The sequence below is a fragment of the Nonomuraea sp. 3-1Str genome (assembly GCF_031570565.1).
In the GTDB taxonomy this organism is placed as follows: Bacteria; Actinomycetota; Actinomycetes; order Streptosporangiales; family Streptosporangiaceae; genus Nonomuraea.
In genome coordinates this window covers 1-56,618 of the sequence record NZ_JALHBK010000026.1, presented here as the reverse complement: position 1 = coordinate 56,618, position 56,618 = coordinate 1, and the positions used below count along the sequence as shown (strand labels likewise).

General features: G+C 72.5%; 53 protein-coding genes. 27 read left to right on the top strand and 26 right to left on the bottom strand.

The window, feature by feature from the left end; all coding sequences use genetic code 11:
• Positions 1-220: 220 nt before the first annotated feature.
• On the top strand, positions 221-505 hold the full coding sequence (locus MTP10_RS31945; RefSeq protein WP_310714040.1) for a hypothetical protein: 285 nt from the start codon (positions 221-223) through the stop codon (positions 503-505).
• Positions 506-649: 144 nt separating this feature from the next.
• Here the strand turns inward: MTP10_RS31945 and MTP10_RS31940 are convergent, their stop codons facing one another.
• Positions 650-1,654: a hypothetical protein gene (locus MTP10_RS31940; protein WP_310714037.1), complete on the bottom strand. Its 1,005-nt coding sequence runs from the start codon at positions 1,652-1,654 to the stop codon at positions 650-652.
• Between the two features lie 177 nt (positions 1,655-1,831).
• On the opposite strand from MTP10_RS31940, the gene MTP10_RS31935 reads away from it, so the two are divergent.
• Positions 1,832-3,589 (top strand): long-chain fatty acid--CoA ligase, encoded by a 1,758-nt coding sequence (locus tag MTP10_RS31935; RefSeq protein ID WP_310714035.1) that lies wholly within the window; start codon positions 1,832-1,834, stop codon positions 3,587-3,589.
• 9 nt (positions 3,590-3,598) lie between these two features.
• Here the strand turns inward: MTP10_RS31935 and MTP10_RS31930 are convergent, their stop codons facing one another.
• The 4 genes from MTP10_RS31930 to meaB all read right to left on the bottom strand — a co-directional run bounded on the left by MTP10_RS31930 (position 3,599) and on the right by meaB (position 7,391).
• Positions 3,599-4,723 carry an acyltransferase gene (locus MTP10_RS31930; protein WP_310714032.1) on the bottom strand — a complete coding sequence of 375 codons (1,125 nt, stop codon included), beginning with the start codon at positions 4,721-4,723 and terminating at the stop codon, positions 3,599-3,601.
• Entirely contained in the window at positions 4,720-5,337 is a 618-nt protein-coding gene (locus MTP10_RS31925; protein ID WP_310714031.1) for a helix-turn-helix domain-containing protein, read from the bottom strand. The genes MTP10_RS31930 and MTP10_RS31925 overlap by 4 nt, the downstream gene beginning before the upstream one ends.
• 47 nt (positions 5,338-5,384) lie before the next feature.
• On the bottom strand, positions 5,385-6,329 hold the full coding sequence (locus MTP10_RS31920; RefSeq protein WP_310714029.1) for an acyltransferase domain-containing protein: 945 nt from the start codon (positions 6,327-6,329) through the stop codon (positions 5,385-5,387).
• Positions 6,330-6,419: 90 nt separating this feature from the next.
• Complete coding sequence (gene meaB / locus MTP10_RS31915; RefSeq protein WP_310714027.1) at positions 6,420-7,391, bottom strand: methylmalonyl Co-A mutase-associated GTPase MeaB; 972 nt, start codon at positions 7,389-7,391, stop codon at positions 6,420-6,422.
• A gap of 135 nt (positions 7,392-7,526) precedes the next feature.
• On the opposite strand from meaB, the gene MTP10_RS31910 reads away from it, so the two are divergent.
• Entirely contained in the window at positions 7,527-9,449 is a 1,923-nt protein-coding gene (locus tag MTP10_RS31910) for a protein kinase domain-containing protein (RefSeq protein WP_310714025.1), read from the top strand.
• A gap of 91 nt (positions 9,450-9,540) precedes the next feature.
• On the opposite strand, the gene scpA is transcribed toward MTP10_RS31910, so the two are convergent.
• The 5 genes from scpA to MTP10_RS31885 form a co-directional block, all read right to left on the bottom strand.
• The gene (gene scpA / locus MTP10_RS31905) at positions 9,541-11,688 is read right to left on the bottom strand and encodes a methylmalonyl-CoA mutase (RefSeq protein WP_310714023.1); all 2,148 of its coding nucleotides are present in this window, start codon (positions 11,686-11,688) and stop codon (positions 9,541-9,543) included.
• Positions 11,685-13,463 (bottom strand): methylmalonyl-CoA mutase subunit beta, encoded by a 1,779-nt coding sequence (locus tag MTP10_RS31900; protein WP_310714022.1) that lies wholly within the window; start codon positions 13,461-13,463, stop codon positions 11,685-11,687. Before MTP10_RS31900 ends, scpA begins: the two co-directional genes overlap by 4 nt.
• An 83-nt stretch (positions 13,464-13,546) precedes the next feature.
• Positions 13,547-14,254, bottom strand: coding sequence for an N-acetylmuramoyl-L-alanine amidase (locus MTP10_RS31895; protein WP_310714020.1), 708 nt, complete (start codon positions 14,252-14,254; stop codon positions 13,547-13,549).
• A gap of 171 nt (positions 14,255-14,425) precedes the next feature.
• Positions 14,426-15,376, bottom strand: coding sequence for an S-methyl-5-thioribose-1-phosphate isomerase (mtnA, locus tag MTP10_RS31890; RefSeq protein ID WP_310714018.1), 951 nt, complete (start codon positions 15,374-15,376; stop codon positions 14,426-14,428).
• 68 nt (positions 15,377-15,444) lie between these two features.
• A complete protein-coding gene (locus MTP10_RS31885) occupies positions 15,445-17,298 on the bottom strand; it encodes a CASTOR/POLLUX-related putative ion channel (RefSeq protein WP_310714016.1) in 1,854 nt (617 codons plus the stop codon).
• A gap of 236 nt (positions 17,299-17,534) precedes the next feature.
• Between MTP10_RS31885 and MTP10_RS31880 the strand changes: the two genes are divergently transcribed.
• From MTP10_RS31880 to MTP10_RS31860, 5 genes are all read left to right on the top strand, one after another.
• Positions 17,535-18,644 (top strand): DUF5925 domain-containing protein, encoded by a 1,110-nt coding sequence (locus tag MTP10_RS31880; RefSeq protein WP_310714014.1) that lies wholly within the window; start codon positions 17,535-17,537, stop codon positions 18,642-18,644.
• Positions 18,645-18,714: 70 nt separating this feature from the next.
• Positions 18,715-19,791 carry a C39 family peptidase gene (locus tag MTP10_RS31875; protein WP_310714012.1) on the top strand — a complete coding sequence of 359 codons (1,077 nt, stop codon included), beginning with the start codon at positions 18,715-18,717 and terminating at the stop codon, positions 19,789-19,791.
• Positions 19,792-19,795: 4 nt separating this feature from the next.
• Positions 19,796-21,652 (top strand): prolyl oligopeptidase family serine peptidase, encoded by a 1,857-nt coding sequence (locus MTP10_RS31870; protein ID WP_310714010.1) that lies wholly within the window; start codon positions 19,796-19,798, stop codon positions 21,650-21,652.
• Positions 21,649-22,911: a M20/M25/M40 family metallo-hydrolase gene (locus MTP10_RS31865; RefSeq protein ID WP_310714007.1), complete on the top strand. Its 1,263-nt coding sequence runs from the start codon at positions 21,649-21,651 to the stop codon at positions 22,909-22,911. Before MTP10_RS31870 ends, MTP10_RS31865 begins: the two co-directional genes overlap by 4 nt.
• A 108-nt stretch (positions 22,912-23,019) precedes the next feature.
• Positions 23,020-23,613: a TIGR03086 family metal-binding protein gene (locus tag MTP10_RS31860; protein WP_310714005.1), complete on the top strand. Its 594-nt coding sequence runs from the start codon at positions 23,020-23,022 to the stop codon at positions 23,611-23,613.
• On the opposite strand, the gene MTP10_RS31855 is transcribed toward MTP10_RS31860, so the two are convergent.
• The 5 genes from MTP10_RS31855 to MTP10_RS31835 form a co-directional block, all read right to left on the bottom strand.
• Positions 23,610-24,104 (bottom strand): GNAT family N-acetyltransferase, encoded by a 495-nt coding sequence (locus MTP10_RS31855; protein ID WP_310714003.1) that lies wholly within the window; start codon positions 24,102-24,104, stop codon positions 23,610-23,612. The two genes, MTP10_RS31860 and MTP10_RS31855, sit on opposite strands and share 4 nt — an antisense overlap.
• 64 nt (positions 24,105-24,168) lie before the next feature.
• Positions 24,169-24,891 carry a hypothetical protein gene (locus MTP10_RS31850; RefSeq protein ID WP_310714000.1) on the bottom strand — a complete coding sequence of 241 codons (723 nt, stop codon included), beginning with the start codon at positions 24,889-24,891 and terminating at the stop codon, positions 24,169-24,171.
• A 145-nt stretch (positions 24,892-25,036) separates the two neighbouring features.
• Entirely contained in the window at positions 25,037-25,645 is a 609-nt protein-coding gene (locus MTP10_RS31845) for a hypothetical protein (RefSeq protein WP_310713998.1), read from the bottom strand.
• 101 nt (positions 25,646-25,746) lie between these two features.
• Positions 25,747-26,598, bottom strand: a complete 852-nt coding sequence (locus tag MTP10_RS31840) for a response regulator (protein ID WP_310713995.1) — start codon at positions 26,596-26,598, stop codon at positions 25,747-25,749.
• A complete protein-coding gene (locus MTP10_RS31835) occupies positions 26,588-27,706 on the bottom strand; it encodes an ATP-binding protein (protein WP_310713994.1) in 1,119 nt (372 codons plus the stop codon). Before MTP10_RS31835 ends, MTP10_RS31840 begins: the two co-directional genes overlap by 11 nt.
• 283 nt (positions 27,707-27,989) lie before the next feature.
• Here MTP10_RS31835 and MTP10_RS31830 point away from each other — a divergent pair, with 283 nt between their 5' ends.
• Positions 27,990-28,850, top strand: a complete 861-nt coding sequence (locus MTP10_RS31830) for a glycerophosphodiester phosphodiesterase family protein (RefSeq protein WP_310713992.1) — start codon at positions 27,990-27,992, stop codon at positions 28,848-28,850.
• A gap of 38 nt (positions 28,851-28,888) precedes the next feature.
• Here the strand turns inward: MTP10_RS31830 and MTP10_RS31825 are convergent, their stop codons facing one another.
• Positions 28,889-29,476 (bottom strand): hypothetical protein, encoded by a 588-nt coding sequence (locus MTP10_RS31825; RefSeq protein WP_310713989.1) that lies wholly within the window; start codon positions 29,474-29,476, stop codon positions 28,889-28,891.
• A gap of 119 nt (positions 29,477-29,595) precedes the next feature.
• Here MTP10_RS31825 and MTP10_RS31820 point away from each other — a divergent pair, with 119 nt between their 5' ends.
• Positions 29,596-30,567 (top strand): LuxR C-terminal-related transcriptional regulator, encoded by a 972-nt coding sequence (locus MTP10_RS31820; RefSeq protein ID WP_310713987.1) that lies wholly within the window; start codon positions 29,596-29,598, stop codon positions 30,565-30,567.
• A 10-nt stretch (positions 30,568-30,577) separates the two neighbouring features.
• Here the strand turns inward: MTP10_RS31820 and MTP10_RS31815 are convergent, their stop codons facing one another.
• Positions 30,578-31,060 carry an ATP-binding protein gene (locus tag MTP10_RS31815; protein ID WP_310713985.1) on the bottom strand — a complete coding sequence of 161 codons (483 nt, stop codon included), beginning with the start codon at positions 31,058-31,060 and terminating at the stop codon, positions 30,578-30,580.
• A 158-nt stretch (positions 31,061-31,218) separates the two neighbouring features.
• Here MTP10_RS31815 and MTP10_RS31810 point away from each other — a divergent pair, with 158 nt between their 5' ends.
• The 4 genes from MTP10_RS31810 (at position 31,219) to MTP10_RS31795 (ending at position 35,371) form a co-directional block, all read left to right on the top strand.
• Complete coding sequence (locus tag MTP10_RS31810) at positions 31,219-31,686, top strand: adenylyltransferase/cytidyltransferase family protein (RefSeq protein ID WP_310713983.1); 468 nt, start codon at positions 31,219-31,221, stop codon at positions 31,684-31,686.
• A 216-nt stretch (positions 31,687-31,902) separates the two neighbouring features.
• Positions 31,903-33,864 (top strand): TRAP transporter fused permease subunit, encoded by a 1,962-nt coding sequence (locus MTP10_RS31805; protein WP_310713980.1) that lies wholly within the window; start codon positions 31,903-31,905, stop codon positions 33,862-33,864.
• Positions 33,861-34,814 carry a TAXI family TRAP transporter solute-binding subunit gene (locus tag MTP10_RS31800; protein WP_310713978.1) on the top strand — a complete coding sequence of 318 codons (954 nt, stop codon included), beginning with the start codon at positions 33,861-33,863 and terminating at the stop codon, positions 34,812-34,814. Before MTP10_RS31805 ends, MTP10_RS31800 begins: the two co-directional genes overlap by 4 nt.
• Before the next feature lie 59 nt (positions 34,815-34,873).
• Positions 34,874-35,371, top strand: coding sequence for a DUF1850 domain-containing protein (locus MTP10_RS31795; protein WP_310713976.1), 498 nt, complete (start codon positions 34,874-34,876; stop codon positions 35,369-35,371).
• Here the strand turns inward: MTP10_RS31795 and MTP10_RS31790 are convergent.
• Together MTP10_RS31790 and MTP10_RS31785 are read right to left on the bottom strand one after the other, a co-directional pair.
• Positions 35,349-36,323: a magnesium transporter CorA family protein gene (locus MTP10_RS31790; RefSeq protein ID WP_310713975.1), complete on the bottom strand. Its 975-nt coding sequence runs from the start codon at positions 36,321-36,323 to the stop codon at positions 35,349-35,351. The two genes, MTP10_RS31795 and MTP10_RS31790, sit on opposite strands and share 23 nt — an antisense overlap.
• Complete coding sequence (locus MTP10_RS31785; protein WP_310713974.1) at positions 36,324-37,037, bottom strand: DUF72 domain-containing protein; 714 nt, start codon at positions 37,035-37,037, stop codon at positions 36,324-36,326.
• Between the two features lie 107 nt (positions 37,038-37,144).
• Here MTP10_RS31785 and MTP10_RS31780 point away from each other — a divergent pair, with 107 nt between their 5' ends.
• Entirely contained in the window at positions 37,145-38,404 is a 1,260-nt protein-coding gene (locus MTP10_RS31780) for a YibE/F family protein (RefSeq protein ID WP_310713972.1), read from the top strand.
• Here MTP10_RS31780 and MTP10_RS31775 read toward each other — a convergent pair.
• Entirely contained in the window at positions 38,350-39,207 is an 858-nt protein-coding gene (locus tag MTP10_RS31775) for an NAD(+)/NADH kinase (protein WP_310713971.1), read from the bottom strand. The two genes, MTP10_RS31780 and MTP10_RS31775, sit on opposite strands and share 55 nt — an antisense overlap.
• 164 nt (positions 39,208-39,371) lie before the next feature.
• Between MTP10_RS31775 and MTP10_RS31770 the strand changes: the two genes are divergently transcribed.
• The 5 genes from MTP10_RS31770 to MTP10_RS31750 all read left to right on the top strand — a co-directional run bounded on the left by MTP10_RS31770 (position 39,372) and on the right by MTP10_RS31750 (position 43,988).
• On the top strand, positions 39,372-40,730 hold the full coding sequence (locus MTP10_RS31770; RefSeq protein WP_310713969.1) for an MFS transporter: 1,359 nt from the start codon (positions 39,372-39,374) through the stop codon (positions 40,728-40,730).
• 677 nt (positions 40,731-41,407) lie between these two features.
• Complete coding sequence (locus MTP10_RS31765) at positions 41,408-41,752, top strand: hypothetical protein (RefSeq protein WP_310713967.1); 345 nt, start codon at positions 41,408-41,410, stop codon at positions 41,750-41,752.
• Between the two features lie 79 nt (positions 41,753-41,831).
• Positions 41,832-42,194, top strand: a complete 363-nt coding sequence (locus tag MTP10_RS31760) for a hypothetical protein (protein ID WP_310713966.1) — start codon at positions 41,832-41,834, stop codon at positions 42,192-42,194.
• A gap of 73 nt (positions 42,195-42,267) precedes the next feature.
• Entirely contained in the window at positions 42,268-43,656 is a 1,389-nt protein-coding gene (locus MTP10_RS31755) for a serine hydrolase domain-containing protein (protein WP_310713964.1), read from the top strand.
• Positions 43,657-43,673: 17 nt separating this feature from the next.
• Complete coding sequence (locus MTP10_RS31750; RefSeq protein ID WP_310713962.1) at positions 43,674-43,988, top strand: helix-turn-helix domain-containing protein; 315 nt, start codon at positions 43,674-43,676, stop codon at positions 43,986-43,988.
• On the opposite strand, the gene MTP10_RS42075 is transcribed toward MTP10_RS31750, so the two are convergent.
• Positions 43,969-44,298: a TetR/AcrR family transcriptional regulator gene (locus MTP10_RS42075; protein WP_397334542.1), complete on the bottom strand. Its 330-nt coding sequence runs from the start codon at positions 44,296-44,298 to the stop codon at positions 43,969-43,971. The genes MTP10_RS31750 and MTP10_RS42075 overlap by 20 nt on opposite strands.
• 178 nt (positions 44,299-44,476) lie before the next feature.
• On the opposite strand from MTP10_RS42075, the gene MTP10_RS31740 reads away from it, so the two are divergent.
• Entirely contained in the window at positions 44,477-45,277 is an 801-nt protein-coding gene (locus MTP10_RS31740; protein ID WP_310713958.1) for an NAD(P)H-binding protein, read from the top strand.
• A gap of 44 nt (positions 45,278-45,321) precedes the next feature.
• Here the strand turns inward: MTP10_RS31740 and MTP10_RS31735 are convergent, their stop codons facing one another.
• Together MTP10_RS31735 and MTP10_RS31730 are read right to left on the bottom strand one after the other, a co-directional pair.
• Positions 45,322-46,338, bottom strand: coding sequence for a peptidase (locus MTP10_RS31735; protein ID WP_310713956.1), 1,017 nt, complete (start codon positions 46,336-46,338; stop codon positions 45,322-45,324).
• A gap of 23 nt (positions 46,339-46,361) precedes the next feature.
• A complete protein-coding gene (locus MTP10_RS31730) occupies positions 46,362-46,868 on the bottom strand; it encodes a hypothetical protein (protein WP_310713953.1) in 507 nt (168 codons plus the stop codon).
• A 345-nt stretch (positions 46,869-47,213) separates the two neighbouring features.
• Here MTP10_RS31730 and MTP10_RS31725 point away from each other — a divergent pair, with 345 nt between their 5' ends.
• Positions 47,214-47,783, top strand: coding sequence for a hypothetical protein (locus MTP10_RS31725; protein ID WP_310713951.1), 570 nt, complete (start codon positions 47,214-47,216; stop codon positions 47,781-47,783).
• Between the two features lie 49 nt (positions 47,784-47,832).
• Positions 47,833-48,393, top strand: coding sequence for a hypothetical protein (locus MTP10_RS31720; protein ID WP_310713948.1), 561 nt, complete (start codon positions 47,833-47,835; stop codon positions 48,391-48,393).
• Between the two features lie 72 nt (positions 48,394-48,465).
• Here MTP10_RS31720 and MTP10_RS31715 read toward each other — a convergent pair whose 3' ends face one another.
• The gene (locus tag MTP10_RS31715) at positions 48,466-49,269 is read right to left on the bottom strand and encodes a glycerophosphodiester phosphodiesterase family protein (RefSeq protein WP_310713945.1); all 804 of its coding nucleotides are present in this window, start codon (positions 49,267-49,269) and stop codon (positions 48,466-48,468) included.
• A gap of 194 nt (positions 49,270-49,463) precedes the next feature.
• Here MTP10_RS31715 and MTP10_RS31710 point away from each other — a divergent pair, with 194 nt between their 5' ends.
• On the top strand, positions 49,464-49,814 hold the full coding sequence (locus MTP10_RS31710) for an STAS domain-containing protein (RefSeq protein ID WP_310713943.1): 351 nt from the start codon (positions 49,464-49,466) through the stop codon (positions 49,812-49,814).
• Positions 49,815-49,847: 33 nt separating this feature from the next.
• On the opposite strand, the gene MTP10_RS31705 is transcribed toward MTP10_RS31710, so the two are convergent.
• Positions 49,848-50,273 (bottom strand): ATP-binding protein, encoded by a 426-nt coding sequence (locus tag MTP10_RS31705; RefSeq protein WP_310713941.1) that lies wholly within the window; start codon positions 50,271-50,273, stop codon positions 49,848-49,850.
• A 472-nt stretch (positions 50,274-50,745) separates the two neighbouring features.
• On the opposite strand from MTP10_RS31705, the gene MTP10_RS31700 reads away from it, so the two are divergent.
• Positions 50,746-51,885: a cytochrome P450 gene (locus tag MTP10_RS31700; protein WP_310713940.1), complete on the top strand. Its 1,140-nt coding sequence runs from the start codon at positions 50,746-50,748 to the stop codon at positions 51,883-51,885.
• Between the two features lie 369 nt (positions 51,886-52,254).
• Here MTP10_RS31700 and MTP10_RS31695 read toward each other — a convergent pair whose 3' ends face one another.
• A complete protein-coding gene (locus tag MTP10_RS31695) occupies positions 52,255-53,937 on the bottom strand; it encodes an alpha/beta fold hydrolase (protein WP_310713939.1) in 1,683 nt (560 codons plus the stop codon).
• 525 nt (positions 53,938-54,462) lie between these two features.
• Between MTP10_RS31695 and MTP10_RS31690 the strand changes: the two genes are divergently transcribed.
• Both MTP10_RS31690 and MTP10_RS31685 read left to right on the top strand, forming a co-directional pair.
• A complete protein-coding gene (locus MTP10_RS31690) occupies positions 54,463-56,076 on the top strand; it encodes a phospholipase A2 (RefSeq protein ID WP_310713938.1) in 1,614 nt (537 codons plus the stop codon).
• Between the two features lie 112 nt (positions 56,077-56,188).
• Positions 56,189-56,618 (top strand): hypothetical protein (locus MTP10_RS31685; RefSeq protein ID WP_310713937.1); only part of this gene is annotated, 430 nt, incomplete at its 3' end.

Below are 56,618 nucleotides of genomic sequence, written 5' to 3'. Positions count from 1 at the left end.
CGACACGGCCAGGGCCGCGCACCCGTGATGCGCGGCCTTCGCCGTGTCCGACGCCAGGCACCATCGCGCCTACCGCGGCATGCCTGCTCCATGCCGGATTGACTCTGATCTTGAACTGGTGGGCGACGTTCGACAGACTGACAGCGTACGCACGCCATGCAGTCGTTCGGCTACGCTGTGCAGCGTGACCCCCGCATATGCCCTGACCTGCACTCAAGACATGAGTGACAGCGCCTTCGAGGTCTCGCTGAACGAAGCCGACGGCCACCTGCCCGAGGTCATCAGTGCCGCCTCCGAGCGTGGCGCGATCGCCTATCTCACCGATCACGGCCGCCGAGTGGCCGCCATTGTGCCCGCCGACGATGCCTGGTATTGGGCGCCCGTGTGGCAGGCGGCCGAAGCCGAGGCCGACGCGGATTTCCGAGAGGGTCACAGCCGACGTTTCGACAGCATGGATGACCTCTTCGCCGAGAGCGACGCCATTCGCGGGGAGACATCCGTTTGAAGTACGAGCGGTCCGACTCGTTTCTGCAGGATCTCTCACGGCTGCCTTCAGAGCATTACGCGCTGTTCAAGGAAGCGGTCTCCGGCCCGAAGAGCCCCGTCGGCTCTTCCGCCGCGAACGTCGCCCCGACCTCGACGGCCGGCGTCAGCTCGGGAAGTCGTCCGGGTCCACGTCGGCGGTGCGGGCGTTGCCGCCGTTGATGGCGTGCAGCGTGATCCGCCAGTCGTGCCAGCGGATCTGGGTGGCGGTGAAGGTGGTCTTGAACGACACCGACTTCTCGAAGCGCTCGAAGCTGCACTCGCGGGTGAAGGCGCGCGCCTTGCCGTCCCAGTCGACGCCGTGCGTGAAGTAGATCTTGTAGCTGCCGTCCCGCACGCCGCTGACCTTGAACTTCGACTTCTTGCGCACGTACACGCTCACCGTCTTCGAGCCGCCCTTGACCATGGTGACGACCGCGTCGCGGGTGCCGCCGTTGTCGATCTGCAGCGAGCTGCGGCCGTTCAGGGTGCTCCGGCGGATGAACGTGCCGTTGCCGAGGCGCCGGGTCTTCTTCGCGCCGGCCTTCACGGTGACCACGTCGGCCGGGTAGTCGCCCGCCTGCTGCAGGGCCTGACCGGCCTGGTCCAGGGCCTTGAGCGCGCCGCCGACGTCGGTGAGGGCGGCCGAGGAGGTGCACAGGTCGCGGCTGCCGACCTTGCCGGCGGTGCCGCCGAGCGCGGTGGCGAAGTCGCGCAGGCTCGCCACGTACGCGTCGTGCTGGGCGCGCACCTGGTCGGGCGGGGTGACCGCGGCGAGCGCGGCGGCGCCGTCCTCGATCGCCTCGGTGGCCCGCTGGGCGCGCTGGCCGAGCGTCTTGGGCTTCCGCGCCGCCACCATGGAGTCGAGGGCGCCGGCCATGGCCTTGCGCCGCGTCGCCAGCTCCGTCTTGTACGCGGCGGGGTCGAGGGCGGACGCGCTGGGCGCGGCGGTCTGGGAGGGGCCCGTCGCGGTGCCGGAGGAGGGGGCGCCGGAGGAGGCGGTTCCGGAGCCGCCGCCCACGCCGCTGACCACGGGCTGGCCGCCCGAGGGCCGGGGAGTGGCGGCTGAGCAGGCGCCGAGCGTCAAGGTCGCCAGGGCGAGGACGCAGGAGATCATCCGGGGGGCTGCCACCTGTCCCACTATCGCCGTCTTGATCCCCCATCGTCAATCGCGGTCCCCTCCCCCGCGCGCCCGCCCCGCCCCTGCGTCCCGTCGCCGTCGCCCGCACCGACACGGGACGATCACGACTGTCGACTCGCGCGGTGCGCTCCGCCTAGAGTCGGCTGCATCACACCCAGGAGGACAGGCATGTCGAGCATTCCCTCCCTGCTGCGCGACCGGATCGCCGCCACCCCTGACGCCGAGGCGTACCGGACGCCGTCGGACGACGGCTGGGCCTCGCTGTCCTGGCGGGAGGTGGGCGAGCGGGTCCGCCGGTTGGCCCTCGGCCTGGCGCAGATCGGCGCGGGCCCCGGCACACGGGTGGCCATCCTCAGCTCCACCCGCATCGAATGGATCCTCGCCGACCTGGCGGTGCTGTCGACGGGCGCCGCCACCACCACGATCTACCCGTCCAACACGGCCGCCGAGTCGGCGTTCGTCATCACCGACTCCGGCAGCACGATCGTCATCGTCGAGGACGACGACCAGGTGGCCAAGGTCAGGTCGGTGCGCGAGGAGCTGCCCGACGTCAAGCACGTGGTCGTCATCGACGGCACTCCCGACCAGGACGGCTGGGTGGTGCGGCTCGACTCGCTGAGCGGCGAGGGCGACTACGACGCGATGGTCGACGCCATCGGCCAGGACGACCTGGCGACGCTCATCTACACCTCCGGCACGACCGGCCGGCCCAAGGGCGTGGAGCTGACCCACGACAACTGGCTGTACGCCGGCGGCGCGGTCCGCGAGCTCGGCATCATCTCGGAGGAGGACCTGCACTTCCTGTGGCTGCCGCTGTCGCACTCGTTCGGCAAGCTGCTCCAGGTCGTGATGATCGACATCGGCGTCCCGACGGCGGTGGACGGCCGGCTCGACCGGATCGCCGAGAACCTGGGCGTGCTCAGGCCGACGTTCATGGCCGCGGCGCCGCGCATCTTCGAGAAGATCCACAACACGGTGTCCGCCACCGTGCAGCGCGAGGGCGGGGCCAAGCTGCGCATCTTCCGGTGGGCCCGCCGGACGGGCCTGCGGGTGGTGCGGGCGCGCCAGCGCGGCGCCGCCGTGCCGCTCACGACACGGGTCGAGTACGCGCTGGCGGACCGGCTCGTGTTCGCCAAGCTGCGCGAACGGTTCGGCGGCCGGATCCGCTTCTTCATCTCGGGCTCCGCGCCCCTGTCGCGCGACATGGCCGAGTTCTTCGACGCGGCCGGGCTGACGATCCTGGAGGGCTACGGGCTGACCGAGTCCTCGGCGGGCAGCTTCTTCAACCGGCCGGAGTCGGTGAAGTTCGGCACGGTCGGCCCGCCGCTGCCGGGGACGCTGGTGCGCATCGCCGACGACGGCGAGGTGCTGATCGGCGGCCGGGGCATCATGCGGGGCTACCACGGGCTGCCGAAGGAGACCTCTGAGGCGCTGGAGGACGGCTGGCTGCGCACCGGCGACATCGGCGAGCTCGACGACCAGGGCCGGCTGACCATCACCGACCGCAAGAAGGAGCTGATCAAGACCTCGGGCGGCAAGTACGTGGCCCCGACGTACCTGGAGGGCCGGGTCAAGGCGGCCTGCCCGTACGTGTCGCACGTGTTCGTCCACGGGGACCGGCGCAACTACTGCACGGCGCTGGTGACGCTGGACATGGAGGTCGTCAGGCCCTGGGCCGAGTCCGAGGGCCTGCCCGCCGACCCCGCGGAGCTGCGGGAGCACCCGCGGATGCGCGAGGAGGTGAGCAGGGCGATCGACCAGGTGAACGCGGGAGAGGCGAGCTACGCGACGATCAAGAAGTTCGTCATCCTGGGCGAGGACTTCACGGTCGAGTCGGGCGAGCTGACGCCGAGCCTGAAGATCAAGCGCAAGGCCGTCGAGGAGCGCCACGGCGACGTCCTCGACGCCTTCTACGACCAACCATGAGGACGGCCCCTACAGGACGCGCCTGGCGCCGGGGATCGACCTGACGAGGTAGGCGAGCCCCCAGCACAGCGGCAGGGAGACGGCGGACACCAGCGCGAACTTGACGACGGCCGCCGCTTCCAGCCCGCGCAGCGCCACGGCCACGCCGACGAGCACGATCGGGTGTACGACGTACACCGTGTAGGCGTGCGCCGACAGGAACCGGCCGAGCGGGCCCTGCCCGTCGAAGCGCTCCCGGAAGAGCACCACGAGACCGGCGATGAGCCCCACGGCGAAGAACGACTGCCAGAGCGCCGTGGCGGCCCAGGACGGCGCGCCCGTGGTGAGCACCGACAGCGGCAGCGGCACGGCCACCGCGACGGCCGCGATGACGAAGCCCAGGCGGCCGGTCCGGCGCGGCAGGCGCTCGAACCAGCCGCGCCGGAAGGCCACGGTGCCGGCGGCGAACATGGCCACGTACTGCGGCAGGTAGTCGGGGCTGGGCAGCCCGAGGAAGGGGACGTACGTGCCGGTGGGCACCGCGAGCCGCCACAGGAACGTGACCGCGGCGAGCCCGGCGGCGAACAGCGCGAGCGACCGGACGCTCGGCGGCGACTGCCGCGCCGTCACCTCGGGCCTGCCCTCCGGCGCGCCCTCCCGGGCGCCCTCCCGCCCGGCGCGCATGCGCCGCCACAGCGCGTACGCCAGCGCGAAGACGATCAGCACCTCGGCGAACCACATCGGCCCCGGGTCCCAGGTGCGCAGGTAGAACGCGGCGTACGGCATGTCCCGGCCCTGGGCCAGGTACTGCGGCAGCGTGACCAGCGGGCGCAGCAGCACGACGAAGACGAGCAGCGGAATCCCCAGCCGGACCAGCCGGTCGCGGACGAACGCCCGCCCGCCCTTGCGGTCGTGGGAGCCGGGGCTGAAGAACCCGGAGACGAGGAAGAACAAGCCCATGAAGAACGCCTGGTTCAGCGTGACCAGGATGTCGAGGGCCAGCCCGGACGGGTCGCGGGCGGGCTCGACGTAGAACCACACCGGGATGTTGCCGTAGGTCACGGCCACGTGGTGGATCACGACGAGCGCGGTGAGGACGACGCGGAGGTTGTCGACCGCTAACAGGCGGGTGGCGGATCGGGTCTCGGTGGTCATGTGCAGGCCCTTTCGAGAAGGTCGGCGAGCTGCCTGGCGTGGGCGTCCAGATCGTGGTCCGGGTGGGCCTGCCAGTAGGCGAACATGGAGTCGACGGCCGCCTGGTGGGTGACGGCCATGACGCGGACGTCGAAGGCGCGGAACTCCCCGCGCTCCTGCCCGTGGCGGTAGATCCCCTCCAGCGCCTGATAGAGCTCGTCGCTGGTCTGGACGCCGTAGCGCGGAGTGCCGTCGGCCGCGCGCAGGTTCGTGAAGATCTCACCGAGGGCCCGGAGCTGGACGCGGTTGGACCGCATGTGCTCGGCCACGGACAGGACGTGCGTCCTGAGCAGGTCGATGGCGGACTCGGCGCCCTCCATGCGGACGACGACGAACTCGGCGATCTGCGTGTAGACGCGGGTGACCACTTCCTCCATCAGCTCCTCCTTGCCGGCGAAGTGGTAGGAGATGACGCCCTTGCTGATGCCGGCGTGCTGGGCGATCCGGGCGAGCGACGCGCGGGCGAAGCCCACCTCGGCGATCACCTCGACGGCGGAGCGGACGATCTGATCCCGCCGCGCCTCCTCGATGAACGACCGCGCCTTCTGGCCGCTCGGCTTGTTTTCTGACCGCATGGCCAAAAATTAGCACAGGCGGACAGAAGATCGGTAGGACCGGGGAGTCAGAGGGGCAGCCAGCCGGCGCGGCCGTACCAGGTGCCGCCCGCCGCGAGGTGGTCGGCGATCGCCCGCTCCAGCCGCGTGCGGCGCGGCAGCTCCGGCCCGTACGCGTCGGCCCCGAGGACGAACGCCAGCATGTCGCTGCCCTCGAACCGGTGCAGCAGGTGGAAGCGGCGCTGGAAGGCGACGATGTTGGAGCCGGCCGGCAGGTAGCGGGCGAGCTGGTCGTCCAGCAGCCACGAGTGGCAGGTGACGACCCGGGGGCGCTCCTCGGGGAAGTGCCGGGCGAAGAAGGCGCGGGCCCGCGCGAACGCCGCGTCGCACGCCTCGGGCGTCATCGGCCCCTTGGAGTCGGGGACGTGCACGGCGATCGCGGCGTCTCCCGGGGCGACGGGCAGCCCGGCCCGGGAGACGCCCTCGGCGGTGGTGCGCCCCAGACGGGTGCGCTCGAACTGGAGGCGGCCCAGGTCGTACATGAGGCCGCGGGCGTGCAGGGCGAACCACCAGGGCGCGTGCAGGCCGGGCCCGCCGTGGCGCCTGCGGTGGGCGGCCATGGTGCGGCCCAGGTCGGTGAACGTCGCCCAGGACACCGCTTCGGGGACGCCGCGCTCCCGGTGGTAGCCCCTCGTGTACGGCAGGGCGCCCAGGAAGACGTGCGTGAACACGTACGGGCCCAGCTCAGGGGGCAGCCGGTCGGGGAACGCGGGGCCGCGCTCGACCAGGCCCATCGCGGCGACGAGCGAGTGGACGCACCGCTCGACCAGCCACCACTGCGGGGTGCCGCGCTCGGGCAGGGTGGAGACGACGCCGTTGACGTCCTCGTGCGGGACGGCCAGCCGCAGCAGCTCGGCGACGGGATCGCGGGGGAACTGCACGTCGATGCCGCCGAGGGACTCCAGGTGGTCCAGCCAGCCGGGATGGTCCCGGAGCAGCGCCTTGATGTCCATCGCCGTCCAGCGTAGCCCCGGGCCCTGCGATGACCGGCGGACGAGGCGTGGCGCGGCGCCGAGCGGCGTTCAGGGGCGGATCAGGAGCGTTCAGGGGCGGATTGGGGGGCGGGTGAAGGCGGACAGGAGGAGGTCGGCGGCGAGCGACGGGGTGAGGGTGCCCGCGAGGACCTCCTTCTCCACCTCCTCCGCGATGGCCGCGACCCGCGGGTCGTGACGCAGCTCCGACAGCAGCCGGTCGCGCACCAGCGTCCACGTCCACCCCACCTGCTGGCGGCGGCGCTTGTCGTCCAGGTCCAGGCCCTCCTGGTGCGCCAGCACGTGCTCCCACAGCTCCGCCAGCCCGTCGCCGGTGAGCCCGCTGCACGTCAGCACGGGCGGCGGAGTGCTGTCGGAGCGCAGCATGCGCAGCGCCCCGGCCAGCTCGCGCGCCGCCTTGCGCGCGGCCGTCGCGTGCTCGCCGTCCGCCTTGTTCACCGCGATGACGTCCGCCAGCTCCAGCACGCCCTTCTTGATGCCCTGCAGCTGGTCTCCGGTACGGGCCAGCGTGAGCAGCAGGAACGTGTCCACCATGTCGGCGACCGCCGTCTCCGACTGCCCCACGCCCACGGTCTCGACCAGGACGACGTCGTACCCGGCCGCCTCGACGACGACCATGGCCTCCCGGGTGGCCTTGGCGACGCCGCCCAGGGTTCCGGAGGTGGGCGAGGGCCGGATGAACGCGGCCGGGTCGGCCGCCAGGCGCGACATGCGGGTCTTGTCGCCCAGGATGCTGCCGCCCGTACGGGTCGAGGACGGGTCCACGGCCAGAACGGCGACCCGGTGACCCTGTCCGGTGAGCATGGTGCCGAGGGCGTCCACGAATGTGGACTTCCCCACACCCGGCACGCCCGAGACCCCAACGCGGCGCGCCCGGCCGGACAGCGGGGTCAGCTCCACCAGCAGGCGTTGCGCGAGGGCGGCGTGGTCGGGCCGGGTGGACTCGACCAGCGTGATCGCGCGGGCCGTCCAGGTGCGGGAGCCGTCGCGCACCCCCTCGGCGTAGTCCTCCAGCGACCGCACGCGCCCTCCCTGCCCCTGCCGGCCCAACCTGCTAGGAGTTTCCCGTTTGATCAGCTTAACTCCCGCCACGTCATAACTTTTGACGCTAAGGTGCAGAGCGTAGTCGTCCCACCCGTCACAGGAGTCACTCCCCTCATGCCCCATGTCGAACCCCTGCGCGAGGGCGACCCGGCATCGGTGGGGCGCTACCGGCTCGCCGGCCGTCTCGGCGCCGGCGCCCAGGGCGTCGTCTATCTCGCCCAGGCGCCGAACGGCGCTCCGGTGGCGGTCAAGGTGCTGCACGAGGGACTCGCCGGCGACGACCGCCTGGCCCGGGAGATGGCCGCCGCCCGCCAGGTCGACCCGGTCAACGTCGCGCAGGTGCTCGACGCGTCCGTCAGCGGCCGGCCGTACGTGGTGAGCGAGTACGTGGACGGGCTGTCGCTGCAGCAGGCGGGACCGCAGGCGGGCGCGGAGCTCCAGCGGCTCGCCGTCGCCACCGCCACGGCGCTCGCGGCGATCCACCGGGCGGGCCTCGTCCACCGCGACTTCAAGCCGGCCGGCGTGCTGCTGGGGCCCGGGGGGCCGCGCGTGATCGGGTTCGGCGTCACGGGCGCGCTCGACTCCAAGCTCTCGGCCACCAGCAACGTGGTCGGCACCCCCGCGTACATGGCGCCTGAGCAGCTCGCGGGACAGGCGGTGGGGCCGGCGGCGGACGTGTTCGCGTGGGGGTCGGTGATCGTCTTCGCGGCCACGGGGGTGCCGCCGTTCGGCGACGACTCGCTGCCCGCGGTGATCAACCGCATCCTGCGGGCGGAGCCGCACCTCGGGGAGCTGCCGCAGCCGCTGCGCGCGGCGGTGGCCCGCTGCCTGACCAAGGACCCGGCCGGGCGCCCGACCATGCACGAGGTCCTGCTCCACCTCCTCGGCGACCCTGCGTCCTCATCCAGCTCTCCGGGCTCTCCCGGTACGGACCCGCACGGGACGCACGGGGACGCGTGGCACACGGCGCCGCAGACCGCGGTCCGGCAGGAGCCGATCTCCCAGTCCACGGACCCGGTCCGCCCGGTGACGGGCCCTCAGGCCCCCGTCTGGCCACCCGCCGCCACCACCCAGGACCACTCCTTCGACACCCCCCAGCCCTCGCCCGCTCCGAGCACGCCCCGCCCGGGCGCGTCCGGCCCGAGCGCGCCTGGCCCGAGCACATGGGACCAGAACGCACCCGCCACGGGCGCGGCCGGTTCCGCTGCGGCGGGTGTCGCGCAGGCGGCCTCGTGGGCCCGTACCGCCGATCATGGTGAGCGGTGGCCGGCCGACGGAGGCCCCGAGGACCCGTGGCCCCAGGACGGAACGCGGCGCGGGCCGTGGCCCCAGGACGGACCCCGACGTGAATCCTGGCCCCAGGACGATTCGGTGGCCGGGCCGGGTGCGGCCGGGGAGTGGCAGCCGGAGCCCGGCGGGAAGCCGGCCCCCGCGGCGCCACGGAGGCGGCGCGGCAAGACAATGGTCATCGCCGCGGCCTCCGGCCTGACCGCGCTCGCCCTGGGGGCCGCCATCGTCTGGCTGACCCCTTCCTCCCCGCAGCCGAGGTCGCAGAGCCTGGTCGGCGCCTCCTCCAGCACCTCCCCCACCGCGTCGCCGTCCCCGTCGCGCAAGCGGCCCACCAGGACCCGCACCCCCGCCCCGGCCCACCCCGGCACCGCCGACCCGGTCACCACCCGCTCCGCCGATCCCGACGGCACCGTCTCTCCCACCGCCGGTCCGGTGACGGGACGGCTCACCCTCACGTACGTGCGCGCCGTCGGCACCAGGGAGGGCACCTGCTGGGCCGGTGACCACGTGGCTCTGACCGCGCTGGTGGAGCGCGCCGGCGACCAGCTTCCGTTCGGCTACGTGTGGATGGTCGACGGGCGCGTCACGGGCCGCGCGACGACCGTCGTGGCCCCGGACGGCCGGCTCGTCCTGAACGCGCCCCGCACCCTGGCGGCCGACGGCGGCACCCACCTGGTCACGCTGCGCATCACCACCCCGGTGAGCCGCCAGCGCTCGCTGTCCGTGACGTTCTGCCCGCAGCCGTAGAGCGGCGCTTCCCCACCCGCGGCCGGACGTCACGCCGGCCGTACGATGACGTCCTGTTCAGTCCCACCCGTCCGACCAGCCCGGGGAGCACCTACGCGTGGCGCTCGCGGAGGTCGTTCAGCAGGTCCAGGGCCGCGTCGGCGATCACGGTGCCCGGCGGGAAGATGGCCGCGGCCCCGGCGGCCCGCAGGGCGGCGAAGTCGTCCGGCGGGATCACCCCGCCCACCACGATCATGACGTCGGAGGCGTCCAGCTCCGCCAGGGCCCGCCGGAGCGCCGGCACCAGCGTCAGGTGGCCGGCCGCCAGCGACGACACGCCGACGATGTGCACGTCGGCCTCCACCGCCTGCCGCGCCACCTCCTCCGGCGTCTGGAACAGCGGACCGACGTCCACGTCGAACCCCAGGTCGGCGAAGGCCGTGGCGATCACCTTCTGGCCCCGGTCGTGGCCGTCCTGGCCCATCTTGGCCACCAGGATGCGCGGGCGGCGGCCCTCGGCACGCTCGAAGTCGGCGCACGCCTGCCGTACCCGCTCGATGTTCCCGGCCGGGCCGGCCTCGTCGCGGTACACGCCGGAAATGGTACGGATCTGACCGGCGTGGCGCCCGAAGACCCGCTCCAGCGCGTCGGAGATCTCGCCCACGGTGGCCTTGGCCCGGGCCGCGTCGACGGCCAGCTTGAGCAGGTTGTGGTCGAGCCCCGGCCGGGGGTCGGCCGCGGCCTCGGTGAGCGCCTCCAGCGCGCGGCCCACCGCCTCGGGGTCGCGTTCGGCGCGCAGGCGGCGCAGCTTGTCGAGCTGGCTGGCCCGTACGGCGCTGTTGTCGACCTTGAGCACCTCGATCGGCTCGTCGGCGTCGGGCCGGTACTTGTTCACGCCGATGACCGGCTGGCGGCCCGAGTCGATACGGGCCTGGGTGCGGGCCGCGGCCTCCTCGATGCGCAGCTTCGGCAGCCCCGCCTCGATGGCGCGGGCCATGCCGCCGGCGGCCTCGACCTCCTCGATGTGCGCCCAGGCGCGCTCGGCCAGATCGTGGGTGAGCCGCTCGACGTAGTAGGAGCCGCCCCACGGGTCGATGACCTTGGTCGTGCCGGACTCCTGCTGGAGCAGGATCTGGGTGTTGCGGGCGATGCGGGCGGAGAAGTCGGTGGGCAGCGCGAGCGCCTCGTCCAGCGCGTTGGTGTGCAGCGACTGCGTGTGGCCCTGCGTGGCGGCCATGGCCTCGACGCAGGTGCGGGCGACGTTGGTGAAGACGTCCTGCGCGGTCAGCGACCAGCCGGACGTCTGCGAGTGCGTGCGCAGCGACAGCGACCTGGGGTTCGTCGCCCCGAACCCGGACACCAGCTTCGCCCAGAGCAGCCGCGCGGCGCGGAGCTTGGCGACCTCCATGAAGAAGTTCATGCCGATGCACCAGAAGAACGACAGCCGGGGCGCGAACCGGTCGACGTCCATGCCGGCCGCGATGCCGGCCCGGAGATACTCCACGCCGTCGGCCAGCGTGTAGGCGAGCTCCAGGTCGAGCGTGGCCCCGGCCTCCTGGATGTGGTAGCCGGAGATGCTGATCGAGTTGAACTTCGGCATCTTCTCGCTGGTGTAGGCGAAGATGTCCGAGATGATCCGCATGGACGGGGACGGCGGGTAGATGTAGGTGTTGCGGACCATGAACTCCTTGAGGATGTCGTTCTGGATGGTCCCGGCGAGCTGCTCCGGCTCCACCCCTTGCTCCTCGGCCGCCACGATGTAGAGCGCCAGGACGGGCAGCACGGCCCCGTTCATGGTCATCGACACCGACATGCGGTCCAGCGGGATCCCGTCGAAGAGCTGCCGCATGTCGTAGATCGAGTCGATCGCCACCCCGGCCATGCCCACGTCGCCCTCGACGCGCGGGTGGTCGGAGTCGTAGCCGCGGTGCGTGGCCAGGTCGAACGCCACCGACAGGCCCTTCTGACCGGCCGCGAGGTTGCGCCGGTAGAAGGCGTTGGAGTCCTCGGCGGTGGAGAAGCCCGCGTACTGGCGGATGGTCCACGGCTGGTTGACGTACATGGTCGGGTACGGGCCGCGCAGGTACGGGGCCGCGCCCGGGTAGGTGCGCAGGAAGTCGAGGCCGTCGAGGTCGGCGGCCGTGTAGAGCGGCCTGACGCCGATGCCCTCGGGCGTCTCCCACACCCGCCCCTCCGCCGGCGGCGACGCCTCGGGCGGCGCCTTGCCCTCCAGCGGCACGCCGGTGAAGTCGGGGATCATCGGGCCACCTCCAGGACGTCGAAGGTCGTGCGGAGCACGCCGAGCGCGTCGCACCCGGTGTGGAGGCAGGCGTCCACGCCGTCGTACGAGCCCTGGCCGGCCAGCCAGACCAGGCGCGCCCCGGCCTTCCTGAGCGCGGCGGCCACGGCCTCGGCGTGCCGGGCGTACAGGCGGTCGGTCGAGCACAGGCAGGCGACGGTGGTGCCGCTGACGGCGAACGCCGTGGCGATCTGGTCGGGCTCCGCCCCGGGGCCGGCGGTCTCGGTGGCCAGCCCGCCGGCGTGGAAGAGGTTCGCGGCGAACGCGGCGCGGGCCGAGTGGGCGGCGACGGGGCCGATCGTGGCGAGGAACACCTTGGGGCGTTCGGGCAGCGCGTCGGCCACGTCACGCAGCTCCTCGAACTCCTGGGCGTACCGGATCACCGGCAGACCCGCGGGAGTCCCCTCCCGGGAGGAGGCCGGCCACGGGCCGTCCCGCCGGGGGCGGCGCGGGGGCTTCTCGCCGGGCTGCGGGTACTCGCTGACGCCCGTGATCGGGAAGCGGCGGTGCGCGACGTCGGCGGCGCGGCGCTCGCGGGTGGCGGCGACCCGCCGCGCCACCAGGCCGGCCGCCGGGTCGATGCCGCCCGCCGCCTCGATGTCCTGGAACCACCCCCAGGCCCGCTCGGCCAGGTCGGCCGTGCGCCGCTCGACGTACCAGGACCCGCCGGCGGGGTCGGCCACCCGGCCGACCCCGGCCTCCTCCAGCAGCAGCGCCTGCGTGTTGCGGGCGATGCGGCGGGAGAACGCGTCGGGCGGGCCCAGGCAGGCGTCGAACGGCTGCGCGGTGACCGCGTCGGCCCCGCCCACCCCGGCGGCGAAGCAGGCCACGGTGGTGCGGAGCATGTTCACGTACGGGTCGCGCGCGGTCATCATCGCGGAGCTGGTCACCACGTGCTGGAGCTGCACCCCGGACGCCCCGGCCGCCGGAGTGCCCGTCTCGACCCCGCACAGCTCGGCGATGCGCGCCCACAGGCGGCGCGCGGCCCGCAGCTTGGCGATCGTGGCGAACTGGTCGTCGGTCGCGGCGTAGCGGAACTCCAGCTGCCCGAACGCCTCCTCGACGCTCAGCCCGGCGTCGGTGAGCGCGCGCAGGCAGGCGACGCCCAGCGCGATCGAGCAGCCCAGCTCGTCGGCGTCGCCGCCGCCCGCGTCGTGGTACGGCGTGGCGTCCACGGTGACGGCCCGCAGCCCCGGGAACTCGGCCACGCACCGCCGGGCGAGCCGCACGGCGGTGTCACGGCCGCCGGCCGTACCGGCTCCGAGGTTGCCCCGGGCGGGGGTGCCGCGCTCGGCGGCCAGCGCGAGCAGCGCCTCGGCCGCCTCGGCGGTGCGGTGACCGGCGTCCAGCGTGATCGGCGCGAGGTCGAGGTGGACGCCCTTCAGCACCCGGCCCAGCTCGCCCACGGGGATCGCGCCGTCGCCGACGGCCAGCCACAGCGAGGTGACGCCGTTCTCCAGGTCGGCCAGCACGGCCTCCGGGTCGGGGACGGCGTGGCGCTGCCGCACGTCCCAGCCCCCGGCGGCCCGCGCCGCGTGCGCGGCCCGGTCGAAGGGCGGGGCGGCCGGCAGGTCGTCGGCGTCGTACAGCGGGGAGAGCGTCACCCCGTCGTACGTCGGGCCGGACAGGGCCTCCTCCGGGGACGCGGCCTCCACCCCCGACTTGCGCAGGACGGCGAGCGCGAGCGCCCGCCAGTCGTCGCGAGTGGTCGCGGGAAAACCGGCTGCCAGGTCCATGATTCGGATAGTAGGCGGAACGCCGCGAACCGGGTAACCCCAGGGGTCCCCCAGCGAAACGCCCGGCCGCCCCGGTGGGCCGGTCAGGAGCCGGGGGCCTCCCAGGCCAGGCGCCAGGTGACCGGGCCGACGACGCCGTCCGCGTCCACCCCCTGCTCGCGCTGGAAGCGGAGGCAGACGTCGCGTGACGCCGCCCCGTACGCGCCGTCCACGTCGAGGTCCCACCCGCGGGCCTTCATCTGCTGCTGCCAGGTGCGCACGTCCTCCCCGCGTGTCACCGGCGGATAGCGCAGCAGCCGGCCGGGGAACGGGGGCGCCTCGGGCTGCTCGCCGTCGCCGCCGTTCTCCCCGTCGCCGCCGTCACCGCCGGGCCGCGGCGCGCCCCGGCGCACCCACGCGTACAGCGGCTCCCCGGGGCAGTCGGTCGCGTACCCGTCGCGGTGCCCCTTGATCTCCAGGCCCGCGTCGCCGTGCTGACGGACGTACTCGACGGCGTCGAGGATGGCGTGCAGCAGCCCGTCTGGCGGCTCCACCAGCCCGGCGTTGCCCACGAGGCCGAGCACGGCGTAGTGCCCGGAGTTGAGGCCGGGACCGTTGGCGGCGGGCAGGTGGTGCAGGCCCCGCCCCTCGAACACCTTCCTGTGCGGACAGGCCACGAAGGAGTAGCCGATGTCCAGCCAGCCGTTGCCGTCCTGGTGACCGCGCTGGATGGACTGCACCAGCGACACGCAGCCCGCGTGGTCGGCGACGATGCCGGGATTGACCACTCCGCCGGTGTAGTGAACTTTCACCCCCCTGGTGGAGGCGAGCTGCGTATAGCTTCCCCGGGGCGCGCGGGCACCCCAGTCACGTCGTGTCACGAGATCGATGGCCACCGTTGTGCTCTCCGGATGGTCGAATATGTGACAACCGAGGGTAACGTGGCCTATGCGGACAGATGGGTGAATCGACGATTATTCGCTTTATGGACGGATCACTCGCTTGTCGGTGACGATGGCGGTGATCAGGTCGTGCGGGGTCACGTCGAACGCGGGGTTGACCGCGTCCGTGCCTTCGGGCGCCAGCCGCATCCCCCGGACCGTGACGATCTCCTCGGCGCCCCTGTCCTCGATCTCGATACCGTCGCCCGTGGGAGTGGCGAAGTCGATCGTCGTCTCGGGCGCCACCACGACGAACGGCACCCCGGCCCGCGCCGCGCCGAGCGCCAGGGCGTACGTGCCGATCTTGTTGGCGGTGTCGCCGTTGGCGGCGATGCGGTCCGCGCCGACGAGCACCGCGTCCACGCCGCCCCTCGCCAGCAGGTACGGGCCCGCGCCGTCGGCGACCAGCCGGTGCGGCGCGCCCATGCGGGCCAGCTCCCACGCGGTGAGCCGGGCGCCCTGGAGCAGCGGGCGGGTCTCCAGTGCCAGCACCTCGGCCAGCCGGCCGCGTTCGAGCAGCGTCTGTGCGACGCCGAGCGCCGTGCCCCGCTCCACGGCCGCGAGGCCGCCGGCGTTGCACACCGTCATGATGCGCAGCCCGCCGCCGGGACGGCCCTCGGTGAGCAGGTCGGCTCCCCGCTCCCCCATGGCCAGGCAGGCCGCGATGTCCTCGTCGCGGATGCGCAGGGCGGTCTCCAGGACCGCCTCGCGGCCCTTCGGCAGCCAGGCGGCGGCCTGGTCCACACCCCAGGCGAGGTTGACGGCCGTGGGCCGGGCGGCCCGCAGCCTGGCGATGGCGTCGCGGTCCCCGCCCGCCAGCACGACGCCGAGCGCTCCGGCGACGCCCAGCGCGGGCGCCCCGCGCACGGCCAGCCGCCGGATCGCGTCGATCAGCCGGTCGACGGTGGTGATCCTGACCATGACGCACTCGTCGGGCAGCCGCGTCTGATCGACCAGCTCGACCGCCCCGTCCACCCAGTCAATGGTCCGCACTCTCCGCACGCTAACCGACTACGGTCGATTCGCCACCATTCCGGGATCACATGGACGAGATCGGGAGGTCAGTGTTCGGCGAGGACGATGACCGAGTCGCCGTCCGCGAGCACGAGAGCCTGCGACTTCGGCGGGTTGAGGACGATGCCGTAGTGCGGCGGCGTGTTGCGCTCGCCCGCGTCCCGGTAGCCGATCGCCGTCTCCCCGCGCCGCCGCGCCGCCTCGATGATCGTCGAGAACGTCACCTCGGTGCCCGTCTTCACGTAGTCGCCCGCCGGCCGGGGGTAGATCTCCGAGCCGTGCGAGTCGAACAGGTAGCTGAAGACGTCCGCCAGGTGCCGGTTCTCGGCCAGCTGGGCGAGGAGCAGGCCGATGACCGTGTCGCTGATGACGATGTCGTCGGCCTCGGTGACCTCGGCGAGGACGCGGTTGCTCTCGTCGTGCATCTCGCTGACGATCGAGTAGTGCTCGCCCCGCGCGGTCTGCATGTCGCGCAGTTGCAGCAGCGTCATGAGAGTGCGGGTGTCGGCGTGGTGGGGGTCGAAGCGGTCGTCCGACAGCACGATGACGTGCTGGAACAGGCCGAGGCCGAGCGCCTCCAGCTGGTAGCGGTCGGTGGTGTCGCACTCCTTGACGTTGACCGTGAGGTTGGCCAGGCCGTCCAGGCCCGCCCCGGCCTTGGGGTGGTCGGCGGCGACCTCCAGGGCCGAGCCGGGCGCGACGTAGCCGTCGAGGTAGCGGACGATGTGCTCGGCCCGGCCGTTCCAGTTGAGCACCAGCGTGCGCTCGGGCTCGGGCGCGGTGGGCGGGGCGCAGACGACGGCCTCCTCGTCGACGACGGGCTCGCCGGTGGCCAGGCGGACGTGGGAGTCGTCGTGGGCGATGACGACGACCTGGTCGTCGCCGCCGATGACGGTGTCCGACGGCGGGTTGAGCACGACGCCCGATCGCCCGCGCAGGCCGAGGACGCTGGCCGTCTCGTAGGCGTGCAGCGCCTCGCCGTAGGTGCGCCCGGCCAGCTCGGCGCCGGAGCGCAGGTAGATCTCGCCGCCGTCGAAGTTGAGCAGGTCCATGCAGACGACGGACATGCCGGACTGGCGCGAGGACTGGACGATGAGCCGGGAGGCGGTGTCGTCGGCGTCGACGAGGTGGACCTCTCCCCCGCCGGCCAGGCGGGCGGCGGGGATGTTGCCGGAGGCGGCGACGGCGGCCACGACCGGCGGGTGCGCCCCGGCCCGCTTGGCCAGCGCGAGCAGGATCTTGATGACGTGGGCGTCGGGGTCCTCGCCGTCGGGCGAGAGCACGACGACGGACCGGGCGCTCTGGAGGTTCATGAGCGCGAGGTCGCGCGGCTCGGTGGGCCGCCCGGTGCGGCAGACCAGCCGGGTGCGCCCGAGCTCGACGTGCTCGCGGATCTCCTCCTCCATGTCGAGCTTGTCGCGGTCGGCGAGGACGGCGATGACGGAGCCCGGCTGGCTGGCGTGCGCCTTGACCAGCTCGCCCACGATCGTGAACACCTGGTCCGACCAGCCGAGCACGACCGTGTGGCCCTTCTCGACGATGCGCGAGCGCCCCCGGCGCAGGCGGTCGACCTTCAGCTTGAGGCCGTTGGACAGCAGGCCGACGAGCATGCTGACGACGAACAGCCCGCCGAGGGAGCCCGCGAACATGACGGTCATGTACGCCGTGGAGCCCTTGTCGCCGGCGACCTTGCCGGGGTTGAGGGCGTGCATGAGCGCGACCCACAGCACCTCGCCGGCTCCGCCGACGCCCTCGGGCTCGTGGGGGGCCAGCCAGAGCGTCAGGCCCGCGACCGCCACGACCAGCGCCACGGACAGGACGGCCAGCAGGCCGACGAGCGAGGCGGTCCCGCGGGACATCGTGTTGTCGAACCAGTAACGCGCACGCTCGCGGAACGTCACCCCTGCCACCCCGGTTTACCTCCACCATTCGCACACGTGACCGACACAACACCGACGCAACAAGGTACCGGTGGATCGGCCCGTCCGCAGCGTTACCGGTGACCTGGCGATATGCCCCGCCCCGGTCTGCCACCCGCTCCGGGGCCGGGCGCCATGACATATCGGTATGGCTCCGGGATGGCGCCAGATCGCAAAACCCTTCGACAGACCGCCGCCCTGAGTGGATCATTATCCTCATGTCCGTGATGAAGGAGGTGCCGTTCCCGAGCCCGGAGTCGCCAGACCTCCCGATGAACATCTGGATCGACGACGCCGACTCCGCGATCGACGTCATCGACGCGCTGGCGCTGTCGCCGTTCGCGACCGGCGTGCAGCCCTGGTCGCGCCTGGCCAACCTGGAGCGGGTGCGCCCCGACGCCACGCTGAGCCCGGCCGAGGGCCGGCTCGTGCGCACCGCGCAGGTCCAGGACGGCTCGGAGTCGCGCCTGATCTGCGGTGAGGGCTGGACGCTGCGGATCGTACGGCACCGCAACCGCACCGCGACCGTGAGCGTCACCGCCGTCACCGAGGAGCTGGCCCGTTCGGTGCTCAAGGAGAGCACGGACGGCGCCGTGGAGCCGGAGCCGGAGACCGACCACGTCGACATGGGCTTCTGGTGGCGCGGCATGCACGGCGGGACCCGCTCCGAGAAGCCGATCACGGCCCAGCCGTGGGAGGAGATCAGCGGCAACTACTCCGCGCAGGTCCGCCGCTCCCTCGACGCGCTGATGACGGTCACCCCGGCGGACGTGCACGGCCGGCTCATCCTCATGCACGGCCCGCCCGGCACCGGCAAGACGACGCTGCTGCGCTCGCTGGCCAAGCAGTGGCGCGAGTGGTGCCAGGTCGACTGCGTGCTGGATCCGGAGCGGCTGTTCAACGACCCCGGCTACCTCATGGAGGTCGCCGTCGGCTACGACACGGACGAGGACCGGCACCGCTGGCGGCTGCTCGTGCTGGAGGACTGCGACGAGCTGATCAGCTCGGCGGCCAAGTCGCAGACCGGGCAGGGCCTGTCGCGGCTGCTCAACCTCACCGACGGGCTGCTCGGCCAGGGCCGGGACGTGCTGGTGGCGATCACCACGAACGAGGACCTGGCCCGCCTGCACCCCGCCGTCGTCCGTCCCGGCCGCTGCCTGGCGCAGCTGGAGGTCGGGCCGCTGACGCGCGAGGAGGCGGTCGGCTGGCTCGGCTCCTCCGAGGGGGTCGGCCCGGCGGGGGCGACGCTGGCGGAGCTGTACGCGGCCCGCTCGGGGCGGGCGGTGCCCGTCCACTCCTCGGACGAGTCCACCGGCCTCTACCTCTGACCCTCGCCCGGGCGGCGGTGCGTACGTAAACCATCCGATGCGGGCGACCAGGCCGGGGACCACAATCGGCATGGTGCTCACCGTCGATCCGGCCCGCGTCGCCTTCTGCCGCCTGGCCGTGTCCTTCGGGACCGCGACCGGCGTCCCGGGCGGGCTCGCCCCGTGGACCGGCGACGAGGTGCCGATCGGCTTCCCCGCCACCCAGCTCGTCCCGTCGTGGACCGCGCGCACCCCGCCCGGCTCGTGGGTGGAGGTCGAGCTGCGGGCCAGGACGGCGGCCGGGGCTCTCACCAAGTGGTACGTGATGGGCCGCTGGTCCGAGCACGGCGACCCGCGCACCTCCGTGCCCGGCCAGGGCGACGACGACGGTGACGTGGCTGTCGACACGTTCGTGGCGCGGCGGCCGGTGACGGCGTTCCAGGTGCGGGTGACGCCGTGCGGCCCCGGCGTCCGGATGGGCTCGCTCGGGGTGATGGCCTCGGCCGTGCCGCCGTTCCCGGTCGTCTCCGCGTACGAGCCGGGCCGGGACGGGGCGGCCGCCGTCGAGCTCGCGGTCCCCCGCCACTCCCAGCACGAGCACGCCGGCCACCACCCGCACATCGACGGCGGCGGCGCCAACTGGTGCGGCCCGGCCGCGGTGGCGATGGTGCTCGGCTACTGGGGGCTCGGCCCGGCGCCCGAGGAGCTGGCCTGGGTGGGCGCGGGCGACCCGTCGCCGCTCGTGGACCACGCGGCCCGTGACACCTACGACTCCAGCTACCAGGGCACCGGGAACTGGCCGTTCAACGTGGCCTACGCCGGCCGGTTCGGGCTGTCGGGGTTCGTCACGCGGCTGCGCTCGGCGGCCGAGCTGGAGGCGTTCGTCCGGGCCGGGATCCCGGTGGTCACCTCGCAGTCGTTCAAGGCGCACGAGCTGCCCGGCTCCGGCTACTCGACGGGCGGGCACATCATGGTCGTCACCGGCTTCACCGCCGGGGGCGACGTCGTCGTCAACGACCCGGCGGCGCCGAGCGACGCCGACGTGCGCCGCATCTATCCGCGGGCCGCGTTCGAGAACGTGTGGCTGCGGGGCTCGGGCAGCGGGGGCATCGTCTACGTGCTCCATCCGCCCGGCCATCCCCTTCCTCCCTCCGATGGCAACTGGTGAGTCCATGAGCATTCGACCGATCGACGTGGCCCGTACCGACGGCGGCCCCCTGTGGGTGGAGGCCGTCGCCACGCCCGCCGGGGTGGAGGTGTGGTGGGACGAGCCGCGCCCGCACGAGGGCGGCCGGCGGTGCGTGGTGCGGCGCCTGCCGGACGGGTCGCGCGTGGACGCGCTCCCGGCCGGCTGGAACGCCCGCAACCGCGTCATCGAGTACGGCGGCCGGTCCTGGCGGCCGCTGCCGGGCGGCGGGCTGGTTTTCACGAACTGGGCGGACCAGCGCCTGTACCGGCTCGACGGCGACGGCGAGCCGGTGGCGCTGACCCCGGAGGGCCCGGCCCGCTACGCCGACCTCTACCTGGCGCCGGGACGCGACGAGGTGTGGGCGGTGCGCGAGACCGGCACGACGCGCGACCTCGTCGCCGTGCCGCTGGCCGGCGGGCCGGTGCGGGTGATCGTGCGGGCGCAGCACTTCCTCATGTGCCCGCGCCTGTCGCCCGGCGGCGGCCACGTGTCCTGGATCGGCTGGGACCACCCGAACATGCCGTGGGACGGCACGGAGCTGTGCGTGGCGCCGCTCGGCCCCGACGGGACCGCCGGGCCGCGCGCGGTGGTCGCGGGCGGCCCGGCCGAGTCGGTCGTGCAGGCGGAGTGGCGCGACGAGGACTCCCTGTACGCCGTCACCGACGCGACCGGCTGGTGGAACCTCCACCTGGTGGGCCGCGAGGGCGGGCCGGCGCGCAACCTCACGCCGCGCGAGGAGGAGTTCGGCGACGCGCCGTGGAAGCCGGGCGCGTCCTGGTTCGCGGTCGCCGAGTCCGGGCTGGTGGTGGTCCACGGCACGGCGGACCGCCTGTTCCTGTCGGTGCTGGACCCCGCGACCGGGGAGCTGCGGGACGTGGGCGGCGAGGCGACGTACTGGGCCTCGACGGTGTCGGCGGCCGGCGGCAAGGCCGTGGGCGTGTCGGCCACGCCGTACACGCCGAGGGAGGTGACGCTCGTGGACCTGGCGAGCGGCGCGCGCGAGGTGGTGTCGGCGCCCAAGCCGCTGCCCGAGCGGGCGCTGCTGCCCGGCCCGGAGGCGTTGACGATCGAGGGCGTCCACGCGCACGTCTACCCGCCCGCGGGGGCGCCCGGGCCCGCCCCGTACGTCATCTTCGTGCACGGCGGGCCGACCGGGAGCCGGCCGATGGTGCTCGACCTGGAGATCGCCTACTTCACCAGCCGGGGCATCGGCGTGGCCGAGGTCAACTACGGCGGCTCCACCGGCTACGGCCGGGCCTACCGGGAGCGGCTGCGCCACCAGTGGGGCGTGGTCGACGTCGAGGACTGCGCCAAGGTGGCGCGCGGCCTGGTCGAGATGGGCAGGGCCGACGCCGCGCGGATCGCGATCCGGGGCGGCAGCGCGGGCGGCTGGACCACGGTCGCGGCGCTGGTGCACAGTGACGTGTTCGCGGGCGGCGTCGCCCACTACGCGATCACCGACCCGGAGAGCTGGGCCGCCGAGACGCACGACTTCGAGTCGCGCTACCTGGACGGGCTCATCGGGCCGCTGCCCGAGACCCGGCAGCGCTACACCGACCGCTCGCCGCTGCTGCGCGCCGCGCACGCGTCCGGCCCGTGCCTCATGCTGCACGGGCTGGAGGACGCGATCGTGGACGTGAGCCAGGCCGAGCGGTTCACGGCCGAGCTGGACCGGCACGGCAGGCGGTGGGCGCTGCTGACCTACCCCGGCGAGCAGCACGGCTGGCGCCGCGAGGAGACCATCGTCTCCGCGCTGGAGGCCGAGCTGGCGTTCTACGGGCTGATCTTCGGGTTCGAGACGCCCGAGGTGCCGCCGCTGAAACTGGAAGGAAGAGCGTGAAGAGCGTTGCCGAGATCTGCTCGGACCTGATCAGGTTCGACACCACCAATCCGGGCTCGGGCGAGCGGCCGGCGGCCGAGTACGTGGCCACGTTGCTGGCCGACGCGGGCCTGGAGCCGGAGGTGTTCGAGTCGGCGCCGCGCCGCACGACCGTCGTCGCCCGCCTGGAAGGCGCCTCGCCCGACGCGCTGCTCGTGCACGGCCACCTGGACGTGGTCCCGGCCGACCCGGCGGAGTGGCGCATGCACCCGTTCTCCGGCGAGATCGTCGACGACTGCGTGTACGGCCGGGGCGCGGTCGACATGAAGGGCTCGTGCGCGATGACGCTCGCGACCGTGCTCGGCATGCGGGCGCGCGGGCAGCGGCCGAGGCGCGACGTCGTGCTGGCGTTCCTCGCCGACGAGGAGGCGACCGGCGACTACGGCTCGCGGCACGCGGTCACCGAGCACCGTGACCTGTTCGACGGGGTCACGCAGGCGATCAGCGAGTCGGGCGGGTTCAGCGTCGCCTCGGGCGAGCACCGGGTCTACCCGGTGGCGGTGGGCGAGCGCGGCACGGCCTGGATGAGGCTGACCGCGCACGGCGTGGCGGGCCACGGCTCGCGGCCCGCCGTGGACAACCCCGTCGCCACGCTCGTCCACGCCCTGTCCCGCGTCGCCTCCCACCAGTGGCCGGTACGGCTGACGCCGTCGGTGGCGGCGCTCATCCAGGAGCTGTCGGAGATCACCGGGCAGCCCGTGGACCTGGACCGGCTGGATGAGGAGGCGGCGCGGCTCGGCGCTCTCGGCACCCTGTTCAAGGGGCAGATCCGCAACTCCGCCAACCCGACCATGCTGGAGGCGGGCTACAAGGTCAACGTGGTGCCGTCCACGGCCCAGGCGCACGTGGACGGGCGCTACCTGCCGGGTCTGCAGGAGGAGTTCCTGGCCACGATCGACGAGCTGCTCGGGCCGAAGATCACCCGGGAGTTCGTGAACCTGGAGGACGCCCCGGCCGCGTCGTACCCGTCGCCGTTCTTCGACGAGCTGGCGGGGGCGCTGGTGGCCGAGGACCCGATGGCGCGGCCGGTGCCGTACGTGATGAGCGGCGGCACGGACGCCAAGTCGTTCGCCCGGCTCGGCATCGAGGGCCACGGGTTCGCGCCGCTGATGCTGCGGCCGGACCTGGACTACTTCGGCATGTTCCACGGCAAGGACGAGCGGGTGCCGGTCGAGGGGCTGGAGTTCGGCACGCGCGTCCTCACCCGCCTGCTCACCTGAGTCCCGCCGTGCCGCGACAGGTCCCTGGAACGGCTCGCCACAACAGTGGAACAAAGCATTCCGTTCTGATATGATGACGACATCAGCGAAACGGAAGGGCTGCGGAACATGAGCGAGATCGTGAACACCGGCTGGGACGTGCTGGACCTCTCCCACGAGGCGCTGCGCCGCGTCGTGCGCGGGGTCCCCGCGGACGCGTGGCACCTGCCCACCCCGTGCGCGAAGTGGGACGTGACCCAGGTGCTCCAGCACGCCGCCGGCGACCAGGTGGGCTTCGCGGCGTTCCTCACCGGCGAGCCGGGCCCCGCCGAGGACCCATTCGCGCCCTCGGGCACCCTGGCCGAGGACCCGGAGGCGTACACGGAGTCGGCCCTGGGACGCTCGGCCGCGGCCTGGGCCGGCGTGGACCGCGACGCCGAGCAGGTGCCCGTGCCGGTCCCGCCGAACGCGATGGAGCCGTCGCTCGGGGCGGGCGCCTGCGCGCTGGACGCCGCCGTGCACGCGTGGGACATCGCCGTCGCGACCGGGCAGCCGTCGCCGCTGACCGCCGGCATGGCGCGGGAGCTGCTGGAGGTAGCCCGGCGGATCGTCGAGCCGCTGCGCGCCTGGGGGGCGTACGCGGCGGTGCTGCCGGCGGCCGAGGGCGACGACGACGTGGCGGCACTGCTGCGCTACCTGGGCCGCGACCCCCGCTGGGCCTAGAGCTCGTCCAGCACGAACATGATGTGCTCGGCCTCGCCGTGCAGGACCGTGCCCTCGCGCCGGAACCCGCTCTTCTCCAGCAGCCGCACCGACCCGGTGTTGCCGCTGAAGGGGTCGGCGTACAGGGGACGGGCCTTCTCCTCGCCCAGGAACAGCGCGAGCGCCCGCGTGCCGACGCCTCTCCCCCAGAACGCGCGCCCGAACCAGTAGCCGATGAACCGCCGCTCGCCCTCCCACCAGGCGACGACGTTGCCCGCCACCTCACCGTCCACGACGACCGCCCGGACGAGGACGGTGGGGTCGCCGAGGACCCGCGTCCGCCAGTGGGTCATGAACCTCTCGCGCTCCCGCGCCGGAAACCTGGAGCGCCGGGTCGCCTCCGGGTCCCGCTCCTGCTCGAAGAAGACCTCCAGGTCGGCCTCCGTCACGGCCCGCAGGCTCACGTCCACGGCCCTGGGCCCGCTCATGCGGCCGCTCGTGTCATCGCTCATGCCGGCCCAGCGTGCCATCCGCCACCGACAGAAATAAGCCCGGCCAGAATCAGCCCGGCCAGGATCAGCCGGGCTCGTGCAGCCCGACCGGGTTGCGCCTCTCCCGCAGCTCCAGGGCCTTGCGCAGCTCCCGCTCCACCGCCGGCGAGCGCGTGGCGGCCAGGCCCTCGCCGAGCAGGCGGACCGGGGCGGGCCCGGCGATCCACCGGTCCACCTCCGCGTACCACGCGCGCTCGGCCGCCGCCCGGACCGGCCAGTCGCGCATGAGGCCCGCCAGGTGCCGGGCCGCCGCCTCCTCACCGGCCGTCTCCTCCCAAACGGCCAGGTACGGCAGCGGGTCCAGCCGGTAACCGTCGCCGATGAGCGCGATCAGCTCCGGGGCGCCGAGCTCGCGCGGGTAGGCGCTCAGGGTCACCTGCCACCACGCGCCGACGGCCGCCACGACGGCCTCCCTCTCGTCGTCCGGCCAGCCGGTCCAGGCCCGCGCCGTCCGGGCGGCCAGGTCCGGCGCGACGAACCAGCCGTCCATCTCCTCGGTGATCAGCAGCTCCAGCAGGCGCGGCAGATAGTGCTTGAAGTCGGCCTCGTCACCCCACGTCCCGTGGTTCCAGGCGTACGGTTCGAGGACCTCCGCGCCGAGGGAGCGCAGCGGCCCCGTGCGCGCGGCCCGCACCACGTCCGGGGAGACGCAGTGGTCGCAGACGACGGTGTGCTCCGGCAGCGGGTGCCGGGCGAAGGTCTCGTACAGGTGGTCCAGCGCCGTGCGCGCGTGGGGGTCCGTGCTCACCTCACCGGATGGTAGACCGCCCGGCGCCGCGCCACGCGCACAGCGCGCCGGAATCGCGAGATCACTGAACGTGAGAAGGAGGAACGGGGGCGCGGGCGGTCCCCTCCGGCCGTCCGCGCCCGTCCCTCCGGCGGGTGCCGCGGGGTCAGCCCTGCACCACGGTGACCTGGGCGTGGATCTGCGAGGAGGCGCCCGTCCCGAATTTCGTGCCGTTCACGACCGCGCCGTACCCGGTCCCGCTGGCCCAGTCGAGGGTCATCACCCCGGGACGGGACGAGAAGTCGATGCTCCCGATCAGCTCGGTGAAGGCGCTGCTGCCACCGATGCGCGAGGACCCGTTCGCGGCGAAGCTCACCCGGTTGCCGTCGATCCGGTAGCGGCCCCGCAGCGGGTACAGGTCGGTGCGGACGTCCGTGGTGGTGAAGGCGAAGGTGCCGTTCTCGAAGAACGTCAGGACGGCGTTGGCGACCCGGGCCTGGGCGCGGCTGCTCGGCGCCCCCTTGACCTGCTGGAACCGCAGGATCTGCCCGGCCCGCAGCACCACCACCGCCCTCGCCGCCGCCGCTGACGCCACCGCCGATGCGGCCGCTGACGATGCCGCCGCCGAGGACGCCTCCGCGTACGCCGTCGCCGGTAACGCCCGCGCGTTCGCCGGGGCCGGCGCGACCGCCGGCACGCCCAGTCCCGCGATCAGCGCCACCCCGGCCAGGATCCGCCGCCCGCCCGGCCCGCGCCTCGCATGCTCCGTGCCCATGTTCCCCTCCGGTCCAGCCGTCGTCACTCTCATGGGTACCGGCCCTTGGAACGGTCCGGTAGCCCCGGAAAGCCGGGTATTGCCGGCCGCGCCCTGCCGTGCTAGGGAAGGATTCCCAGCTCGTTGGCCCAGCGGATGGCGGCGCTCAGCGGCGCCAGGTTGCGGCTCTCGCCGGGATGGCAGGCCACGTACTTGTCCCGCACGCCCGCAAGCAGGTCCGACAGCCGGTCCTCGCCGACGCCCAGCTCGCGGGCCGCCTCGTGGCGGGTCATGCCGAGGTGGCCGACCAGCCGGACCACCTCCCGCTCGCGCCCGGTCAGCCGGTAGCGGCGGTCCCTGCGACGGCGTCGTACGACCTCGAAGACCCTGGCGACCAGCGCGTGCAGCTCGGCCTCGGGCACCCCGGCCCGCAGCGCGGCCTCCACTGCGCTGTCGCCCTGCGCGAACGCCCGCACGACGCCCAGCTCCACAGCGCCCAGCTCGCCGTCGGAGAGCGGGCGGCGGCGGACGTCCTCCAGGATGTAGCCGGCCAGCCGGGCCGAGACGTGGTGGCGGCCCTCGACGACGGCGGCGACCGCCGAGACGAACTCCGCGGGCATGGACGTCTTCTCCACGAACCCCCGCGCCCCCTGCTCGATCGCGTCGAGCACCTGCTCCGGCGTGGCCACCCCGGACATGGCGAGCACCCGGCAGCCGTGGCCGGCCAGGTGCCGGATCGCGCCGCCCCACGACAGACCGGGCAGGAGCCGCAGGTCGCAGATCGCGACGTCCGGGGTGAGCGCCCAGTCGATGTCCTCCACGTCCGTCACCGCGGGCAGGACCGCGAAGCCCGCGTCCAGCAGCCGCAGCGTGATGGACTCCGTGACGGACGGATGGTCGTCCACGATGATCAGCTTGGCGGAGGCCGCGCCCGGGGACGCGCCGGGAGGTCCGCCCGGGGCGCTATCCGGCATGGGCGGCTTCCGGCCAGCGGATCGCGACGCGGGTGCCCGCGCCGGGCTCCGAGGTGACGTCGCAGACGCCCCCGTGCCCCGCGACGGCGGCGAACGTGCGCAGGAACCCGCCGCCCGGCCGCGCCTGCCCCGTCGCGAACCCGCGCCCCCGGTCGCGGATCACCACCTCCAGCCGGTCGGGTCCCGACTCCACGAACAGGTTCACGCGGGCGTCCTCGCCGGCGTGCTTGAGCACGTTCGTGAGCGCCTCGCGGGCCGCCGCGGCGACGGCCTCCCCCACCTCCTCAGGCGGGTCGCCGTCCACGAGGATCACCGACGTCAGCGCGAGCCCCCGCGCGATGTACGTGTCGCAGACCTCCTCCATGAGCTGCTCGAACGGCAGCTCGTCGGCGGCCCGCGGGTCCATGATGAAGCGGCGCGCCCGGTTCGCCCCGAGCCGCGCCTGCCGCGCCAGCCCGGGATCGACGTGCTGGCCGGCGGCGACGTGGTCCACGATGGGCAGCAGGTGGTCGTGGATCTCCCGGTGGGTCAGCTCGCGATGCCGGGTGATCATGTGAAGGCGTTCCTGCTCGGCGAGCAGGCGCTCGGCCCGCCGGGTGGCCTCCTGGGCGCTCTGCGCGGCCCCGGCCAGCGTGCGCAGCTCCCGGCCGATCAGCACCGCGATGCCGTACCAGAGCACGAACCCGAGCAGGTCCGAGACCAGCTTCAGCGCGTAGTGCGGGTAGAGCGCGGCCACCCACGACACGCACAGCGCCATGAGCCCCGGCACGGCCCGCGCGGCGAACCCCAGCCCGAAGCCCATCGCCGCCGGCGCCACCAGGCTGAACGGCAGGAACTCCGTCGTGATCACGTTGCGGTCCGCCGGGAACGCGGCCCGCGTGCCGGCGAGCATGAGCACCACGCAGAACGCGACGTCGCCCCAGACGAGCAGCGGGTCGCGCAGGTCGCCGGAGCGCCAGGCGCGGCGGAAGAACCAGGCGGCCTCGGCCGTGGCCGCCGCGGCCGAGACGACGGACAGGGCCGGGTGCTGGAGATGGTGCCAGCCGAGCAGCGGAATGTAGACGAACGGCGTCGTGCCCGCCCGGGTGTAGGCGATCATCCTGGCCATGCGCGCCTCGGTATGGCGCCTCACGCGCTCCGACACCGCACCCCCTCGCCCAGCCCCTCCTTCCGACATCGCCCTCAGTGCACTGTTGGTTACGGAAACTGGCCAGCGAAACCATTTTTCGCACCATGTCATGACGGATCGGGGTGCCTCGCCGGACACGCTCTGGAGACCTGAGCGCCACATCCTCCACTCGACATCTCGGAGACACCCAGAACTCAACAGCCGGTCATGCAGGATTGTCAGGTTCAGAGGCGGAACCGCTCCCCCGGACCCGAGGAGACTCATGAGCCGACGACCCGGTCTCGTCATCGTGACCACGCTGACCGTCCTGGCCGCCGTCATCCCTCCGCCCGCCGCCTCGGCGGCGGGACCCGCCCCCGCGCCGTCCGTCGTCGCGCACCGCGGTGCCTCCGCGTACGCGCCCGAGAACACCATCGCCGCCTTCGAGCTGGCCGCCGAGCAGGGCGCCGACCTGTTCGAGCTCGACGTCCAGGAGACCCGCGACCACCGGCTCGTCCTCATGCACGACGACACGCTCGCCCGCACCACCGACGCCGAGAAGGTCTTCCCCGGGCGCGCCCCCTGGCCGGTGTCCGGCCTCTCCCTTGCCGAGATCCGCAAACTGGACGCCGGCTCCTGGTTCGACGGCGACTACGCCGACGAGCCGGTTCCCACGCTCGCCGAGACGCTGCGCGCGATGAGCGGCAGCGGGCTCGGGCTGCTGCTGGAGATCAAGGCGCCGCACCTGTACCCCGGCATCGAGTCCCGCGTGGCCGCCGAGCTGCGCCGCGCCCCGGCGTGGCTGGAGCCGGGGCGGCTGGTGGTGCAGTCGTTCGACTGGGACTCGATGCGCAGGTTCCACGCGCTCATGCCGGACGTGCCGATCGGGCTGCTCGGCAAGCCGTCCACGGGGCGGCTCGCCGAGGTGGCGGGGTTCGCCGACGAGGTCAACCCGCCGTACCAGGACGTCACGCCCGAGTACGTGCGGCTCGTCCACGCGCGCGGCATGCGCGTGCTCGTCTGGACCGTGGACGACCCGGCGGTCATGCGCCGGATGCTCGGCCACGGGGTGGACGGGATCATCACCAACCGGCCGGACGTGCTGAGGGACGTGGTCGGCGAGGACCGGCGCCGCGCCGCCTGAGAGGGCTCGGCAAGGCCCGCGGGGCGCACCGGTGACGCTCAGCCGACGCCGAAGGCCGCCAGCGTGGCCCAGGTGGCGGCGACGCCCACCAGGGCTCCCACCACCACCTGGGCCGTCGTGTGGTGCGCCAGCCGTACGCGGGCCCAGCACACCAGCGCCACGACGGCCGCCCCCGCCAGCGCGGTGGGGACGGCCGGAAGGACGTGGGCCAGTACCACGACCGTGCCCGCCGACACGGCGGCGTGGAAGGAGATCTTCCAGCGCAGCGTGACGGGCACGGTCACGGTCAGGGCGACGAGCATGCCGGCCACGGTGGCCACGAGCAGGGTCGGCGCGCCCAGCGCGATGAGCAGCACGAGCGCGACGAGCACGGCCGCCACCGCCGACAGCAGTGGCCCGGTGCGGCGGGCCCGGTCGACGATGTGGTGCGAGTCCAGCCGCCCGGACCGGACGCCGAGCGCGATCACCAGGGCCGGCACGCCACCGCACAGGACGGAGGCCAGCAGGCCCCACAGGGCGCCGGTCCAGCCCTGGGCGATCAGCCCCACGACGGGAGGCATGGCGATCACCAGCACCTGCGGCGCCAGCAGGTCCGTCACCCTGCGCGCCATCCGGTCGGCCGTCATGCCAGCCAAGATTACGCGATCATGTGGGCCGTGGCCCGCCGGTGCCGGCGGTGTGGGAGAGGCATCCGGGTTCAGCGTGGCTGGGCGAAAGGTCAGGGCCTCGTGGGATATAAAGAACCGTGGCCGAGATCACCCTGAACGTCCGCCAGTTGCAGGCGTTCGCCGAGGTCGGCTACGAGGTCGCGGGAGGCGGCGGCGCGCACGCCGCGATGGCCGCGCTGCGCCGCGTGGTGCCGCTCGACGCGTACGAGTTCGTCGCGTTCGACCCCGCCACCGGGAGGCATCACAGCGTCGTCTCCGACGGCCACCACCGCATCGACGGCGACGCGGCCGAGGAGTACACCGGGCTCGACGCCTACCGCCGGGCCATGGCCACGCGCGCCCCGGTGAGCATGCCCGAGCCGGGCACCGAGCGCTACTTCCGCCGCCACCTCGCCCCGTACGGCTGGACGGCCGGGCTGACCACGCCCCTGTTCCTGTCCGGGGGACGGTACACCGGCCTGCTGCACCTGGCGTCGCGCGGCGCGTTCCCGGAGCTGGCCGAGCCGCTGGTCACGGCCGTCGCGCCGATGCTGGCGCACGTCACCGACCTGACGCGGTGCGTGATCGACCCGGTGGGGCTGCCGCCCGGGTTCAGCGCGGTGACGTTCGACCGGCTGGGCACGCGCCGCGACGTGCCGGGGTTCACCGCGTCGCCGGCGCTGACCGGGGAGCCCGGCCTGGCGGCGCTGGCCCGGGCGTTCATCGACGCGAGGGAGCTGAACCGGCACGGGCTGTGGCTCGGGCGCGACGGCCGCTGGCACGAGCTGCGGCTGCTGCGCGCCGGGGTCGGGTTTCAGGGGTCCATCCAGGGCGCGGTGGTCGCCGAACGGCCGTGCGCCCTGCCGTACGAGCTGACGGGGCGGGAGGTGGACGTGCTCACCCGTGTCGCGGCCGGCGACTCCAACCCGCAGATCGCCGCCGCGCTGGTGCTCAGCGTGCGGACGGTCACCACGCACCTGGAGCACATCTTCACCAAGCTGGGCTGCGACAGCCGCACGCGCCTGACCACCAAGGCCCTGGCCGAGGGCCTGTGCCGCCTGGACCTCTAGCCCTGCGGTGTCAGGCGGGGGTGAGCTCGAACCACACCGTCGTGGCCCCGTTGGCGCGGCTGAGGCCCCAGCGATGGCTGAGCTCCTCCAGCAGCGGCAGGCCACGCCCGTTCGTTGCGTGCGCGCTCTCCGGGTCGTCCGCGTCCCCCGTCGTACGGCAGGCGCAGGGCGGCTCCTCGGAGCCGGCGTCCGCCACCCAGACCCGCACCGCCGGCCCGGAGGCGCGCACCCCCACCGTGAACCAGCCGCCCGCCCCGGACCGGGAGTGCAGGATCGCGTTCGTGGCCAGCTCGCTGGTGAGGAGCGCGCAGTCGTCGTAGAGCGGGTGGTCGCGGCCCAGGACCGCCGCGACGAGCCGCCTCGCCCTGGACACCTGTGACGGCACCCCGGGGAAGTGGACGAGCAGGTCCCGCGTGCCGGGCGGTCGCTTCGTGCCCGTTTCCTGCTCCGGGTGGACTCCCTGGTGGGCGTTGCGTGCGTGCGGTGGCGTCACTGCGGCCTCCCCCATTCCGGCGACGTCATAAGACGCGCCACCCCAAGCACTGAGATATCGCCAAAAGGTAGAAATGCCCTTTCCGTTGGTCGCCAGCGCGGCCCGTCCGGATGACCGAGTAGTCTGCGATCGACGCATCGACGAAGAGGAGTGCCCACGTGAGCAGCCTGGAGGCCGTCTGGGTGCAGCCGTACGCCCAGCCAGGGGCGGCGGTCGTCACCGGGGTGTTCGACATCCTGCACGTGGGTCACGTGCGCTACCTGGGGGAGGTCGCCGAGCGTGGGCTTCCCCTGGTCGTGGGCGTGGAGGACGACCCGCGGGTGCGCGCCTGGAAGGGGCCGAGCCGGCCGCTCAACCCGGCCGCCGAGCGGGCCGAGGTGATGGCCGCGCTGCGGTTCGTGGCCGGCGTGTTCATCGTGACGGGCCCGCCCGAGGCGCACGGCCCCGAGGACTACATCGACCTGCTCGCCCCGATGCGGCCCGGCGCGCTCGCGCACACCGCGGGCGACCCTCACGCGGGCGGCCGGCGCGCCGCCGCGGCGCTGCTGGGCGCCGAGTGCTGGGAGCTGGAGGCCATCCCCGACCGCTCGACCACCCGGATCGTGAACGCGGCAGGCAAAGGCTGAGTGCCACGCCGACGCTCCTGCGGCGCGACTTCGTCGCACTCACGCGCGATGCTTTTCCGGTCGGCCGGCATTGACGTTTTCGGTCATTGAACCGCCGTCCCGAACGGCGTTTTCGACCGATGCGTGATCTTTGTTGTCAAGGAAGGGTAACGGGCCCTTCCCTGGACCGGTAAAGGGAACGTACATTCCCCGAGACGCCGTGTCGGGGAGGGCCCTGTGACCGAGGTGAGCGATCGCGCGCCGGAGCCGGCGGCGGCCCAGGAGCAGGAACGCCCGGCCCGGGTGCTCACCGGCCCCCTCTGGACGGGTGTGCGCGTCGTGGGCGCGGCGCTATCGGTCTACTCGCTGGTCGTGGTGTTCCGGCCGGTGGAGGCGCTGGAGCAGCGGATGACGTTCCTGGCGGTGGCGCTGCCGCTGGTGTTCCTCTGCTACCGGTCGGGACGGCCGTGGCCGGCCCGGCGGGTCCGGGTGCCCGAGGAGGAGGGCGTGCGGCGTGGCGATCGGCCGACCGTGGCCGACTGGGCGCTCGCCGCGGCGTCCCTCGCCGTGCTCGTCTACCCGCTGCTCGGGATCGACGCCTTCCGCGACCGCGGCTCCGGCTCGGCCCTGACGACGCTCGACCTCCTGGCGGGCGTGGTGCTGACCGTGCTGCTGCTGGAGGCCGTACGGCGCACGGTCGGCTGGTCCCTCACCATCATTTGCGCATTTTTCTTGATTTATGCCTATTTCGGGGCCTATTTGCCTATCAGTTGGCCGATCGGGCACCGCGGATTCGACATCTCCCGAATCGTGTCCCAGCTCTACACCGGCACCGAGGGATTCTTCGGCGTTCCCCTCCAGGTGGCCGCCAGCTACATCATCCTTTTCACCATCTACGGCGCGGTCCTCGACTTCTCCGGCGCCACCGGATTCTTCATCGACCTCAGCTTCGCCGCGTTCCGCCGCTCCCGCTCCGCCCCCGGCCGGACGGTCACCATGGCCGGGTTCCTGCTCGGCACGGTGTCCGGCTCCGGTGTGGCGACCACGGTGAGCCTGGGCAGCGTCGCCTGGCCGGTGCTCAGACGCGCCGGCTACCCCAGGGAGCCCGCCGGCGGCATCCTGGCGGCGGGCGGCATCGGCGCCATCCTGTCCCCGCCGACGCTCGGGGCGGCGGCGTTCATCATCGCCGAGCTGCTCCAGGTCAGCTACCTGGAGGTGCTGCTCTACGCGACGATCCCGACACTGCTCTACTACCTGGGCATCTTCCTCGCCATCGAGGTCGACTCGCGGCGCTTCGGCACCCGCGCCGTCGAGGTGGACGCGCCCAGCGCGGGCCGGCTGCTGCTGCGCTTCGGTTACCACTTCAGCTCGCTCGTCCTCATCATCGTGCTGATGGCGCTGGACCGGTCGGCCTTCCAGTCCGTCGTCATCGCCACCGCGATCGCGTTCGCGCTGTCGTTCCTGGACCCTGCGCACCGCATGGGGCCGCGCCGGGTCGGCGAGGCGCTGGCCAAGGGCACGCTGGAGGTGCTGCCGGTGACGGCGGTGTGCGCGGCGGCGGGCATCATCGTCGGCGTCATCACCCAGACCGGCCTGGGCCTGAACCTCAGCTCGATCATCGTGGACGTCGCCGCGGGCAGCCTCGTGCTGACGACCGTCCTCGCGGCCGTGGCGGTCATGCTGCTGGGGCTGGCCGTGCCGGTCACCGCGAGCTTCATCATCGCCGCGGTGATCATCAAGCCGGCACTCACGCAGCTCGGCGTCACGCCCGCCGAGGCGTACATGTTCGTCTTCTACTACGCGGTCCTGTCCGAGGTGAGCCCGCCGACCGCGCTGTCGGCCGTCGCGGCGGCGGCCATCACGGGCGGCAACACGTACAAGACGATGATGATGACCTGGCGCTACACGCTGCCGGCGTTCCTGGTCCCGTTCGCGTTCGTGCTCACGCCCAACGGCCAGGCGCTGCTCGGGCAGGGCCCGATCGGGACGGTGCTGCTGATGGCGGCCGTCTCGGCCGTGGCCGTGGCGGCGCTGGCCATGGCGACCGGCGGGCTGCCCGGCGTGCCGGAACGGCTGCTCGCGGCGGCCGCCGCCGTGTTGCTGCTCTTCCTCGAACCCGTCCCCATCGCCGCGGGCCTCGCCGTGCTGGCGGTCGCGGCGGCCGTCCACCTCATCAGGCGAAGGAGACACCGAACGTGAAGCGGATCATCGCGGTGCTCGCCGCGGCCGTCCTGGCCGCCGGCGCGGCCGGCTGCGGCGGCGGGGCGGGCGGCGGGCGGGGCAACCGGCTGTCGATCGCCACCGGCGGCACGACCGGCGTCTACTACGTGTACGGCGGCGGCCTGGCCAAGCAGCTCAGCGACGGCATCGCCGACACCCAGGCGACGGCCTCGGTCACCTCGGCCTCGGTCGAGAACATCAAGCTGCTGGCCACCGGCAAGGCCGACATCGGCTTCTCCCAGTCCGACACGGCCGCGGACGCGGTCAACGGCACGGGCACGTTCACCGCGAAGCAGCCGGTCAAGGCCATCGCCCGCATCTACGACAACTACGCCCACGTCGTGGTCGCCCCGGGCGTCAAGGCGGACAAGGTGGCCGACCTCAAGGGCAAGCGCGTCTCCCTCGGCCCGCCGAACTCCGGCACCCAGGTCGTGGCCCGCCGCATGCTGGAGGCGGCCGGCCTCGCGCCCGACACCGACGTCAGCAAGCAGCAGCTCTCGATCAACGAGTCGGTGCAGGCGGTCAAGGACGGCACCATCGACGCGTTCTTCTGGGTCGGCGGCCTGCCCACGGCAGGCGTCGTGGACCTGGCCAGCAGCCGGCCGGACATGAGGATGCTCGACACCTCCGACGCCCTGGCCGGCATGCGCGCCAAGTACGGCGAGGAGTACGTCGGCCTCGACATCGACCTGTCCGTCTACAAGCTGACGGGCGCCATCAAGACGGTCGGCGTCGCCAACGTGCTGCTGGTGCCCGACTCCATGAGCGAGCAGCTCGCCTACGACATCACCAGAGTCCTGTTCGAGCGCAAGGCGCAGCTCGCGGCCGTCCACCCGGAGGCGAACAAGCTGGACCCGAAGCTGGGGCAGCGGGTGGCACCCGTGCAGCTGCACCCCGGGGCGGCCCGCTACTACAAGGAGAAGGCCTGACCCGCCCTCGGGGAGGGCTGACCCGCCGCCGCCTCGCCCTGGCGGGCGCGCTGGCGTGCGTGCTCGCGCTCGCCTCCGCCGCCGGAGCCGGGCGCCCGGCCGTCGGCGGGCTCGTGCTGCCGCCCTCGGGCGTCTTCGCCCTCGCGTACGTCCACTCGGTCTACCGGGCTCCGTCGGCGGAGGTGTTCACGGCGCGCGGCGGCCGGTTCACCATGCGGGCCGTGGTCTCGGCCAGTGGCGGGGTCCTCGACTACTACGCCCTGGAGGGGACGCGGGGCCGTACCCCGGACGGTGACTGGGTGCTGCGCCTGGCCGTCCCCGCGACGTACGAGGAGCTGCCGGTCATCGCCACCCCGATCGGCCGCAGGACGCTCGTCGCCGGCGGGCGCTGCCTGCCGCTCTATCCCGCCTCGGGGGCCAGGGAGCTCCGGCTGACGGTACGGCTCGTCCTGCGGGACCGGGGTGGGCCGTGTCCGCCGCACTCATGGTTGGCCGCGTTCGGCGGACGACTACCTGCAGCCGGCGCATCGGCACTCACAACCAGTCCCGTTTCTTGAACGCGGCGTACAGTCCCACGGAGATCCCGGCGATCAGCACGGCCGACAGCCAGAAGCCCCACTCGGCCCCGTAGCCCGGGTAGGGCACGTTCATGCCGTAGAAGCCGGTGATCAGGGTGGGCACGGCGATGATGGCGGCCCAGCCGGTGAGCCGCTTCATGATCTCGTTGAGGCGGAAGCCCTGCTGGGCCAGCCGGGTCTCGCGCAGGTTCGCGACCTGGTCGCGGGTGGACTCCAGCCACTCGTCGACGCGGATCACGTGGTCGTAGACGTCCTCGTAGTAGGGGGCCATGGCGGTGCCGGCGACCAGGCCGTGGTTGCGGCGCAGCAGGGTGCCCAGCACCTCCCGCATGGGCATGGCGATCTTGCGGAACCGGGTCAGGTTCCGGCGCAGCTCGTAGATGGCGCGCTGGAGCGCGGGGCCGTCGATCGGCCGGCTCTCGTCGAAGAGCTGCTCCTCCAGGTCCTCGACCCGCCCGTCGATGTCCTCCACGTAGTCGAGGTGGCCGTCGACCACGTAGTCGAGCAGCCCGTGGAGGAGGAAGGCGACGCCGTTCCCGCCGAGGGTGCCGTTGGTGGCGTCCCAGCGCCTCATCACCTCCCCGATGTCGAAGCGCTCGTTCTCGCGGATGGTGACGAGCGCGTTCGCGGTGACGAAGATGTCCACCTCGACGGGGTCGATCCGCCCGTCGTCGACGTGGACCCCGTAGACGGTGATGAACAGGTGCTTGTCGTACATGTCCACCTTGGGGCGCTGGTGGCCGGAGACGACGTCCTCGACGGCCAGCTCGTGCAGGCCCAGCTCCTCCTCCAGGACGCCCAGCTCCTCCCGCGTCGGGGAGCACAGGTCGAACCAGACCGTGTTGTCCGGGTCGCGGACGTAGTCGGAGACGTCCTCGACGGGAAACCCTTCCTTTTCGAGGACACCGTTGCGGTACAGGCGTGTGTGCACCTAAAGGAGTCTCGCAAACCGGGTGGCGTTCCGCACCGCCGCGCCCCCCGGGTCGTTGTTGAAGTAGACGTAGGCGTCCTGCCAGCCCGCGTCCCGGACGCGGCCAGCCCAGGTGCGCAGCGACGTGTCGCCGTACGAGGGCCGCGGCGTGGCGCGCCCCTCGTGCAGCCGCACGTACCCCCAGGGGGCCGTCCGCCAGAGCGGCGCCACCGGCCGGCCGAGGCGGTCGGCCCAGCACAGCGCGGCGCCGCGCGCCTGGAGGAGGTCGCGGACCTCGGGGGTCCACCAGGACTCGTGCCGGCACTCGACGGCGACGCGCACCCCGCCGGGGAAGCAGGCCAGGCAGCGGTCGAGACGCTCGGGGTCGGCCTTGAGCGTCGGCGGGAGCTGGAGGAGGACCGGGCCGAGCTTCTCCTTGAGCTGGGAGGCCGCGGTCATGAGCCGCTGCACCGGCTCCTCCGGGTCGGCGAGCCGCTTGATGTGGGTGAGGAACCTGCTGGCCTTGACCGCCATCACGAACCCGTCGGGGGTGCGCTCCCGCCAGCCGGCGAACGACTCCGGCGAGGGCAGGCGGTAGAAGGCGTTGTTGCTCTCGACGGTGCGGAACGTCTCGGCGTACGTCTCCAGCCACAGTCGCTGCGGCACCCCGTCGGGATACAGGCCGCCGCGCCAGTCCTTGTACTGCCACCCCGAGGTGCCGACCCAGGTCGTCATGAGCTGCGCCTACCCCGCGCGGCGGCGAATACCCGGCCGTGGTTGCAGTACTGTCACTGATCGCGGTGGCGGAAAGCGACAGGTGGCGGCACGGGACAGGGGTGCGGATGGGCGCCGGACACGGGCACGGGCATCACCACGGCGGGAGCGTCCCCGCTTCGCGGCGGGCAGTGGTGGCGACGCTGGCCGTGCTGGTGCCGCTCGCGGTGGCGACGCTCGTCATGCTGGTCTGGCTGTGGCCGTCCGGGCGGAGCGCGGAGCCCGCGGGGGCGGGCTTCGACCAGCTCGGCGGCACGGTGACGGCCGTCCTGCCCGGGAAGTGCGCGCAGGTGCCGGAGGGCGCCGCGCCGCCGGACCCGGCGACCTGCGGCCACGCCACCGTACGCGTCGACGAGGGCCCCGACCTGGGCCGGGAGGTGAAGCTGGCGCTGCCCACGGGACCGGGGACGCAGCCTTTCGCCGCGGGTGATGACGTCGTGCTCATCCGCGTCAGCGGCGGTGAGGAGCCGGAGGACGAGCCCGGCTACCAGCTCTCCGACCACGACCGTACGGACGCGCTGTGGCTGTCGGCGGTGGCGTTCGCGCTCGCGGTGATCGCGTTCGGCCGCTGGCGCGGGGTGACGGCCCTGGTGGGGCTGGCGATCACGTTCGTGCTGCTGCTGGCGTTCGTGATCCCCGGCATCCTGGAGGGCGAGCCGCCCATGCTGGTCGCCATCGTGGGCGCGGCGGCGATCATGCTGACCGTGCTGTTCCTGACGCACGGGTTCACGCTGACGACGTCCATGGCCGTCCTCGGAACACTGGCCAGCCTCACGGTGACGGGCCTGCTCGCGTACGGGGCGATCGGGTTCGCGCGGCTCACCGGCGTCACCGACGACAGCTCGTTCATGCTCGGCCTCAGCACGAGGATCGACACGCAGGGGCTGCTGCTGGCCAGCGTCATCATCGGCGCGCTCGGCGTGCTGGACGACGTGACGGTCACGCAGGCGGTCACGGTCACCGAGCTGGCCGCAGCCAACCCGTCGTACGGCTGGCGCCGCCTCTACCGGGCGGGCAGCCGGGTCGGGCGCGCCCACATCGCCTCGGTCATCAACACGATCATCCTGGCGTACGCGGGGGCGTCGCTGCCGCTGCTGCTGCTGTTCAGCGTGGGCGCGCAGCCACTCGGAGAGGTGCTGGGGACGCCCGTCATCGCCCAGGAGATCATCCGGAGCGTGGTGGGCACCCTCGGGCTCATCTCGGCCGTGCCGATCACCACGGCCCTGTCCGCGCTGGTGGCCTCGCGGCGCGGCGCGTTCCCGGGTGAGACGGCTCAGCCGACGGCGCTGCTGCCCTCGACGCCCAGCTTGCGACGCGCCCGCTCGTAGAACGTGGTGCCCAGGCGCACGACGTTGGCCGCGCCGGGCACCGCGACGATCGACACCTGGTCGCCCGGGCACAGGTGGGCGTGCACCGCGCCGTCCACCTCGACGGCCACCCGCCCGCTGGTCGGCATGACCTCCAGCGTGACCTCCTCGTCGGCGGGCAGCACCAGGGCGCGGTTGAACACCGAGTGGGCCGCCGCCGGCACCACCAGCACCGCCTCGACGCGCGGCGACACGATGGGCCCGCCGGCGGAGAAGCTGTAGGCGGTGGACCCGGTGGAGGTGGCCACGATCACCGCGTCGGCGGCGTAGCGGACGAACGGGTCGCCGGCCGGGGTGACGGTCACGACCGCCAGGCCCTCACCGGGGATGCGGGCCAGCGCGATGTCGTTGAACGCGGTGACCTCCTCCTCCCCCAGCTTGGCGCGGATGGCCATGCGCGGCTCGACGGCGTAGGCGTGGCCGTCGATGGCCGAGAGGGTGGCGGGCAGCTCGCGCACGTCGATCTCGGCCAGGAAGCCGAGCCGGCCCAGGTTGACCCCCAGGACCGGGGTGGGGCGGCCGGCGATGAGCCGCATCGTGCGCAGCATGGTGCCGTCGCCGCCCAGGCTGACCAGCAGGTCGGCCCGCTCGACGAGGGCCTCCGCGTCGACGGCCACGGCGCTGCAGTCGATCCGGCCCACCTCCTCGGGGAGGCCGAGCACCGTGACCCGGCGCTCGTCGGCCCAGCGCAGGATGTCGCCGATCGCCTCCTCCGAGTCGCGTCGCGGATGCAGCACCAGCCCGACCGTTCCGACCATTCCCATGGAAACCACCCTAGACGCCCCCTCCAGCCGTCCGTCTACGTGCGCCCCCGCAGACCCGCTCCCGCCGGGGACCCCGCCGCGCATCCCGTTTCGCCGGGCGCGGAAACCGCAATCGGCGGGCCTCCGGCGCTGCCGTGCCGCTCCGGCGGGGGAGGAATGCACGAGTGAAGCAGGAACGCCATCCCCCGTCCCAGCCGCCCCCGGCAGGCGGCGCCCCCCACTCCCCCCCGCCGGCCGGCGGGCACGCCGGCCCGCCGAGCGGGGGGCGCCACTCCCTGCGGGCCTTCCGGCACCGCGACTTCACGATCTTCTGGTGCGGCGCCCTCGTCTCCAGCACCGGGAGCTGGCTGAGCAACCTCGCCGTGCCGTACGTGCTGTACCAGATCACCGGCAGCGCCTTCTGGGTCGGGCTGGTGAGCGTGGCGCAGTTCGTGCCGAGCGTGTTCCTGGCGCCGGCGGGCGGGACGCTGGCCGACCGGCGCTCCCGCAAGCGGATCCTGCTGGCCACGCAGTCGGGCATGGCGGTCTCGGCGCTGCTGCTGTGGGCGGTGTGGACGTCCGGCCAGCGGGACCCGGCGGTCATGCTGGCGCTGGTGGGCGTCGGCGGGGTCTTCGCCGGGTTCAACATGCCGACGTGGCAGTCGTTCGTCAGCGACCTGGTGCCGCGCGGCGACCTGCACTCCGCGGTGACGCTGAACAGCCTGCAGTTCAACACCGCCCGCTCCCTCGGCCCGGCGATCGCCGGGCTGCTGCTGGCCGTGCTGGGGCCCGCGTGGACGTTCCTGCTGAACGCCGTGTCGTTCCTGTTCGTGCTCGCGGCCCTGGCGGCGATCCACCCGCGCGCCGGCCGGCCCCAGCAGGCGGCGCCGGCGGGCATGACCCGGCAGTTCCTGGCGGCGCCGCGCTACATCCGGCGCCAACCGGGGATCGTCATGTCGCTGGTGGTGTCCGTGCTGGTGGGGATGCTCGGGCATCCGATCTTCCAGTTCACGGTGGTCTTCGCGGAGAGCGTCTTCCGGGCCGGGCCGGTCGGGCTGGGACTGCTCAACGCCGCGCTCGGACTGGGCGCGGTCGTGGCGGCGCCGCTGGTCTCCGGCTGGCACCACAAGCTCCGTCTCGGGCCGGTGGTCCGCTGGGGGCTGATGCTGTACGGGCTCTCCATGATCGGATTCGCCGCGGCGCCAGGGTACGCCTGGGGGGTAGTCGCGCTGATCGTCGTGGGGGGCTCGTTCCTGGCGGTCATCTCTTCGGTGAACACCTCGATCCAGGTCATCGTGGCCGACGGCATGCGGGGGCGGGTGATGGCGTGCCGGATCGCGTGTCACACGGCGTCGCTGCCGGTGGGCGGGCTGCTCCAGGGGCTCGCGGCCGACTGGCTGGGGCCGCGCTGGACGGTGTGCGGCGCGGGGGCTCTGCTGGCCGCGGCGGCGGTGACGCTGATGCGCCCGCGCGGCCGGGCCCGGCTGGACCGGCTCGACGATCCGCACGACGACGCCCACCTGTGCGCCGCCACCGCGACGTGACCGGTGGCGGCTCCGCTGTATGCGCGTAAATAGCTGCATAAAGCATGAAATATCTCAAATCTCAGTCAAAGCGATCGATGTCGAGTTTGTCCCAGCACCACGGACGGCGATTCACGAGGAGCCGGCGCGATATCCGGGAGGGCCGCGGCGGACTGCCCGGAACGCGCGGATCCTCCCCTGGCCACGGACGCCTCCCGCTTTCCCGCTGGACGCGTCCCGCCGCCTTTGCCCGCCGCGTCCCGCCGGCTTTGCCGGACGCGCCACGAGCGTGTTCGCGTCACCCGGCCGACCACCACGACCACGGCGGACGTACGCCCAGACCGGCGATCCGCCCGCCCGGCCGGGGCGCACATCCGCCACCTGGGCGAGTTTTCACCCGGCCGCTGTTCAAACCCGCGGGGCGGTGTAATGACGTGGGCCGTGGAATCTTTTGGCTGTCAGCGGGCGCCGCGGAGCCCGCCTCCCCGCCGGCTGGACATATCAGATATTTCCTGCCATGCAGTGATATATCCGGAAATAAGGCTTTGCCTCTTGCCGGGAGACTCCGCCAATCACCGCCCATAGCCTGAGTTCAGTGCGCCGCATCCGGCGTATCCCGGGAGAAACCGAATTCGACGCTCCAGCCAGACCGCCTCGCACATCCGGCGGGCGGCCCTCATCTCAGGGAGTGATCTCTGATGCTCAAGCGTCTCATCATCACCGCCGCTCTGGCGGGTTCCACGCTCGTCGTCGGCGGCGCGGCCAACGCACAGGCCGCCAGCGCCGCCCCCAAGTGCGCGACGCCCATGTCGCAGCACGTCACTACCGCCAGCTCGGCCAACAGGTGCCGGTGGCGCTCCTGGAACGGCCGCAGGTGCTGGTTCTGCTGGCACAACGGCGCCTGGGAGCTCCAGTGGTGCCGGGGCGGCGGTGGCGGCGGAAGCGGCGGCTGGGGCCACGGGAACGGCCACTGGGGCCACTGGGGCCACGGCGGTAGCGGCGGCGGAAGCGGCGGCTGGGGCGGCGGCAACTGGAACCACTAGCCGCACGATGACGGGTTGCCACCCCGCGAGACGCGCTCTCGCGGGGCGGCAGCCCTGCCGCGGGTGCGCGATCGTGCTCATGCGCGGCACCGTCCTCCTGGTCAGCGCCGCTGTATTTGGTCAGCTGCGGCCGCTGGCCGGGCGCTTCCCCGGCACGACCGCGGCCGACCTGGCGCAGGTCATGCGCATCCTGGCGCCGCTGGTGCGGGTAGCACCCAGGGCGGTGTGGGGCAAGGCCGGGCAGACCGCGTACGCGACGGCCGAGTCGTGGCTGGGCCGCGAGCTCCATCCCTCCCCGGTGTGGAAGCGGGACAAGCGCCCGGTGAGCGTCGAGATGTTCGCCCCGGTGTCGTCGGGGCGAGCCCAGGAGATCCTGGAGGAGGCGGCCAGGCTGCTCGCCTTCGCCGAGCCGGGCCAGGCCGGCGAGGTCAGAGGGATCTGATGGCGGTTTTCCGCAAGGGTTGTTGAGGGTTTCCGCGATGTGCGGTGGCGGGCGCGGTCCCTAGCGTTGACGCGTGCTCCTGAACACTCTCGCGGCCCTCAGCCTGGCCGTACTTCCCGCGCTTCCCGCCGCGCCGACCCCCATCTCGATCGACGGGTTCATCGCCCAATATCGTGAAGCGACCGGTTTGCCGGGTGTAGCGGTGGCGGTCACCAAAGGGAGGCAGGTCCTCCACGCCGCGGGCTACGGCCGGACCGCGACAGGCGAGCCCGTGACCGCCGACACCCCCATGGCGGTCGCGTCGGTCAGCAAGTCCTTCACCTCACTGGCCGTCCTGCAACTGGTGGAGAAAGGCCGGGTCGAGCTCGACAAGCCGGTCCGCGGTTACCTGCCCGAGTTCCGGATGGCCGATCCCCGGGCGGCCGACATCACGGTGCGCCAGCTGCTCAACCAGACGTCGGGCATGGCCGACTCGGCCTTCCACGAAAAGAGCCTGCCCCAGCCCGACTCGCTCCAGGGCTCGGTGAGCCGGCTCAGAGACGCACGGCTCGCCTCGACGCCGGGCACCGCCTACAGCTACCACAACACCAACTACCAGGTCGCCGCCCGGCTGGTCGAGGTGGTGAGCGGCGAGCCGTTCGCGGGCTACCTCAAGACGCACGTGTTCACGCCGCTCGGCATGCGCCACAGCAGCACGATCGACACCGATCGGGACCTGCCGGACAGCGCCCGGGGTCACCTCTACCTCCTCGGCCAGGCGATCGCCGTGCCGGAGCCGCGCGGATTCGGCAACGGCTCCGGCGGTGTGCTCAGCAGCGCCAACGACATGGCCCGCTGGCTGATCGCCCAGAACAGCGGCAGCGACATCCTGTCTCCCGCGAGCGTCAAGGAGATGCGCACACCCTCCGCCCAGAACCCGGACTACGCCCTCGGCTGGGAGCTCGACCGGACCGCGGGCGGCACTCCCGTCGTACGCCACGGCGGCGACCTGTTCACCTCCACCGCCCAGCAACTGCTGATGCCCGAGTCCGGTTACGGCGTGGCGGTCATGGCCAACACCGGCATGGCCTTCGGCGACAGCGCCGCGCTCATGGACGGCCTGGTCGCCCTGATCGAGGGCCGGCGGCCGGACGCGCCCTCCTCTCCCTTCGTGGCCACCGACCTGGTGTTCACGCTGCTGACGCTGGCGACCGTCGCGCTGGCGGTGCGCGGCATCGCCCGCTCCCGGCGCTGGGCCGCCCGCCGGACGGGCTGGCAGCGATGGCGGCTGCTGCCGTACTTGTTGCCGCTCATCCTGTGTACGGCCATCGCCCCGCTCTTCCGGGTGCTCGCCCGAGGTAGGGACATTTCCTGGATCCAGGTGGCATACCTCTACCCGACGTTCATGATCTGGCTGGTGACGGCCGCGGCGGCGGGGACGGCACTGGTGCTCGCGCGCCTCTGGCGGGGCGCGACGAGGTAGACATAACGACTTTCGTTATGACGGTCGGTCCCCAGGGGCCCGCACGCCGCCTCGGCTGGATCCTGATCATCGGCTCCCTCGCCACGGGCGCGCTCGGCATGGTGGCCGAGCCGATCCTTTCCTCGCTGCTGCTGGCCAAGAGCTACCCGTTCCACCTGCAAGGGGGTGACGTGCTGGCCGGGATTGTGACGGGAATGCGGTGCTGGGGCGTGTCGGAGATCGTCCGGCGCGGGAACGGCCACGCCAAGGCGATGCGCTTCTCCACGCTCATGCGCCTGTGCGACGCGCTCGACTGCCAGCCGGGCGACCTGCTCAGCTATGAGCGGTCGTAGTCCAGAGTCGGGGCCGAGCAGCCACTGGGTCTGCAGGCCGTAGAGGGTCGCGAGGATTTCGGTGGCCTTGGCCACCGGCCCGCTGTTTGTTGCGGCGCGCGAGCTCCGGCAGGGCCCGAAGCCGCCCGGAGGGCTTCATGCCGCGCAGTTCCATCGCGAACGCCTCGCTGTCCAGGTCGCGCCGCTCGATCATCGCCAGCAGCAGGCCCGCCTTACTGCCGGAGTGGTGCAGCAGACCGAGCTCGGTGATGCCGGCCCGGGCCGCGACGTCGGCGAGTGAGGTGCCGCGGAAACGGCCGCGGGCGAACATCTCGCCGTCCGCCGTGATGATCTCTTCCCGCCGCAGGCGAGCGCGTTCCTGCCTGCCGGCGGGCGGGGCCGTCTGTCATGGCGTTCTCCGGTCGTGTCACATTCCCCGCGTCCCGCGGGTCGAGAGGGCAGACCCACGAGATCCGGCCCTGGCGGCCGGCAAGGACCTTGGAGCAGCCATGACGTCAACCATCCTGGTCACCGGTGGCACGGGCACGCTGGGACGCCTCGTCGTACCGCTCCTGCGTGAGGCCGGGCGCGAGCTACGGGTGCTCAGCCGCGGCGCACGGAGCGAGCCCGGGGACGGCGTCGAGTTCGTGACGGGCGACGTGACCACCGGCGAGGGGCTGGACGCCGCGGTGAGCGGGGCCGAGGTCGTCGTGCACTGCGCCGGCAGCGCCAAGGGCGACGAGGAGAAGGCCCGGAACCTGGTGCGGGCGGCGTCGGGCGGGGGCGTCCGGCACCTGGTGTACATCTCGGTCGTGGGCGCCGACCGGGTCCCCGTCGTCAGCGGGATCGACCGGGCCATGTTCGGCTACTTCGCCGCCAAGCGGGCCGCCGAGCAGGTCGTGGCCGGATCGGGCATTCCCTGGACCACGCTGCGGGCCACCCAGTTCCACGAGTGGATCCTGATGACGCTGCGGCAGCTGGCCAAGCCGCCGGTGCTGCTGCCGACCTGGGGCGGCGTGCGGTTCCAGCCGGTGGACTCCGGCGAGGTGGCGGCCCGGCTCGCCGAGCTGGCCCTCGGTGCGCCGGCCGGGCTGGTGCCGGACATCGCGGGGCCGCGCGTGCACACGATGGAGGAGCTCGCCCGCGACTACCTGCGGGCGAGCGGGAAGCGCCGGCTGGTCGTGCCCATGCGGACCCCGGGCAAGGCCGCGGCCGCGTTCCGGGACGGGGCCAACCTCGCGCCGGAGCGGGCGGTCGGCCGCCGTACCTGGGAGGACTTCCTGGCCGAGCGGGCGCGTCACGGCCTGTGACAGCCGCGCCCGCGGTTCTCGTGCTCCCCGCGGGCCACGCCTCGTCATCCCGTGGCCCGTTCCCGCCGTGAGCGGTGCCGTCTCCGGACGATCAGGAAAGAAACCGCCGCGAGCGCCGACACGCCGGCGCCGGCGCCGATCGCCGCTACGGGGAGATGGCCGTCCATGGTCGCGGCGACCGCTTCGGCCGTCCCCGCGGCGGACGGGAACCGGATGTCCGCCGCGGCGGTGCCTTCGGTCAGTCCGCTCACCAGATGGATCCGGGCGTGCCACGGGCCGTCGGGCACCTGTTCGGTGAGGAGCGCGATGACCGATCCGGTGTCGCCGGGCGCGAGTGTCGTGCCCGTTTCGACGTTGTAGGGGCCGGCGCTCAGGCCGCCGCTGGTGAGTCTCAGCTCCCCGCTCAGGTCCAGCGCGCGGCCTCCGGTGTTGTGCACCTGGGCCAGGACGGATTGCCGCCCGTCCGCCGACCGTTGGGCCGTCAACGAGTCGATGGTGAAGCCCGCGGCGGGCGCGTTGTCGCCGCCGACGGACAGGTAGATCCGGACGCCGACGCGGTTCACCTCCCGGAGGCCCCCTCCGGGAGGAGGGTCGCCGGACACCTCGGCCCAGATCATCGCGTAGCGCTCACCGGGGGCGGCGTTCTTCGGCACGTCGATGGTCGCGGTGACCATCGAGTGCGCTTGCGGGGCCAGGGTCACCTCGTCCCGGCTCATGCTGGTCCATGTGGACAGCTCGTTGGCGGTGCGGCCAGGGGCGAACTGGAAGGTCCGGTCGCGGATCTCCCCGGCTGCCGGGTAGACCGCCACCCGCTGGGGCGAGTGGGTCGTGTTGGCGATCTCGACCCGCCGGTGGATGACCGAACCCGGCTTGAGGTGGTCGACGATGTAGCGCCGGGCTCGCGAGTCGGCTCGCGCCTGGACCGGCGCGTCGACCAGGCGGATCCCGATGCCGTTCCCACGCTGGTCGGCCGCTGCCGAGGCCGGCGCGTGCAGCATGCCGGTGGCCGGGGTGAGCGCCCCGGCCACCAGCAGCCAGGCAAGGAGGTTGTGAAGACGCACGGCTGTCGCTGTCCCGGGGCCGGTCAGCCGACCGAGTGGGTGACGGTGCCGGTGTAGACGCCGACGACCGTCCCGTCCGGAATGGTGATGTCGAGCGTCGGATTCCAGGTGGCGGTGTTGTCGCCGACGAGGTCGGTCCCGGTGAAGGCGACGCGCGGCACGTTGATGATGCCGCCCGGTCCGGACGTGAAGGTGCCCGTTCCCGTGTGGGTGCCCGAGCCCGGCGAGTAGGTGACGTTGATGTTGGGAATCGTCTCGGGCGCGGTGGCGCCCCCGGTGGTGAAGTCGGTGCTGATGGCGGTGGCGGTCCAGGTGCCGTCCAGGAGGCCGCGGTCGTCGGTCACCGTGACGGCACCCATCGGCCCCGAGATGCTCGTGGTGGCGGACACCACCGAGCCGAGGTTCGCCGAGGTGGGGGCGTCGATCGTGAGAGTGCCACCGGTGATCGTGAAGGTGACGACGGTGTCGTCGGCCACGGCCGGCAGGGCGGTCGCCGCCACGAGGCCAAGACCGATGGCCGCAGCGGCCACGGCAAATGGTTTACGCATCGTTGCTCCGATGTTCAAGCGAGGACATGAGAGGCGCGAGGACCGCGGCTCGCACCGGCGGTCCCGAGCGGTCAAGGAAGCCGATATGTCGCCACGCCTCGCAATTGAAATATAACCGTACGTAGTCAATTAGTGATCAAAAGTCAGTCCGGGGCGAGCGGTGAAAGCGTATGGAGCTCGATCTCGACAGCCAGGACGCCATGGGCTTCGCCGCTCCGCGCCGCACCAGGACATCGACAGCAGTCGCAACCGAGGCGCAAGTGGATCACCAGAAGGCGCTGTGATGCTCCGTGGTGACAGCGAAATCGCGTCCCAGGAGACACACATATGAGGCAGAAAGCTCTGTCCGCCGCGACGGCCGCCCTGGCCGGGCTGGCGGCCGTGACCATGGCCGCTCCCGCTCCGGCGTCCGCCTCGGCGGTGACGATCAGGGTCGAGCGCGGCCACACCGAGACGGTGCGAGAGTGGTTCGACCCGTTCACCTGTCCGACGAACATGGTTCTCACCGGCCGCTCGCACCACGGCGACGAGAACAACGCGACGACCTACTACTGCAGCTTCATCTTCATCAACGACGAGCAGGCCCGGGTGTTCATCGGCGACTGGACCCCCGGCCAGAAGGAGAGCAGGTCCAGCTACTCCGCCCCCGCGGACCAGGCGCTCGTCGGCAGGTGGCACACCGGGGACGAAAACGGCACGACGAAGTACCGCTCGGCGACGATCTCCTGGCAGGGCCGGCAGGTGCGGCTGACCGATCCGCTCTGGACCGGTGAGTACAAGGAGAGCAGCCACACCTGGCAGGCGGACTACAACAAGGTCATGGTCGGCCGCTCGCACACCGGGGACGAGAACGGCAGGACGAAGTACCAGTACGCCACCGTGACCGTCGCGGACTGACCCGCTCGCCGTTCAGCACACCATCACGTACGTAAGGGAACCGCAGAAGATGAGGATGTACCGCAAGGCCATACCGGTCGTCGTGGCCGCCGCTCTGTCGGCCGCCACCATGGCCTCTCCCGCGGCGGCGGCGGTGACGATCAAGGTGGAGAGCATCTCCTCCCAGACCGTGTGGGAGGCGGGCGCACAGTTCACCTGCCCGCCGAACCAGGTGCTCACCGGCCGCTCGCACTACGGCGACGAGGGCAAGCCGACCACGTACTACTGCAGCCGGATTCTGGTCAACGGCGAGCAGGCCGAGGTGCACACCGGGGGCTGGAGCTCTCCCCAGCGGGAGAACAGGTCGAGCTACACCGCTCCCGTGGACCAGGTCGTCGTCGGCAGGTGGCACACCGGCGACGAGAACGGCATGACGCAGTACCTCAGCGCGGCGCTGTACTGGCAGGGGCGGCAGGTGCGGCTGACCGATCCGCTCTGGACCGGTGAGTACAAGGAGAGCAGCCACATCTGGCAGGCGAGTGCCGGCAAGGTCATGGTCGGCCGCTCCCACAGCGGGGACGAGAACGGCAGGACGAAGTACCAGTACGCCACCGTGAGCTTCGACGGCTGATCCCGGCTCATGGCGGCGGCGGTGGCCCGGGACCCCCGGCCACCGCCGCCCGGCCCCGGCGGTGCGGGCAGGCTACCCGCACTTGCCGCTGAGCCAGGCGCGGTACTCCTTCGGGTAGTTCGTCATCACGCTCTTCGGCGCCTGGGCGAGCACGGACTGCCACCGGCTCACGTTGCCGCTCCAGGCGGGCGGCGGCTCCTCCCAGCCCACGCTGTCGGTCCAGCGACCCTCGGAGCCCTTGAGGAGTCCCGGGTGGCGCCTGGCGAGCTCGGCCTGGATCCAGGAGTCCTGGGAGTAGACGAGGATGCGCTGCGAAGCCTGGCGTTCCTTGATCGGGTCGGAGATCTCCTTCCAGGCCGCCGTCGCGTACGCGGTGCTGGAGAGGAGGGCCTTGGCCTCGGGCTTGACCTCCAGGAGGGCGACCAGGCCACGGGAGCGGACGTGGTCGAGCCACTGCCGGAGCGTGTAGACCTGCTCCCCCGCGTACGGGCCGCGCGCTATGCGCCGGTCGCGCAGGTTGTCGCTTCCTGCGGTCCACCAGATGTCCGGGATGTTCTTCGTGACGCCTGTCAGCCCGTTGGTGGAGGTGTTGTGCCACATGACGGCCTTGGTGCCCTGCTTGGTCAGCTGGACGTCACCCTCCACGCCGTCGGCGCCCCACGTCTTCTGGTCGTTCACCGCTCTGAGGTTGTTGGGCTGGCGCACCTGGTCCCTGGTCCACGGGCTCGCACCCGTGGGGTAGCCGCCGTGCCCGAAGACCAGCGGGCAGGCGGCCGCACGGGACGCCGCCGCCTCGGCGTGCGCCGCCGGTGAGGCGGCCACCAAGGTGAACGCGGCCATGGATGCCGCGAATGCCGACTTCGTCCTCATCGTCATCAGGGGTGCGACTCCGTCCATGGGGTGCCGGCCAACATGGGTGATCCGCACGCTATTCGTCCCGTCCGAAATGATCAAGCGAGGTCGCGAAGTCGGGAGGCACGAGAGCCGTCAAGCTACGATGGCAGGTGATCCCTGCTGATGTCGTCGCGTACGGCAACGGCATCGTCAAAGGCAGAGGAGCGAGCGGACACGTGACCCCCCTTACCGTCAGCGTGCGACAACGATCCGGCGTGGACCTGGTGCGCCTGAGCGGAGTGCTCGACCGCGGCACCCTCGGCCAGCTCGCCACGGCCCTGCGGCCCCCGCTGGACGCCCCCAGGCCCAGGATCGTCGTGGACGTGACCGGGCTCCGATTCTGCGACTCCAGGGGCGTGCGGGGGCTGATGGAGGGCCAGCGGCAGGCCGAAGGCGCGGGTGGCGGGCTGCGCCTGATCGGCGTGCGCGGCACCCTGGCGCGGCTGCTCACCGTCACTCATCTGGTCGACCAATTTCCGCCCTATGACAGCCTCGAACACGCCTCCCGCTGGCCGGCGACCGGCTGACCACCGCGTACGGTTCGCGCGACCAGGCCGAGGTCAGCGGCCTGAGGCGCCGTAACCGCCGGCGGCGGGGTGGCGCATGCGCAGCCTCAGCCGCGAGCGGTCGTCCAGGTGATCGAGCGTGACCTCGTCGCACAGCCGGTGCATCAGCCAGAGGCCGTAGCCGCGAAAGGCCACCGTGGGCGTGGCGTCGGCGCCGCGGCGCACGTGTTCGCTGGTCAAGGTGCCGGCCGTGTCGATGACGTCCACCCAGATCCCGGCCGCGTCGGTGCCCGCGACGAGCGTGCCGGTGCCGCCGCCGTGCTCCAGGACGTTGTCGGCCGCCTCGTTGACCGCCAGCACCAGATCGTCCAGGCGGTCCCCGCCGAGACCGGCGTCGGCGGCGAAGGCGGTCACCAGATCGCGCAGCCGGCTCAGGTTCTCGGTGATCGGGCACCGCAACTGCCGCCCGGCCTCGCCCATGCCCCCCCTTCCCTGAGCCGACCTGGGCATCTCCTGCCCTGCTGCCGACGCCGAGAGCGTCGAACATCCGTGTCTCCTACCGCGCACCCGCGGAAAGATGCATCGGGCGCGCGATCGGAACAAGTCGGGAATGTGGCTGACCAGGCTACCTGAACCGGTACACCTGAGGGCGTACCGGCGGTCCCGGCCGACCGGTCCGCGCACGCGTCGCGGTCGGGGATGGGATACGTCGCCGGCATCGGCATCCTGTCCTGGGCGGCCAGGAATATGCGGCCGGGCAAGGTTAAGCTGTGGCGTCACTCGTCATCGAGTCATGCTGCTTGTAAGGCTAAAAGCGGACATTCGGTGATACACATGTCTACTCACTGACTTTTTGTCAGATGGGGGTCGTATGGCGTCTGAACTCCCCTCCTTCCCTGTCGCGAACGAGAACCCGCTCGACACCTGCGTCCGGTTACGCGAAATCGCTCCCGTGGTGGAAGTGGAATTCCCCGGAGGCGTGCCCGCCTATCTGGCACTGACCCACACGGCCGTACGAGAGATCCTCGCCGGGGACAACAGGACCTTCCTCCGCGACCCCAGCCACTGGCCCGCCCTGCACGACGGGTCGATCCCCGAGGACTGGCCGCTGCGCGCCATCGTCCAGGGCGGTCACCTGGCCACCATGGACGGCGCCGACCACCGGCGGCTGCGCGGCCTCGTCGGCAAGGCGTTCACCCCGGCCCGGGTGCAGGCCCTGGAGCCGCGGATCCAGCAGATCATCGACGGCCTGCTCGATGACGTGGTGGCCGCCGGCGACGGCGTCGACCTGGTGCCCGCCTTCACCGAGGCGCTGCCGATGTGGGTGATCTGCGAGCTGTTCGGCGTGCCCGCCGGGGACCGGCTCCGGCTGCGGGAGTGGACCGCCGCGCTGCTGGCGCACACCACACCGCCGGAGGTGGCGTTCGCGACGCAGAACGAGCTGCAGGCGTTCCTGCACGACCTGGTGGAGCGCAAGCAGCGCGAACCGGGCGACGACCTCACCTCCGGCCTGGTCCAGGCCCGCGACGAGGGGGACAGCCTGACCACCGACGAGCTGGTCGGCGTCCTGTGGCTCATGCTCGTCGCCGGCCACGAGACCACCGTCCACCTGCTCGGGCACGCCATCGTGGCGCTGGCCCAGAGCCCCGGCCAGCTCGACCTCGCCAAGGCCGGGGAGCGGTGGGCCGACGTGGTCGAGGAGACCCTGCGCTACCGCCACTCGGTGATGATGACCAGCTTCCGGTTCACGGCCGAGGACGTGACCGTCGCCGGGGTGCACATCCCCAAGGGCCGGGCGGTGGGCGTGGTCTACCAGGCCAGTGGCGTCGATCCGGCTCAGCACGGCGAGAGCGCGGACCGGTTCGACATCACCCGCGAGCAGACCGGGCACCTCGGCTTCGGGCACGGCCCGCGCTACTGCATCGGGGCGCCGCTGGCCCGGATGGAGAGCCGGCTGGCGCTCGCCTCGCTGTACCGGCGGCTGCCGCGGCTCAGCCTCGCGATCGACCCCGGCGCCATCCCGTACTCCCCGTCGTTCTTCACCATCGGCCCGCTGTCCTTGCCGGTGAACCTCGGCCTCACCCAGCCCTGACAAGCCCTCGGCCACGCCCGGCCCCTCAACCCCGGCCGGCTCCAGTCCTGGCTCATCGTGCGCGGAAGTCGGAGGTGATCACCGTGCATCCGGTCTCATGACAGCCCCAGGCACCAGGGGCGGGAACCGGGAGTGGTGCCACTTCCGGCGCGAGGAGCGCCGCCGAAGCCGTCACCAGGCGCGCCGCGAGCTGCGCGCCCACCACGGCGACGGCTGAAGGAGGCGCCGAGCCGCAGGGCTCGCGGCCCTTGAGGGGCGGCGCGCGTCGAAGGCGCCGGTACGGCGACGCGCCCCGGCTCGGTGACGAGTCGGGGCGCGTCGGTGTCGGCCGGCGGAGCAGGCCGGAGCCGGGTCAGAGCCGGCCGGAGCTCAGCCGGACGTCCTCGGCCGGCCGGCGGCGGCCGTGGTCGCCGGCGGCCGGGCGGAGGTCACGAGTGGAGCGCCCCACGGAAGCTTGTCCGTCGGCCACAGCTCACGCTGCCGCTTCTTGAGCAGGGTCTCGACCCTGCCGCCCACCGGGCAGCGGAAACCCTGCGGGGGCAGGGTCAGCGAGATCAGGTAGTCGTCGATCGGCACCGTGCTGCACTCGTCCTTGCCGTAGATGCGGTGCCCCCAGCCCTCGTAGGTGATCAGGCGCGCCTTGGAGCCGAGCTGACGGGCCACGCCGGCCGACCAGGAGTACGGGGTGGACGGATCGTGCAAGGAGTTGCCCAGCAGGATCGGAGTGCTGCCCGTGTAACGCAGCCGGTGCTGCGGGTTGGTGGTGTGGTGGCCGAGGCAGACGGGCAGGTCCTCCATCGGCATCGGGTTGTAGCGCATGTCCGGGGCGCGGCGGTTGGAGCTGCGCAGCAGCGCGGCGTACTCCCTGTAGTTGCGCACCCGTAGCCGGTAGTCCTGACAGAGGATCGCGGTGGGCAGCTGGGCGACGTACCCCGAAACGGGCCCTCGTCCGGGCATCGGCGGCACCCACGACGACGGCTCCCCGCCGTCCAGGGCGCGAAGCAGCTCGCTCAGCAGCTGCCAGGCGGGCCCTTCGGTGCCCAGCACGCCGTTCCACAGGACCTGGATCTCGGTCATCGGCCGGTCCGGGACGCCCGGGTAGTACAGCCGGCCGCTGCGCGCCTTGGCCAGGATGCTCTCCCACACCGCGCGGACGTCCTTGCCGTGCAGGGCGCAGCTCGGATCCTGCCCGCACCAGCCGGCGAACTCGTCGAAGGCGTCCTCGACGGCCGCGGCCTCGGTGTCGAGAAAGTCCTTGACGCCGAGGCTGTGGTCCATGTTGCTGTCCAGGGCCATGGCCCGGATCCGGTCCGGGAACAGCTCGGCGTACATCTGGCCGATCAGCGTCCCGTACGAGACCCCGTAGAAGGTGAGCTTCTCCTCGCCCAGCGCGGCGCGCAGGGCGTCCACGTCGCGCGCGACGTCGACCGAGTCCACATGGTCGTACAGCGGGCCGGTACGGGCCCGGCAGTCCGCGCGCAGCTTCCTGGCGAAGGCGCTCCACCTGACGAAGTCGGCCTGGCTCTTCATGACGGCGTACGGGATCTGGTTGTACACCGACGCCGAGCAGATCACCGGGTGGCTGCGGCCGACACCTCGGGGGTCGAAGCCGACGATGTCGAACCGCTTCTGCAACTCCTCGTTGAAGAACCCGGGAGCGCCGAAGGCGGCCTCCACGCCCGACCCGCCCGGACCACCCGGGTTGATCACCAGGGAGCCGACGCGGGCCGCCGGGTCGGTGGCCTTGCGGCGGGCGACGGCCAGGTCGATGGTGGCCCCGTCCGGACGCGACCAGTCGATCGGGACCGTCAGCTTGCCGCACTCGGCGGAGGGCTCCTCCTCGCAGGGCGCCCAGGCGATGCGGCCCTTGCCCGGGGCCGGCTGCTGCGGGCTCGGCGAGGACGTCGGCGAAGTCGTCGGCGTGGACGACGCCGTCGGGGCAGGGGTCGTCCTGGCTTCCGTTCCAGGGCCCGCCGCGACGGCCGGCGACATGGGTAACAGCGTCGCCATCGCCACGAAGGCGACGGCGAGCAGAGATGACCTTCTTCGCACAGTGCTCCCATCGTCGATCGGCCGGTGGGGCCACTCAAGCGGCACCCGACCCGGCTCTGATCATCATCGGTCGACGGCCGCGACGCCCCGAAGCCGGCGGCGGCGAACGCGGCCCCCGCATCAGACCGCGACAAATCGACGGGCAGCACGATACAACGGCAGCCTCGCGAAGATCCTGACAATGACGGTGAAGATCGACGCGCGAGGCGGCCGGTCACGACGGCGCGCATGGTGGCCGAACCGTGGCCGGCCGACCGGTTAACGGTGAAACGACGATTCGCCAGTCCGCGTCCGGAAGCACGGACAGCTATTATTCTCAAACTCTGCACATTACCGCCATAAACTCACCACAGGCTCGCCATGAGGCCCGCGACCTGGGCGAACGAAAGAAATAAGCTGTCGATAAATATGCCTTCGTAGGCGATCCGAACATTTCTTCCGGAAAATGTCCAGACCTTGCTTGCTCGTTTTATCGGCGCTTACTCTCCACATTGTTCAGACCTTTCTCTTATGTGGAGGCACCACGTGCGCCGATTAGCTCTTCCTCTCGCCCTGGCGGCGATGCTTCTGCCCTTCCTCGCGCCGGAGGTCTCCGCCACCACCGCACCGGCCGAACCGCCGCCGGCCGACGTGCAGGAGATCGGTCCCGGCCAGTACTCCGCCGACACCAAGACCTTCGCGCTCACCGAGCTGGACGTGTCCGCCGGCGCGATCAGCCGTAAGCACGGCGTGGCCCTGACCGCCGGCGATCTGGCCCGGCCGCAGTCGGCCCCGGCCACCCGCCCCGAGCTCGGCGTCTTCGGGCCCGGCTGGCAGGCGGAGTTCGCCGGTGGGCAGATCAACCGGAAACTGGAGAACCAGAACGGCACCATCGTCGTCACGGAGCTCGACGAAGGGACGTCGACCAGCTACTCCCTGAAGAGCAGCGTCTCCTTCCCCGACGGCGGCGGCATCCAGACGTACGAGGCCGCCGACGGATCCAAACTCACCGAGACCACCAAGTGGGACGCGGCCGTCGGAGCGATGCGCACCACGACGGCCGAGACGTTCAAGACAGATCTGAGTCCCCAGGACCCGGGCGACGAGCCCTTGACCAACCCCGACGGCACCCCCATCAGCGACGCCGACCTCCAGCTCACCTACGTCTGGTCACGGCCGGCCGGGGCGCCGAGCGCCGACCCCTGGCGGGTGACCAGCGTGGGCACCGTCGCCTTCGGCAAGTCCACGATCACCTATGACCCCCAGGGCCGGGTCAGCACCGTCAAGGAACCGACCCGTGGCGAGATGCCCGCGTCCGTCACCAAGTTCACCTACGCCACGACCACCACGGCCTCCGGCACCTCCTTCGGCGACTACGCGGGCCGGCTCAAGGAGGTCACCGTCGCGTACGGAACCGAGGCGCCGCAGACCGAGGCGAGCTACGCCTACGATCCGAACGGCCTCCTGCGCACCGTGACCGACCCCAGCGTCGGCGCCACGCAGGGGAGCTATGCCTACGACTCGGTGGGACGCCTGTCGTCGATCGAGTCCGACAGCAACGGTGACTGGCAGCTCACCTTCCCGGCGGGCGCCGCGACGCCCCAGGTGACCGCCTCCGGCACGGACATGCCGGAGAACGGCGGGACGACCGAGGGCGCGGCCGGGCTGGACGACCCCGACGCGACCGAGCCGCCGGCCAGTGACTTCCTGCCGGACGGCGTGGATCCCCCGCAGTCCTACCCGAAGAAGTGCAACACGGCCAAGACCTGGATGTGGTACACGAAGTCGGGCTGCTCGGCCTGGGCATTTCACGGCGGCAAATGGCGCAAGCCGGGCTGGAAGCGGACCGCCAGCGGCTTCAAGGTCAGGGGCATCGTCTACGACCACTGCACGAAGCCGGGAGCGGACCGCCCCCTCGGCTTCGACTTCCGGCCGGCCTGTGACGCCCACGACTACGGGTACGGCCTGATGACCAACCAGAAGAAGCACTACAAGTACTACCTCGACCGCACTCTCCGGCGGAAGGCCGACGTGGACACCCGCTTCTTCATCACCTTGAAGGACAAGGTGTGCGGCGGCTACTTCATCCTGGTGCGGCCCTCCTGCAGGAAGATCGCAGCAGTTTATTACGCGGCCGTCCTGCTCTTCGGTATGCCCTGAGAACAGCGCGAGCACAACGTAGAACCTTCCTCGGGGACTCCCCTCGGCCGGATGGCGGCTTCGGCCGCCGTCCGGCCACCCCTCATGCCCTTAATGTAAGGCGCGGTACGTCATGAAATTGCGAGTCTTATCCTGTGTCATCGCGGCCCTGGCGACCACGGTGATCGCGACCGGGCCGGTCCACGCGGCGGAGCCCTCCCCCACGACTCCCGCAGCGACCGCTGCGACCGCACAGCAGGCCACCCCGGCGGCGCCCTGGATCGAGCCCCGGCTGAGCGAGCGGGCGGCCGCGGCCGGCACGATCAGAGTCAACGTCGTCAGCAGAAGCCGCGCCGACCTGCCGGACGCGGCCGCCGGCGGCCAGGTGATCCAGCAACTGTCCCGCCTGCCCGTGCTCACCCTGCACGTCGACCAGGCCGGACTGGACCGCCTGGCAAAACTGCCCAGCGTGGTCAGCGTGCCCGAGGCCCGGCCGGTCCCGCCGGTACTGGCCGAAAGCGTCCCACTGATCGGCGCCGACAAGACCAGAGCCGCGGGCAAGA

Excerpts from the sequence above, each read along its gene's own strand:
- MTP10_RS31945 (WP_310714040.1), top strand. The coding sequence starts at position 221 with ATGAGTGACAGCGCCTTCGAGGTCTCGCTGAACGAAGCCGACGGCCAC.
- MTP10_RS31760 (WP_310713966.1), top strand. The coding sequence starts at position 41,832 with ATGCGCGGCACCGTCCTCCTGGTCAGCGCCGCTGTATTTGGTCAGCTG.
- MTP10_RS31845 (WP_310713998.1), bottom strand. The coding sequence starts at position 25,645 with ATGGGCACGGAGCATGCGAGGCGCGGGCCGGGCGGGCGGCGGATCCTG.
- MTP10_RS31720 (WP_310713948.1), top strand. The coding sequence starts at position 47,833 with ATGAGGATGTACCGCAAGGCCATACCGGTCGTCGTGGCCGCCGCTCTG.
- MTP10_RS31870 (WP_310714010.1), top strand. The coding sequence starts at position 19,796 with ATGAGCATTCGACCGATCGACGTGGCCCGTACCGACGGCGGCCCCCTG.
- MTP10_RS31750 (WP_310713962.1), top strand. The coding sequence starts at position 43,674 with ATGACGGTCGGTCCCCAGGGGCCCGCACGCCGCCTCGGCTGGATCCTG.
- MTP10_RS31900 (WP_310714022.1), bottom strand. The coding sequence starts at position 13,463 with ATGGACCTGGCAGCCGGTTTTCCCGCGACCACTCGCGACGACTGGCGG.
- MTP10_RS31910 (WP_310714025.1), top strand. The coding sequence starts at position 7,527 with ATGCCCCATGTCGAACCCCTGCGCGAGGGCGACCCGGCATCGGTGGGG.
- MTP10_RS31785 (WP_310713974.1), bottom strand. The coding sequence starts at position 37,037 with ATGACGACCTGGGTCGGCACCTCGGGGTGGCAGTACAAGGACTGGCGC.
- MTP10_RS31840 (WP_310713995.1), bottom strand. The coding sequence starts at position 26,598 with ATGCCGGATAGCGCCCCGGGCGGACCTCCCGGCGCGTCCCCGGGCGCG.
- MTP10_RS31880 (WP_310714014.1), top strand. The coding sequence starts at position 17,535 with ATGTCCGTGATGAAGGAGGTGCCGTTCCCGAGCCCGGAGTCGCCAGAC.
- MTP10_RS31780 (WP_310713972.1), top strand. The coding sequence starts at position 37,145 with ATGGGCGCCGGACACGGGCACGGGCATCACCACGGCGGGAGCGTCCCC.
- scpA (WP_310714023.1), bottom strand. The coding sequence starts at position 11,688 with ATGATCCCCGACTTCACCGGCGTGCCGCTGGAGGGCAAGGCGCCGCCC.
- MTP10_RS31775 (WP_310713971.1), bottom strand. The coding sequence starts at position 39,207 with ATGGGAATGGTCGGAACGGTCGGGCTGGTGCTGCATCCGCGACGCGAC.
- MTP10_RS31705 (WP_310713941.1), bottom strand. The coding sequence starts at position 50,273 with ATGGGCGAGGCCGGGCGGCAGTTGCGGTGCCCGATCACCGAGAACCTG.
- MTP10_RS31740 (WP_310713958.1), top strand. The coding sequence starts at position 44,477 with ATGACGTCAACCATCCTGGTCACCGGTGGCACGGGCACGCTGGGACGC.
- MTP10_RS31925 (WP_310714031.1), bottom strand. The coding sequence starts at position 5,337 with ATGCGGTCAGAAAACAAGCCGAGCGGCCAGAAGGCGCGGTCGTTCATC.
- MTP10_RS31930 (WP_310714032.1), bottom strand. The coding sequence starts at position 4,723 with ATGACCACCGAGACCCGATCCGCCACCCGCCTGTTAGCGGTCGACAAC.
- MTP10_RS31830 (WP_310713992.1), top strand. The coding sequence starts at position 27,990 with ATGAGCCGACGACCCGGTCTCGTCATCGTGACCACGCTGACCGTCCTG.
- MTP10_RS31765 (WP_310713967.1), top strand. The coding sequence starts at position 41,408 with ATGCTCAAGCGTCTCATCATCACCGCCGCTCTGGCGGGTTCCACGCTC.
- MTP10_RS31725 (WP_310713951.1), top strand. The coding sequence starts at position 47,214 with ATGAGGCAGAAAGCTCTGTCCGCCGCGACGGCCGCCCTGGCCGGGCTG.
- MTP10_RS31860 (WP_310714005.1), top strand. The coding sequence starts at position 23,020 with ATGAGCGAGATCGTGAACACCGGCTGGGACGTGCTGGACCTCTCCCAC.
- MTP10_RS42075 (WP_397334542.1), bottom strand. The coding sequence starts at position 44,298 with ATGTTCGCCCGCGGCCGTTTCCGCGGCACCTCACTCGCCGACGTCGCG.
- MTP10_RS31825 (WP_310713989.1), bottom strand. The coding sequence starts at position 29,476 with ATGACGGCCGACCGGATGGCGCGCAGGGTGACGGACCTGCTGGCGCCG.
- MTP10_RS31935 (WP_310714035.1), top strand. The coding sequence starts at position 1,832 with ATGTCGAGCATTCCCTCCCTGCTGCGCGACCGGATCGCCGCCACCCCT.
- MTP10_RS31835 (WP_310713994.1), bottom strand. The coding sequence starts at position 27,706 with ATGGCCAGGATGATCGCCTACACCCGGGCGGGCACGACGCCGTTCGTC.
- MTP10_RS31715 (WP_310713945.1), bottom strand. The coding sequence starts at position 49,269 with ATGACGATGAGGACGAAGTCGGCATTCGCGGCATCCATGGCCGCGTTC.
- MTP10_RS31855 (WP_310714003.1), bottom strand. The coding sequence starts at position 24,104 with ATGAGCGATGACACGAGCGGCCGCATGAGCGGGCCCAGGGCCGTGGAC.
- MTP10_RS31875 (WP_310714012.1), top strand. The coding sequence starts at position 18,715 with ATGGTGCTCACCGTCGATCCGGCCCGCGTCGCCTTCTGCCGCCTGGCC.
- MTP10_RS31920 (WP_310714029.1), bottom strand. The coding sequence starts at position 6,329 with ATGGACATCAAGGCGCTGCTCCGGGACCATCCCGGCTGGCTGGACCAC.